Source organism: Streptomyces sp. NPDC104581 (assembly GCF_055583685.1).
Window position 1 is genome coordinate 56,554 of sequence record NZ_JBVJNN010000026.1, and the last position, 41,384, is coordinate 97,937.

Genomic DNA, 41,384 nt, shown 5'->3' on the forward strand with positions numbered 1-41,384 from the left:
GCGTTCACAAGATGATCACGCGCGTGCGGCACTCGCGCGCGGCCACGTGCGCGACGGCCACGACGAGCCGACGAATCGCGACGATCACGACGCCCCCCGACGACGAAGGTGCCTGCCTCGTGGACATCAAGACCGCCTCATCCCTCCACCGCCTCCGCCTGGTATCGGCGCCGGAGGCCGTGTCCTTCCTGCTGCTGCTCGTCTGCTCCGTGCTCAAGCGCACGACGGACTTCAACGCCGTCCCGGTGATGGGCGCGATCCACGGGCTGCTCTTCGTCCTGTACATGATCTTCTGGCTGGACGCCTGGCGGCGCGCCAAGTGGTCGCTGGGCACCGCCGCCCTCTACTTCGTGCTGTCGATCCTGCCGGCAGGCGGCTTCTTCGCCGAGCGCCGGCTCAAGCGCGAGGCCGAGGACGAGGTCATCGCCTCGCGCGCCCGCCGCGAGGGCACGGTCAGCGCATGATCGTCGCCTTCTCCGTCACGCCGCTCGGTGTCGGCGAGGACGTGGGGGAGTACGTCGCCGACGCCGTCCGGGTCGTACGCGAGTCCGGGCTGCCGCACCGCACCGACGCCATGTTCACCTCCGTCGAGGGCGAGTGGGACGAGGTGATGGACGTGGTCAAGCGGGCCGTCGCCGCCGTCGAGGCACGGGCCCCGCGCGTCTCACTCGTACTCAAGGCCGACGTGCGGCCGGGCGTCACCGGCGCCCTCGATTCGAAGGTCGAGACGATCGAACGGCACCTCGCCGGCTGACGGCGCGCCGACCTCTCCGCGATCGCCGGGCGGGCCGCCGACGGCCCGCCCGGCGATCGTGTGCCGTACGGCCCTCCGATCGCCCGCGATCCGCCGCCTCTTACCGCCACTCGCACGGACGACCCCAGTCGACACGCCGAGGTATATCCACTTTTCTGAGGATATCGACCTCGCCCAATCGCTGGAGGCGCCGTGCGGCCGGAGGGCTACGACTACGAAACCCACAGCCGTCTCGCGGGCCCGCTGACCGAGCCGGACCGGACCACCGCCTACCAGGTGCGCTACCGGAGTCTGCTCGCCCAGGAACCGCACCGGGTACGAGCCGTCGCCCTCATGGTCCTGGCCCCGCTGCTCTCCGGCGTGCTGATGGTCTATCTGATCTGGCCGACGCACTGGACCGAACGCGAGGGCGCCGCCAGCTGGCTGGTCGTCCTCGACACCGTGATGCTCGTGTCGATCGGGCTCATCGCCCTCTTCATGCTCGTCAACGTCGCCTCCATCGCGCACGCGACGCTCGTCGCCCGCGACCCCGTCCCGGTGGTCGCCGAACTGGGCACCCGCGTCGCCTTCGTCACCACGTACGTCCCCGGCAAGGAACCGCTCGCCATGCTGCGGACCACCCTCGAAGGGGCCGTACGGCTGCGCCACTGCGGCCCCCTCGACATCTGGCTGCTCGACGAGGGCGACGACCCGTCCGCGCGGCGGCTCTGCCGGGAGCTGGGCGTGCGGCACTTCAGCCGCCTCGGCGTGCCCGAGTGGAACCGCGAGAAGGGCGTCCACAAGGCCAGGACGAAACACGGCAACTACAACGCCTGGCTCGCGATGCACGGCGACGAGTACGACTTCTTCGCCTCCGTCGACACCGACCACGTGCCGCTCGCCAACTTCCTGGAGAGGATGCTCGGCTTCTTCCGCGACCCCGACGTCGCCTTCGTCGTCGGCCCGCAGGTGTACGGCAACTACGACTCGACGGTCACCAAGGCCGCCGAGTCGCAGCAGTTCCTCTTCCACGCGCTGATCCAGCGGGCCGGCAACCACTACCGCGCGCCCATGTTCGTCGGCACCAACAACGTCGTACGGATCAGCGCCCTCAAACAGGTCGGCGGCCTCTACGACTCCATCACCGAGGACATGGCCACCGGCTTCGAACTGCACCGCTACCGGAACCCGCAGACCGGCCGGTACTGGCGCTCCGTCTACACCCCCGACGTCCTCGCCGTGGGCGAGGGCCCCGAGTCCTGGACCGACTTCTTCACCCAGCAGCTCCGCTGGTCGCGGGGCACGTACGAGACCATCATCGGGCAGTACGGCAAGGCGCTGTTCCGCGTGCCGCCCGGCCGGCTCCTCAGCTACACGCTGATGCTCGTCTACTACCCGATGACCGCGGTCAACTGGCTCCTCGGCATCCTCAGCTGCGTACTGTTCCTCTGGCTCGGCGCCTCCGGCACCCAGGTGTCCTCCTCGCTCTGGCTGATGCTCTACAGCGACGCCGCCGCCTGCCAGATCGGCCTCTACCTCTGGAACCGGCGCCACAACGTCTCGCCCCACGAGCCCGAGGGGTCCGGCGGGGTCGCCGGCATGGTCATGTCGGCGCTCTGCGCGCCGATCTACCTCAAGTCGCTGGGCTCGGCCGTGCTCCGTACCAAGGGCCGGTTCGTGGTCACCCCCAAGGGCGGCCGGACCAGCGCCGACCGTCTCATGACCTTCCGGCTGCACCTGTTCTGGGCGGCCGTGCTGACGGTCTCGCTCGCGGCGTCCGTCCACCTCGGACACACACACGCCGCGATGCGCACCTGGGCCGTACTGGCGCTGGTCATCTCGCTCGCCCCGGTCGCCGTCTGGGCCGTGACCACCCTGCGCGGGCGCCGTGACGCCGTGCGCGTCCTGCCCGGCCCCGCCGACGACGGACCCGGGCAGAGCGAGCCGGCGCTCGTCACCACGACAGGAAGGAACTGAGCCATGGCCTACCGGCCCTCGCGAAAGTTCAAGAAGACGCTGCTCGGCGGTGGCGCCGTGCTGGTGCTGATGTCGCTGAACGCGCCGGCCGCCATCTCCTTCGCCCAGGAGAAGTACCACGCGTACAAGATCGCGCAGCCGGGCTACAAGGCGCGGTACGGCTCCTGGGAGGTGCTGGACGTGCCCGAGGAGTACCGCACCAACGCCATCCACGCCGCGCTCCTGCACACCGGCAAGGTGCTGCTCATCGCCGGATCCGGCAACAGCCAGGAGAAGTTCGACGCGGGCACCTTCGACACCGTCCTGTGGGACCCGGCGGACAACTCGTACCGGAAGATCCCCACCCCCGAGGACTTCTTCTGCTCCGGCCACTCCCAACTGCCCGACGGACGGCTGCTGGTGGCCGGCGGCACCGCGCGCTACGAGGTCCTCGACGGGGAGGTCGACCGCGCGGGCGGCGGGATGCGCGTCAAGAACGAGGACCCGGACAAGGCGCGCACCTTCAAGAAGGGCACCCGCTTCCGCTCGCCGTCCGGTGTCGAGTACGTGAGCAAGTTCGACGTCACCGTGCCCAGGGCCAAGCGGGACTTCAAGATCTCGTACGCCGAGAGCGGCCGGATGCTGCCGTGGAAGACGAAGGTCACGGCGGGCGAGGCGCGCGTCTTCGTGGAGGCCGCGGAGAAGGGGCCGCGGGCGCTGACGACCGAGGCGGCCCAGTACGAGATCGTCGGTCTCAAGGGCAAGGACGCGCAGAACCACTACGGCCTGGCGCAGAAGCTGACCACCGAGAAGCAGGACTTCCAGGGGATCAAGGCGGCGTACGAGTTCGACCCGGTCGCGGAGAGGTACGTCCGGGTCGAGCCGATGAAGGACGCCCGCTGGTACCCGACGCTGGTCACCCTGGAGGACGGCCGGGTGCTCGCCGTCTCGGGGCTGGACGACGTCGGCGCCGTACTGACCGGCGACAACGAGATCTACGACCCCCGGTCCAAGAAGTGGTCCAAGGGCCCCACGCGCTACTTCCCGACGTATCCCGCGCTCTTCCTCACCAAGGGCGGCAAGGTCTTCTACTCGGGCTCCAACGCCGGCTACGGGCCCGCCACGGCGGGCCGTCAGCCGGGGCTGTGGGACCTGGACAAGAACATCTTCACGAAGGTCGGCGGACTCACCCTGCTCGACCAGACGGAGACCTCGGCCTCGCTGGTGCTGCCTCCCGCGCAGGACCAGCGCGTGATGGTCCTCGGCGGCGGCGGGGTCGGCGAGTCGTCCAAGTCCACCTCCCGTACGGCCATCGTGGATCTGAAGGAGGACAGCCCGGCGTTCCGGCCGGGGCCGGACCTGCCGCAGGGGACGCGCTACCTCAGCAGTGTGATCATGCCGGACGACACGGTCTTCACCAGCGGCGGTTCCTCCGACTACCGGGGGCGCAGCGCCAGCGACATCCTCAAGGCGCAGTTCTACGACCCGAGGACCAACACCTTCCGGAAGGCGGCCGATCCGACGGTCGGCCGCAACTACCACTCCGAGGCGCTGCTGCTGCCCGACGGGCGGGTGGCGACCTTCGGCTCCGACCCGCTCTTCGACGACGCCGACAACACGAAACTCGGCACGTTCGAGCAGCGCGTCGAGATCTACACACCGCCCTCCTTGGAAGGCGGGCGCGAGAAGCGGCGCCCGGTGCTGGGGGAGGGGCCGACGGAACTCGACCAGAACGGGCGCGCGACCTTCCGTACGGAGAACTCGCAGCGGATCAGGACGGCGCGGCTGATGCGGCCGAGCGCGGTCACGCACAGCACGGACGTGGAGCAGCGCTCGATCGACCTCGCCCTGACCAGGCGCGGCGGGTCGGTGACGGTTGACGTCCCGTCGGACCCGACGCTGGTGCCGCCGGGCTGGTACATGCTCTTCGTGACCGACGAGGAGGGGGTGTCGTCGGAGGCGAAGTGGATCCAGGTGAAGGGGGAGTAGCGGCGGACCGGGACGGCGGTCAGGCGCCCGCGCGGCGGGCGAGACCGAGCGCGTACTCCGGCCACCAGGTACCGGCGGCCGGGCCGCCCCGGCAGGTGCCGTCCGAGTCGCCGGGCCGTTTGATCCACAGGTACGCGTCGATCAGCTCGTCCTCCGTCTCGGTGGTCGGCGGTGTCCCGAGCGACCTGCCCGGCGGGTTGCACCAGGTCTCGTCCCCCTCGCCCTGGAGGGGGCCCTCGCCGTTGCGGCTGGTGTCGACGGTGAAGTGGGCGCCGTCGAGGAGCCCGGACAGCCGGGCGCCGAAGGACTTGACGGCTTCGTCCGTCTCGAAGTTGGAGACGTTGAGCGAGAAGCCGTCCGCCCCGGCGACACCGGCCGTGCGCAGCGGCTCCGCGAGCTTCTCCGGCTCCTTGATCCAGTTCGGGTTGCCGGCGTCCAGATAGACCTTGGTGGCCGGCTGCTCCTTCAGCCGCCCGATCGCGTCCGACAGGAGCTGGTTGCGCTCGGCGTGGTGCTGGGCGGGGGTGCAGCCGTCCGCCAGGTGCGGGACGGCGTCCGGCTCAAGGATCACCAGGGCGCGGGCGTCGCCGATCGCGCCGGCGAAGGAGTCGATCCAGTCGAGATAGGCACGGGCGTCGCGGGCACCGCCGGCCGAGTAGAGGCCGCAGTCGCGGTGCGGGATGTTGTAGGCGACGAGCACCACCGTGCGCTTTCCCGCCGCGCCCTTGACGGCCCTGCGGATCTCCGGGGCGGGGTCGTCGCCGGAGGGCCAGTCGGCCACGGGGCGCTCCGAGATCCGCTTGAGGAGTTCGGCGTCCTCGGTACGGCCCTCGGCCTGCCACTCCTCGACCTGGCGTGCCGCGTCGCTGCGCGGGTCCACCCAGAACGGCGAGCCGCCGGTGGGGGCCGCCTCGCCCCGTACGGCCGCCGTGCCGGTCCTGTCGGGGGCGGCGGGGGAGCCGGAGCCGGCCGAGCAGGCGGTGAGCGCGGACGCGAGTGCGAGTGCGAGAGCGGCGGCGGAGGCCGGGGCTGCGGCGCGCAGGCGGCGCGGTGTGCGGCTGGACATCCAGCCCCCTTGAACGACCGGAGAAGCACAGGACCGGGCAATCGTGACATAACGGTCACATTTCGTACCGTTACGACACCGCGAGCGCGATCCCGAGCGGCGTCCGCTCGTACAGCACCTGGTGCGAATGGCGCCGCGACGTCAGCAGGCCCGCGTCGCGCAGCACCGACAGGTGCGCGGACACCGAGGAGGGCGCGAGACCCAGCCGGTGCGCCAGCGCGGTGGTCCCGGCGGGTTCTTCGAGCGCGCACAGGACATCGGCCCGGACCCGGCCGAGCAGCCGGGCCAGGGTCTCCGGCGTACGGTCGGCCGCCTCCGTCCACAGGCCGCCGATGCCGCGTGCCGGATAGATCAGGGCGGGCTGCCAGGGCGGCTCGTGCCCGCCGATGATCTCGGGCCAGGTGAAGACGCTCGGGACGAGGACCAGACCGCGTCCGCCCAGCTCCCGCTCGTGGTCGCCGCGCGTGCCGAGGACGGTGAGGGTGGAGTCGGCCCAGACCAGCCGGGGGCTCAACTCGCCCAGCAGCCGCTCGAATCCGCCGTCGGCGAGCCGCTGTGAGTGGTAGGCGATGTCGGCTTCGAGCAGCGCGCGCAGACGGGGCCAGTCCGGCTCGATCAACCGCTGCCAGACCTGCTCCAGCAGTCCGGCGATCTCCCGCACGGCGCGCGCGGGATCGTCCAGCATCTCGCGCCCGAGCTCGCTCTCGGCGGCGCCGGGAGTCTCCGCGAGCGCCAGGGTGAGGTCCCGGTGGGCGGCGCCGGGGGGAGTCGCGCGCACCTGCGCGATCTCCTCGGCGAAGCTGATGACGGGGCTCTCGGGTGGGGGGCAGAAGAAGTCGGGATTGTGCCCGATCTGCGGCATCAGCAGCCACAGCCGCCGCAGGTCGATCCCGGCGGCGGCGCTTCTGATCCGCCGCAGCCACGGCAGGTGGTACCCGTGCCGTTCGGGCCGCGAGAGGGTGCGTACGGCCTCCTGCGTCTCCCAGAGCGGTGACAGGGCGAACCGGCAGCGCAGCAGGTCGTGCTCGCCGAAGTGCAACTGGAACGCCACGGGTGGGTCCTCACTCGGTCGGGAGAGATTCGGCCGGAGCCGAAAGTCTAGAGCGCGGGGTGCCCGCGGACGAGGCTTCCTCCCATGCCTACCGAATCACCCCGCCGGCTGCCCGAGCCCGCCGCGCCGAAGCACCCGCCCGTCCCGGCCGCCCCGCCGGTGTCCTCGGTCGCCGGACGGGCCGGCCCGGCGGACCCGCCCGCCGGGCCGTCCGGCGACACCGACGGCGCGCGGGGGTATCGCACGGTGTTCCGGGTGCGGGAGTTCCGGTTCGTCTTCGCCGCGCACCTGCTGTCCCTCCTCGGGGTCGTCGTCACCGAGATCTCCCTCACCGTCCTCGTCTACGACCTCACCGGATCGCCCTTCCTCAGCGCCCTCACCTTCGCGCTCGGGCTGCTGCCCTACGTCTTCGGCGGGACGCTCCTGGCCGGGGTCGCCGACCGGTTCCCCGCGCGCCGGGTCCTCGTCGTGTGCGACCTCGTCTGCGCGGGGTGCGTCGCCGTGATGGTGGTCCCCGGGACGCCCATCGCGGGGCTGCTCGCGCTGCGGTGCGCCGTCGCCGCCGTCGCGCCCGTGTTCACCGGGACCCGTATGGCGGCCCTCACCGACATCCTCGGGGAGGGCGATCTCTATGTCCTCGGACGCTCCCTCCTGCGGATCGTGTCGCAGAGCGCGCTCCTCGCCGGGTTCGCCGTCGGCGGCTTCCTCCTCGCCGTCGTACCCCCGCGCGGGGCGATCGCGATCACGGTCGTCACCTTCCTCTGCTCGGCCACGCTGCTGCGCCTCGGTACGAAGGACAGGCCGGCCCGCCTTCTCAAGAAGGACAGCGGCGCGAATCTGCTGCGGGACTCGCTCGACGGTGCCCGGCTGGTCTTCGCCGACCGGCGGATCCGCGCGCTGACGCTGCTCTTCTGGATCCCGGCGATGTTCGTCGTCGCGCCGGAGGCGCTGATGGCGCCGTACGCCGACCGGATCGGCGTCGGCCCCGCCGCACTCGGTCTGATGATGTGCGCGATGCCCGTCGGGCACATCGCGGCGGAACTCGTCGCGGGCTCCGCCCTCAGCCCCCGCGCCCGCTCACGGATCGTGCTCCCCTCCGCGGCCCTGGGGCTGCTGCCGCTGCTCGTCTACGCCGTCACACCCGGTATCACCCTGGCCCTGGTCGCCCTCGCCCTGTCCGGTGTCGGCGCGGTGTACGTCATCGGCCTCGACCAGTGGTTCGTGGAGGCCGTTCCGGAGGAGCTCCGGGGCCGGGCCATGACGCTGATGACCGCCGGGCTGATGACCGTGCAGGGCCTCGGCATGGCGCTGGCGGGTCTCGCCGCCGAGTTCGTCCCCGTGCACCATGTCGTCACCGGGGCCGGGGTGATCGGAACCCTCTGTTCCGTCCTGCTGGTGTACGAGGTCCGCCGGACCGGGGTACCCCGCAATCCGGGAGTAGGGGCAGACCGCGATATGACCACTCGGTAAGGTCGCTGACGTGTCCAAGCCGCTCAGCCTTGCCTTCGATCCCATCGCCCGCGCCGACGAGCTGTGGCGGCAGCGCTGGGGCCCCGTGCCGTCGATGGGCGCCATCACCTCGATCATGCGGGCCCATCAGATCCTGCTCGCCGAGGTCGACGCGGTGGTCAGACCGTACGGGCTGACCTTCGCGCGCTACGAGGCACTGGTGCTGCTCACCTTCTCCAAGGCCGGCGAGCTGACCATGTCCAAGATCGGCGAGCGGCTGATGGTCCACCCGACGTCCGTCACGAACACGGTCGACCGGCTGGTCAAGGCCGGTCTGGTCGACAAGCGCCCCAACCCCAACGACGGCCGCGGCACCCTCGCCTCGATCACCGGCAGGGGCCGCGAGGTGGTGGAGGCCGCGACCCGCGACCTGATGGAGATGGAGTTCGGCCTCGGGGCGTACGACGCGGAGGAGTGCGCCGAGATCTTCGCGATACTGCGACCGCTGCGCATCTCGGCCAAGGACTTCGAGGAGAACTGAGCCCCGCCGTCCGCGGGGACCTTTCGGGTCGTTACGCTCGATGCCATGAAACAGAGCATCCTGACCCGCTACCGGGTCATGGCGTACATCACCGCCGTCTGGCTGCTGGTCTTCACCGTCGCCATCGTGCTGAAGTACGGCTTCGACACCGGCGACACCATGGTGATCTCCCAGATCCACGGTCTGCTCTTCATCGTCTACGTCGTCTTCGCCTTCGACCTGGGCTCCAAGGCGAAGTGGTCCTTCGGCAAGCTCCTGTGGGTGCTGGCCGCCGGCTGCATCCCGGTCGCCTCGTTCTTCGTCGAACCGAAGATCACCCGAGAGGTCCAGCCGCTGATCGTCCGCGACGGGACCGCCCCCGTCGAGGTCTGAGCCCGGCTCCGACCCGGCTCCCCAGCCCGTCGGGGAGCCCCGGCCCCGGTCCCGCCCACCGCCGTGAGGAAACTCGCGGCGGTCAACGTTCGACTTTTACTAGGACGTCCTAGTAAATTCGGAGTATGGACGCTCACGCGCAGGCCGAGACCGCAGCGATCGAGGAGGGCCGCCGACGCTGGCAGGCCCGTTACGACAAGGCCCGCAAGCGGGACGCGGACTTCTCCACGCTCTCGGGTGACCCCGTCGAGCCGGTCTACGGGCCGCGCCCGGGTGACACGTACGAGGGATTCGAGCGGATCGGCTGGCCGGGCGAGTACCCCTTCACCCGCGGCCTCCACGCGACCGGCTACCGGGGCCGTACGTGGACCATCCGCCAGTTCGCCGGCTTCGGCAACGCGCGCCAGACCAACGAGCGCTACAAGACCATCCTCGCCAACGGCGGCGGCGGTCTCTCCGTCGCCTTCGACATGCCGACCCTCATGGGCCGCGACTCCGACGACCCGCGCTCCCTCGGCGAGGTCGGCCACTGCGGCGTCGCGATCGACTCCGCCGCCGACATGGAGATCCTCTTCGGTGATCTCCCGCTCGGGGACGTCACGACGTCCATGACCATCAGCGGCCCCGCCGTCCCGGTCTTCTGCATGTATCTGGTCGCCGCCGAGCGCCAGGGCATCGACCCCGCCGTGCTGAACGGCACGCTCCAGACCGACATCTTCAAGGAGTACATCGCGCAGAAGGAGTGGCTCTTCCAGCCCGAGCCCCATCTGCGCCTGATCGGCGATCTGATGGAGCACTGCGCGGCGTCCATCCCCGCGTACAAGCCGCTCTCCGTCTCCGGCTACCACATCCGTGAGGCCGGGGCCACGGCCGCGCAGGAGCTGGCGTACACGCTCGCCGACGGCTTCGGCTACGTGGAGCTCGGCCTCTCGCGCGGCATGGACGTCGACGTCTTCGCCCCCGGTCTGTCCTTCTTCTTCGACGCGCACCTCGACTTCTTCGAGGAGATCGCCAAGTTCCGCGCCGCGCGCCGGATCTGGGCGCGCTGGATGAAGGAGACGTACGGCGCGAAGACCGACAAGGCGCAGTGGCTGCGCTTCCACACCCAGACGGCGGGCGTCTCGCTCACCGCGCAGCAGCCGTACAACAACGTCGTGCGGACCGCGGTCGAGGCCCTGTCCGCGGTCCTCGGCGGCACCAACTCGCTGCACACCAACGCCCTGGACGAGACCCTGGCGCTCCCCAGTGAGCAGGCCGCCGAGATCGCGCTCCGCACCCAGCAGGTGCTGATGGAGGAGACCGGCGTCGCCAACGTCGCGGACCCGCTGGGCGGTTCCTGGTACGTGGAGCAGCTCACCGACCGCATCGAGGCCGACGCGGAGAAGATCTTCGAGCAGATCAAGGAGCGCGGTCTGCGCGCGCATCCCGACGGGCGGCACCCCATCGGCCCGATCACGTCCGGCATTCTGCGCGGCATCGAGGACGGCTGGTTCACCGGCGAGATCGCCGAGTCCGCCTTCCAGTACCAGCGCGCGCTGGAGAAGGGCGACAAGCGGGTCGTCGGCGTCAACGTCCACCACGGCTCGGTCACCGGCGACCTGGAGATCCTGCGGGTCAGCCACGAGGTCGAGCGCGACCAGGTGGCGGAGCTGACGGAACGGAAGTCGGGGCGTGACGACGCCGCTGTCCGTGTCGCGCTGGACGCGATGCTGGCCTCGGCGCGCGACGGGTCGAACATGATCGGACCGATGCTGGAGGCCGTCCGCGCGGAGGCGACGCTGGGCGAGATCTGCGGAGTACTGCGGGACGAGTGGGGCACGTACACGGAGCCGCCCGGCTTCTGACGGCCCGCGAGGGGGGCGCGAGGACCACCGGGCCCCCTCGCGGGCGGCCGGGAACGCGACCGCGCCCCGGAACGCGACCGCGCCCGGGACGGAGCCCTCAGGAGCCCTGGGCCGCGCCCAGCCCCGCCACCAGCAGCAGGGTGAAACCGCGCGCCCACTCCTCGTCGACCCGCTCCGCGCTCACCAGCGTCCGGTGCACCACGGCGCCCGCGATCACGTCGAAGATCAGGTCGGCGTTGCGGGCCGCCGCCCCGGGATCGCTCTCGTACGGCAACTCGCCCCGCGCCTGGGCGCGTTCGCGGCCCTTGAGCACCAGCCCCTTCTGCCGGTCGACGATCGCCGTACGGATCCGGTCGCGGAGCGCGTCGTCCCGCGTCGACTCCGCGACCACCGCCATCAGCGCCGTCTTGGTCTCCGGCCGCTCCAGCAGCGCGGCGAACTGGAGCACCACACCCTCGATGTCGGCGCTGAGGCTGCCCCGGTCATGGATCTCGATCTCGTCGAAGAGGACGGCGACCGCGTCGACCACCAACTCGTTCTTGCTCGCCCAGCGCCGGTAGAGCGTGGTCTTGGCGACGCCGGCGCGCGCGGCGACATCGCCCATCGACAGCTTGGACCAGCCCAGTTCCACCAGCGCCGCCCTGGTCGCCAGCAGGATCGCGGTGTCCGCCGCGGCGCTGCGGGGACGGCCGGCACGGTTGGGGCTGCGGTGGCTGCGGCTCAGCATGTCCGCGACCATACCCGTCGGTAGGGAATCCGTTGTGAGTCAGTTCACCGGATGAATCTCACACGGACGAGGGAGCTTGTCGGTTACGCTACGAGCCGTAGCGAAAGGCCGTCTCTCCTTGAGCGGTTCTTGAGCGGCGACCACTGGGCGCGGGGTGGGGACCCCGTGCCGAATCCGGTCCCCCACGGGGGACTTGCCCCGTGCGTGTTCAGGCACGCGTGGGGTGCGAGGACCGTGTCCGGCCGTGTGCTCCGCATCCCGCGGGGCCTCGCGGCGGGCGCGGTCGTGTGCGGGCGGTCCGTTACCGCGGAAACGGACGGCGCGAGATGTCCGGTTGCTTTTCACATGCGCGCGCGGAGAGGGGAGGATGTACTCATGCAGCCTAGGAACATGTCCATGAGCGGCGTCGTCGATCTCGCCGCGGTGAAGGCGGCCGGTGAGGCCAAGGCCAAGGCCGAGCAGGCCCGCGCCGAGGCGGCCCGTCGGGGCGACACCGGTGCCGTACCCCCCTCCAGTCTGGTGATCGACGTCGACGAGGCGGGCTTCGAGCGCGATGTCCTCCAGCGCTCCGCCGAGGTCCCGGTCGTCATCGACTTCTGGGCCGAGTGGTGCGAGCCGTGCAAGCAGCTCAGTCCCGTACTGGAGCGGCTGGCCCGTGAGTACAACGGCCGGTTCGTGCTCGCCAAGGTCGATGTCGACGCCAACCAGATGCTGATGCAGCAGTTCCAGATCCAGGGCATCCCGGCGGTCTTCGCCGTGGTGGCGGGCCAGGCGCTGCCCCTCTTCCAGGGCGCGGCTCCCGAGGCCCAGATCCGGGAGACGCTGGACCAGTTGATCCAGGTCGGTGAGCAGCGCTTCGGCCTGACCGGCATCACGGTCGACGCCGACGCCCCGGAGGCCGGCGCGGACGCCGAGCCGGAGGAGCGGGTGGGGCCGTACGACGCGCTGCTCGAAACCGCCGTACGCGCTCTGGACGCCGACGACTTCGACGGCGCCGCGCAGGCGTACCGCGACGTGCTCGCCGACGACCCCGGCAACACCGAGGCGAAGCTCGGTCTCGCCCAGGCCGAACTGCTCGCCCGCGTCAAGGGGATGGACCCGCAGCGGGTGCGCAAGGAGGCGGCGGAGCGGGCGGACGACGTCCCCGCGCAGATCGCCGCCGCCGACCTCGATCTGGTCGGCGGTCATGTCGAGGACGCCTTCGGGCGGCTGGTCGAGGCCGTCCGGCGCACGACGGGCGACGACCGGGACGCGGCGAGGCTGCGACTGCTCGAACTCTTCGAGGTGATCGGCTCGGACGACCCCCGGGTGACCGCCGCGCGACAGGCACTTGCCAGGGTCCTTTTCTGAGACCGCCCCGCCTCCGGCAGGCGCCGCGGGGCGGCACATAACGATTTGCCGACTCGACGACTCCGACGACCCCGCTTTACCAAAACTTGGTAAAGCGGGGTTGCTGTTACTCCGAGTAAATCAACCGTCTTGGTCTGTCCGGTTATTGGCGGTATTCACGAGTTCTGTCGGGGCGATTTGGGGCACCCTGTGTGCCCGTGCGGCGCCGCCTCGTGGCTCCTGCGTGAACCACTCATTACTTGCCAGTAACGAACCCCCTTGTGTCCCGAGCGTGAATACACCACGATCGTCCACGCTCGGTCCGACAGCGCACCGGTACGGCGACCCAGTCGTGCCCACCGCGGTCGGGACCCCACCGGGCGGGCCGGCGGAGCGGTGGCGCCGACCCGGGACAGGGGGGTTCCCGCCGACCGGCGGGGCCTGTCCGGCGGCCACGCGACGCGCGTGGCCCAGTGGTTGTCGCTCGGGGGTGATCGTCGGTGATTCTGACGCGGCTCGTTCCGCTGATACTTAACGGCGCTCTCCTTCCCGAGGACGTAGCACTTCTCCCATCCCAGGACGGGCCGACGCCCGATCCGGAGATGTACGTCCGAGAAGGAGGAAAGTGATGGAGTCCCAAGCACGTGGCGGGACCAGATGGAAGCGGTTCGCCGTCGTCATGGTGCCCAGCGTGGCCGCGACGGCCGCGATAGGTGTCGCTCTCGCACAGGGCGCGCTCGCCGCGTCGTTCAGTGTGTCGGGGCAGAGTTTCAAGGTCTCGGCCGACCAGTTGGTGGGCCAGGACTTCGTTCAGTACGGAAGCCTCGCCGACGGCACCGATCTCAAGGGCAACAAGACCGCCCACCCGGTGGCCGTCTCCGGTTTCAGCTCGGCCACGATCAGCAACATGTGCCAGTCGGTGGTCACTCCGGACGTCCCGGTCTTCGGCAGCGTCAGCCTTGAGCTGCGGGCCGGCGGGGACAAGTCGAAGCCGGTCAAGGCGACCAACCTGTATCTGGACGTCGCCAAGCTCGAAGCCGACGCCAAGTTCAAGAACATCGACATCGGTGTGGCGGCCGGCGACACGAGGATCCAGCCGGGGACCGAGAAGAAGGTCAACCCCTTCGGCTTCGCCCAGCGCGCCGAAGAGGCGGTGCTGACCGATGTGAAGCAGACGGCGTGGGCGACCACGGCCGGCACCTTCGAGCTCAGCGGGCTGAGCCTGAAGCTGCACAAGGGCACCAAGGAGTGCTACTAGACCCCCATCGGGTCCTGAGCACCACGCCCCCTGGGGCGGGCGCCTCCGCACGACGCGGTCGCGTCCGCCCGACTCCCCCTCTCTCACAGCAACACTGGTTCCAGGGAGCTGTTTTCCATGAGCGCCGAGCCTTCGGACCCCCGCGGCCGATTCACCTACTGGCGGCTGCGCTTCCGCGCCTGGCGGGGTACTCGGCCGTTCTGGGCGGGGTTGCTGGCGATCCTCAGCGGGGTGCCGATCGTCTACTTCCCTTACGCCGAGCTGAAGTTGGGCCATCTCACACTGACGATGGCGACCACGGCGGGCGCGGGCTCGCTGATCATCGGTGTCCTGCTGGCCACCCTGGGACTGACGATGTGGTTCCAGAGCATCGTGCGGGTCTTCGCGGGGGTCGCCACCATCCTGCTGGGACTCGTCTCCATACCCGTGGCCAACATCGGTGGTTTCGGCATCGGGTTCCTGCTCGCCCTCATCGGCGGAGCCCTGTCCATCTCCTGGGCGCCGGGCCGGCCCGCGGGGGCCGACGAGGAGCACCCCGACGACCGGGCCGATGACCGGTCGGACAAGCACACTGCCGTACGACAGCAGACGTTCGGACCCGACGGCGGAGCCGTCGACCAGGGCACCCCGGACGGAGGCGGGGACGGCCCTTTTCTCCCCGGCCCGTCTGACGGGGACCCGAAGCTGACGGAGACGACTGCCCATGCCAACGGCGGGAGGAACAGTGCGGGGTGACGACACACGGCCGGAGACGGCCGGAGGCGGGCGGGCCCGCGAGAGAAGCGGTCCGCGCCACGCCGCCCCCAGGAAGTCGCTGCTGACCAAGCTCCAGATCCCGGCCGGCAAGGCGTTCGCGCTGGCCGCGATGCCGACGGCGGTGTTCGTCGGGATGGGGCTCACCCCCCGGCTCGCGCTCGCCGAGGACGCCAAGGACATCCCGTTCGCGCCGGGGCCGTGCGTCACGCGCTCCGACGAGCCGCCGGAGGAGTCGGCCCCGCCGTCGCCGTCCGAGAAGCCGTCGGACGACGCGTCCGGGGATCCGTCAGGGGACGCCTCGGACAAGCCGGAGCCGCCCGCCGGCGGTGCCGGGGACGACGGTGACGCTTCCGGGCCCACGCCCGGCGAGACACCGCCCGCGGCCGACGCGCAGAAGCCCGCCGCGCCCAAGGAGCCCGCGCCCGGGCCGAGCACGACGAAGCCCAGGAACCCGCTCGACCCGCTGGGGCTGGGCGACGCGCTGGGCGACCTCCTCGGCGTACCGGACAAGGAGACGGACGAGCCGGCGCCGGAGAAGCCCGCCGACCCGGAGCCCGGGAAGCCGGGGACGGACAAGCCCGCGGACCCGGAACCGGACACGGGGAAGGGCACCGAGAAGCCCGGCGGCGCCGACAGCACCGAGGACGCCATCAGGGACGCCGCGGACAAGGCCGGCGCGGACGTCGAGGAACTCGACGACGCCGCGAAGGGACTTGAGGCGCGCAAGGACGACGACATCCCCGAGGGCGCCGACGGCAAGCCGCGCTTCCCCTGCCCCGAGGCCGATCCGGAGGCGCTGGCCGCCGCCGAACTGGAGCCGGGCATCCCGTTGCTGCCGGACGACCCGTGGCGGCTGGAGAGCACCAAGCTCACGCTGCGGGGGCTCGACTACCACGGCATCGTCGAGGTGAAGACGGGCAGCGGGAAGATCAAGAAGGCGCTGAAGTTCACCGCGTCCGAGGTGGACATCAAGGACCTGCACCAGAAGGTCGTCTACCCCGAGGGCCGTACGGCGCACGTGGCGAGCAGGCAGGACTCGACGTCGGTCATCCGCGACGGCCAGGTCACCATGTACACGGAGGAGTTGAAGGGCAATCTGTTCGGGCTGATCCCGATCACGTTCAGCCCGCAGACCCCGCCGCCGGTCAACGTCCCGTTCGCGTTCTTCACGGACGTCAAGGTGCTCCAGGCGGGCCAGTTCGGCGGCACGCTGACGGTTCCCGGGCTCCACAACTACATCACCGACTAGGGACTCTCCGGACACGCCCCGGCGCGCCGTCCCGTCCCCGATCGCCGGCCGGGCCCACCACGGGCCGGCCGGCGATCGCGCGTTCAGCTCTGCGGGGTGAGGGTGCCGCCCAGATGGTGGACGCGGACCATGTTCGTCGTGCCCGGGACGCCGGGAGGGGAGCCGGCCGTGATGACCATCGTGTCCGACTCGTTGTAGCGCTGAAGCTTCAGCAGCTCCGCGTCCACCAGGTCGACCATCGCGTCCGTGGTGTCCACGTGCGGTACGACGAAGGACTCGACGCCCCAGCTCAGCGAGAGCTGGTTGCGCGTCGCCTCGTCCGTCGTGAAGGCGAGGATCGGCTGACAGGTGCGGTAGCGCGACAGACGGCGGGCCGTGTCGCCGGACTGGGTGAAGGCGATCAGCGCCTTGCCGCCCAGGAAGTCCGCGATCTCGCAGGCCGCGCGGGCGACCGAACCACCCTGCGTACGGGGCTTCTTGCCCGGCACGAGCGGCTGGAGCCCCTTCGACAGCAGCTCCGTCTCGGCCGCGACGACGATCTTCGACATCGTCTTGACCGTCTCGACGGGATACGCGCCGACGGACGACTCCGCCGACAGCATCACCGCGTCGGCCCCGTCCAGGATCGCGTTCGCCACGTCCGACGCCTCGGCGCGCGTCGGACGGGAGTTGGTGATCATCGACTCCATCATCTGGGTCGCCACGATCACCGGCTTGGCGTTGCGGCGGCACAGCTCGATGAGCCGCTTCTGCACCATCGGGACCTTTTCGAGCGGGTACTCGACGGCCAGGTCGCCGCGGGCCACCATGATGCTGTCGAACGCCGCGACGACGGCCTCCATGTTGGCGACGGCCTGCGGCTTCTCGACCTTGGCGATGACGGGGACCCGGCGGCCCTCCTCGTCCATGATCTTGTGGACGTCGTTGATGTCGTCCGCGTCGCGCACGAAGGACAGCGCGACCATGTCGCAGCCCATCCGCAGGGCGAAGCGCAGGTCCTCGACGTCCTTCTCGGAGAGCGCGGGGACATTGACCGCCGTACCCGGCAGGTTGATGCCCTTGTGGTCGGAGATGACCCCGCCCTCGACCACCAGCGTCCTGACCCGCGGACCCTCGACCTCGGTCACCCGCAGCTCGACGTTGCCGTCGTTGATCAGGACCTGGTCGCCCTTCGCGACGTCCCCGGGCAGGCCCTTGTAGGTGGTGCCGCAGATGCCCTTGTCCCCGGCGACGTCCTCGGTGGTGATGACGAACTCGTCACCGCGCACCAGCTCGACGGGGCCCTCGGCGAAGGTCTCCAGCCGGATCTTCGGGCCCTGGAGGTCGACGAGCACGCCCACGGCCCGGCCGGTGGCCTCGGCCGCCTTCCGGACGCGGTGGTACCGCTCCTCGTGCTCGGGGTGGGACCCGTGGCTCATATTCAGTCGGGCCACGTTCATACCGGCCTCGATGAGCGCTTTCAGCTGCTCGTACGAGTCGACGGCGGGGCCCAGTGTGCAGACGATTTTGGAACGGCGCATAAGGCGGATCCTATCGGTTTGTTTCGGCTCGGAATATTCCGTCTGGCGGAAGGTACAAATGGGCGGGGCGGCGCTCAGGCGTCGACCAATGCGAAGGTCTGGCGGGCGATCTCCATTTCCTCATCGGTCGGCACCACGGCCACCGCGACGCGCGAACGCTCCGGCGACACGAGGCGCGGCTCGCCGGACCGCACGGCGTTGAGCTCCGCGTCGACGGCCAGCCCCAGTTCCCCGAGCCCGGCGATCGCGGCCTCCCGCACCGGCGCCGCGTTCTCGCCGACGCCGGCGGTGAACACCACCGCGTCCACCCGGCCGAGCACCGCGTAATAGGCGCCGATGTACTTCTTCAGACGGTGGACGTAGATGTCGAAGGCCAGCGTCGCCGCGGCGTCACCGGCGTCCACCCGGCGGCGGATCTCCCGCATGTCGTTGTCACCGCAGAGCCCCGTCAACCCGCTCTTCTTGTTGAGCAGTTCGTCGATCTCGTCGGTGCCCATCCCGGCGACCCGCTCCAGATGGAAGACCACGGCCGGATCGATGTCCCCGGAGCGCGTACCCATCACCAGCCCCTCCAAGGGGGTCAGCCCCATCGAGGTGTCCACACAGCGTCCGCCCGCGACGGCGGACGCCGACGCCCCGTTGCCCAGGTGCAGCACGATCAGGTTCAGCTCACCCGGCGCGCGGCCCAGCAGTTCGGCGGTCCGCCGTGCGACGTACGCGTGCGACGTGCCGTGGAAGCCGTAGCGCCGGATGCGGTGCGCGTCGGCCGTCGCGACGTCGATCGCGTACCGCGCGGCGTGCTCCGGCATCGTCGTGTGGAACGCGGTGTCGAAGACGGCGACCTGCGGCAGATCGGGGCGCAGCGCCCGCGCGGTCCTGATGCCCGTGATGTTCGCCGGGTTGTGCAGCGGCGCCACCGGCACCAGCCGCTCGATCTCCGCGAGCACGGCGTCGTCGATCACCGTCGGCGCGCTGAACTCCAGCCCGCCGTGCACCACGCGGTGGCCGATCGCCGCCAGCTCGGGGGAGTCGATACCCGTACCGTCCAGGGCCAGTTCCTCGGCGACGGCCTTCAGCGCCCGCTCGTGGTCGGCGATCCGTCCCGTACGCTCGCGCCGGCCCGTGCCGTCGCCCGACGGTGTGTGCACCAGCCGCGACGTGCTCTCGCCGATGCGCTCGACGAGGCCGACGGCGAGACGGGCCCCGTCGCGCATGTCGAGGAGCTGGTACTTCACCGAGGAGGAACCGGAGTTGAGTACGAGGACTCGGGTGGCCTGCGAGGTCACGGGCGGACTGCCTTTCGTGGAGGGGACGGTGTGGCCGGGACCCGGCGGTGTCACGCGCCGTCGCCCTGTGCCTGGACGGCGGTGATGGCGACGGTGTTCACGATGTCCTGCACCAGGGCGCCGCGCGAGAGGTCGTTCACCGGCTTGCGCAGCCCCTGCATCACCGGCCCCACCGCCACCGCGCCCGCCGAACGCTGCACGGCCTTGTACGTGTTGTTGCCGGTGTTCAGGTCGGGGAAGATCAGCACCGTCGCCCGCCCCGCCACCTCCGAGTCGGGCAGCTTCGTCGCCGCGACGGACGGATCCACCGCGGCGTCGTACTGGATCGGCCCCTCGATCCTCAGCTCGGGCCGCGCGGCGCGCACCAGCTTCGTCGCCTCGCGCACCTTGTCGACGTCCGCTCCCGAACCCGAGGTCCCCGTCGAGTACGAGAGCATCGCGATCCGCGGCTCGACGCCGAACCGGGCGGCGGTCGCGGCGGCCTGCACCGCGATGTCCGCGAGCTGTCCCGCGTCCGGGTCCGGGATCACCGCGCAGTCGCCGTACACCAGCACCTTGTCCGCCAGGCACATGAAGAAGACCGAGGAGACGCTCGACGAGGGCGTCACGGACTTGATGATCTCGAACGCCGGGCGGATCGTGGCCGCCGTGGAGTGCACGGAGCCCGAGACCATGCCGTCGGCCAGCCCCGCTTCGACCATCAGCGTCCCGAAGTAGTTCACGTCGGCCACCACGTCGTACGCCAGCTCCACCGTCACGCCCCGGTGCGCGCGCAGCCCGGCGTAACGCTCGGCGAACCGCTGCCGCAGCTCGTCCGTCGCAGGGTCGACGAGCTGCGTGCCCGCCAGGTCGATACCGAGATCGGCGGCCTTCTTGACGATGACGTCGACGTCCCCGAGGAGCGTCAGATCGCACACGTCGCGGCGCAGCAGCACGTCGGCCGCCCGCAGCACCCGTTCCTCCGTGCCCTCCGGCAGGACGACCCGGCGGCGTACGGCGCGGGCCTGCTCCAGCAGGTCGTGCTCGAACATCATCGGCGTCACCCGGCCGCTGCGCGCCACCGACATCCGCGCCAGCAGGTCACCGGTGTCCGTGTACCGCTCGAACAGGCCCAGCGCCGTCTCCGCCTTGCGCGGTGTGTCGGCGCCCAACTTGCCCTCCAGCGCGAAGAGTTCACCGGCCGTGGGGAAGGATCCCGCGACCACCGAGACGACCGGCGTGCCGGGCGCGAGCCTGGAGGCGAGGGTGAGGACGGAGTCGGCCGGCCGCTCGTCCAGCGTCAGCAGCACGCCCGCGATCGGCGGAGTGCCCGCCGAGTGCGCGGCCAGCGCGCCCACCACCAGATCGGCCCGGTCGCCCGGTGTGACCAGCAGACAGCCCGGAGTCAGGGCGCCCAGCAGATTGGGCAGCATGGCGCCGCCGAAGACGAAGTCGAGCGCGTCACGCGCCAGGCCGGCGTCGTCCCCGAGCAGCACCGTGCCGCCGAGGGCCCGGGTGATCTGCGCGACGGTCGGAGCGGCGAGCGCCGCCTCGTCGGGCAGCGTGTAGCAGGGCACCGGCAACTGCTGCCGCAGCTGCGTGTCGATCGCGTCGCGGTCCTCGGGGGCCACCCGGTTGACGACCATCGCGAGGATGTCGCAGCCGAGACCGGCGTACGCCCGGTGGGCGTTGCGCGCCTCCGCCTGTACGGAGTCGGCGTGCTGGCCCTTGGCGCCGACCACCGGTATCACCGAGGCGCCGAACTCGTTGGCCAGCCGCGCGTTGAGCGACAGCTCGTCGGGGAGCTGGGTGTCGGCGAAGTCCGTGCCGAGGACGAGCACCACCTCGTACTCCCGCGCGACCTCGTGGAAGCGCCGGACGAGCCGCGAGACCAGCTCGTCCGTACCGCCGTCGGCCTGGATGCCGGCGGCCTCCGCGTAACCGAGGCCGTAGCCGGACGCCGGGTCCTGCGAGAGCCGGTAACGGGCGCGCAGCAGGTCGAAGAGGCGGTCGGGGCCGTCGGCGTGGACCAGTGGACGGAAGACGCCCACGCGGTCCACCTGGCGGGTCAGAAGCTCCATGACTCCCAGCTCGACGACCTGCCGGCCGTCTCCGCGTTCGATGCCGGTCACGTACACGCTGCGGGTCACGCGTGCTCTCCTGTTCGACGAAGATGGGGGAAGAGGGGGAGTTGGTGCGGCCCCGCGCTGGCGGGGCGGGAAGCGAAATTCCTGTTTCGGCCGTTGGGCCCGTTAGGGTGGCAAAGCCCTCTTGACAATACCCGTGGGGGTGGGTACGGCGCCTCCGAGACGGGTAGGCGGTACGGCCCGTGGCAGGCCCGCACCAGACCACACCCCGAGTGAGCAGGAGACACAGCGCGATGCGTATCGGAGTTCTCACCGCAGGCGGCGACTGTCCCGGCCTGAACGCCGTGATCCGCTCGGTCGTCCACCGTGCCGTCACCGGACACGGCGACGAGGTCATCGGCTTCGAGGACGGCTTCAAGGGTCTTCTCGACGGCCACTACCGCCCTCTCGACCTCGACTCGGTCAGCGGCATCCTGGCACGCGGCGGCACGATCCTCGGGTCCGCCCGGCTGGAGCGCGGCCGGCTGCGGGAGGCGGCCGAGAGCGCCGACGAGCTGGGCCGCAAGTACGGCATCGACGCGCTCGTCCCGATCGGTGGCGAGGGCACCCTCACGGCGGCCCGGATGCTCGCCGACGCGGGCATGCCCGTGGTGGGCGTGCCCAAGACCATCGACAACGACATCTCCTCCACCGACCGCACCTTCGGCTTCGACACGGCTGTGACGGTCGCCACCGAGGCCATCGACCGGCTCAAGACCACGGCCGAGTCGCACCAGCGTGTGATGGTCGTCGAGGTCATGGGCCGGCACGCCGGATGGATCGCCCTGGAGTCGGGCATGGCGGGCGGCGCGCACGGCATCTGCCTGCCGGAGCGCCCCTTCGAGGTCGACAGCATCGTGAAGATGGTCGAGGAGCGCTTCGCGCGCGGCAAGAAGTTCGCGGTCATCTGTGTCGCCGAGGGCGCGCACCCGGCCGAGGGTTCGATGCACTACGTACGGGGCGAGATCGACCAGTTCGGCCACGAACGCTTCGAGGGCATCGGCAACCACCTCGCGGGCGAGCTGGAGCGGCGGTTGGGCAAGGAGGCCAGGCCCGTCATCCTCGGCCATGTGCAGCGCGGCGGCACACCGACGGCGTACGACAGGGTGCTGGCGACGCGCTTCGGCTGGCACGCGGTGGAGGCGGTCCACAACGGCGACTTCGGCAGGATGACCTCGATGAACGGCACATCGGTGACGATGGTGCCGCTCGCGGAGGCCGTCACCCGCCTCAAGACGGTGCCGGAGAACCGGATGTTCGAGGCCGAGTCGGTCTTCTAGGTCGCTCCCCGGGGCGCCGCGCGGGTCCGGTGACTCAGCCCTTCACCGCGCCGCCCAGCGCGAACCCACCCCCCAGCCGGCGCGAGATGAGGATGTAGAGCAGCAGCACCGGTGTCGAGTAGAGAATGGAGAACGCCGCCAACTGGCCGTAGACCACCGATCCGTAGTTGCCGAAGAAGGTGAAGATCGACACGGACGCGGGCAGTTGGTCGGGGGACAGGAGCAGCATGAAGGGGACGAAGAAGTTCCCCCAGAGCTGGATGAACGTGTAGATCATCACGACCGTCATCCCCGGCCCCATCAGCGGCAGCACGATCCGGGTCAGCGTCTGGAGCATCGAGGCCCCGTCCGTCCACGCCGCCTCCTCCAGGACGGTCGGCACCCCGTCCATGAAGTTCTTCATCAGCCAGATGGAGAAGGGCAGTTGGGACGTCGCCAGGAACAGCGCCGTACCGTACATCGTGTCGACCAGGTTGACCTGGACGAACAGCCCGTACACCGGGACCATGATCGCGGTGATCGGCAGACACGTCGTGAACAGGATCGTCAGCAGATACGGGCGGCTGAACCGCGAGCGGTAGCGGGAGAGCGGATACGCCGCCAGCGCCGCGCACGCCACCGTCAGCAGCGTCGCGCTGCCGCACAGCAGCAGGCTGTTGAGCATCGGCGTGAACGTGATCTCGTCGGTGAGGACCGCGCCGAAGTTCTCCGTGGTCGGCGAGGACGGCAGCCGCACCCGCAGGTCCGCCTCGGCGTCGACGGAGGACAGCACCAGCCAGAGCAGCGGCAGCAGGAAGGCCCCGGCCACCACGAACAGCGCGGCGTCCGAGGCGAGCCGGACGCGCGTGGCGCGCTTCATCACACCTCCACCTTGAGCAGACGCACATAGACGACCGAGAACAGCGCGCCCACGAGAAGCAGCAGCAGCGCGACCGCCGTGCCGTAACCGATCAGGCTCTTGAGGAACGCCTGGTCGTACATGAACACCGGCAGCGTCTGGCTGCGGTTGCCCGGCCCGCCGCGCGTCATCGCCCAGATCAGCCCGAAGACGGAGAGGGTGGAGAGCGTGTTGAGCATCAGATTGGTGCCGATGGAACGCCGGATCATCGGCAGCGTGATGTGCCACAGCCGGCGGACGCCGTTCGCCCCGTCGACCTCCGCCGCCTCCGTGATGTCCTTCGGGATCTCGGACAGCGCGGCGGAGTAGATCAGCATCGAGAACGCGGTCCCGCGCCAGACGTTGGCGAACGACACCGCCAGGATGGGCAGCGTGAACAGCCAGTTCTGGGACGGCAGATGGAGCCAGTCCAGGAGGGCGTTCAGCGTCCCCTCCCGGCGGAAGAACGCGTACAGCAGGAACGCCGCGACGATCTCAGGAAGCACCCACGCCGCGATCACGATCGCGCCCGTGACGGTGCGCACCGGCCGGGACGCGGCCCGCATCAGCCCCGCCAGCGCGAGACCGATCGTGTTCTGCCCGACGATCGACGACACGAAGGTGAAGACGAGCGTCAGCCACACCGCGTTACGGAAGTCGTCGTCGGCGAACGCCCGCCGGAAGTTGTCCAGGCCGACGAAGTCCGACGTGGACGAACCCGTCAACTGCGTGTTGGTGAAGGCGATCCAGACGCAGTATCCGATCGGACCGGCGAGGAACAGGAGCAGCAGCACGGTCGCCGGGGCCAGCGGCAGCCAGCGCAGCGGGCGCGCCGCGCCGCGACCGCCTCGGCCCCCGTCCCGCTCCCGGCCCCCCGCGGGCGCCGCGGGCCCGCCCTTGCTCACCGGGCCGCCCGCGGTGCTCACCGCGCTCACGGAGCCGCCGCCGTCACCGCCGCGACCGCGTGCGCGCCGGTGCTCACTTCTCGACCACCGCGCCGTCGGCGATCGTCCTCAGCTGCTCGTCGTACGCCTTCGCGGCGTCCGCCGCCGACGAGTCACCCGTCGTCACCGACTCCATCGCCTCACCGATCGCGGACGAGACCTGGGGGTAGACAGGCAGCGCGGGGCGGTAGTTGGTCACCTCGACGAGCTTCGTGAAGAAGTCGATACCGGGCATCGACTTCAGATACCTCGGATCGGCCGCCACATCCTCACGGACGGCGATCTGCGCGCCGACGACATCCCACTCGACGGCGTTCTCCTTCGTCTGCTGGGTCCTTATGAACTCGAAGGCCAGATCGGGGTTCTGGGCCTTCTGCGGGATCGACCACGCCCAGCCCCCGGACATCGACACACTGCCGGGCGCCTGCCCGTTCTGCGTCGGCATCGGCGCCTGGGCCAGCTCGGAGGACCATTCGGGCCACTCCTTGGGACCCTTGTTGATCCAGTTCTGCCCCATCCAGGAGCCGTCCAGGGAGATCGCGAGCTTCCCCTCCGGGAAGAACTCGGTCGCGACGCGCGTGCCGATGTTGGGGTCGAGCGCGTCGGAGACGTCGGGGCCCAACTTCTCGGAGTACACGGTGCGGACGAATTCGAGGGCGTCCTCGAAGCCCTTGCTGCCCGCCACCCACTTCTTCGCCGACGGGTCGTAGAGCGGGTCCTCGCCCGTGCCGTACAGCAGCATCTCGAAGCCCTGCATCACCGCCGCCTCGCCGGGGCCCTTGCCGGTGTAGACGTTGAGCGGGATCGCGTCCGGGACCTTCTCCTTGACCGTGCGCGCCGCGTCCAGCACCTCGGCCCAGTCCTCGGGCTGCCAGTCGGCGGGCAGCCCCGCGTCGGCGAAGATCTTCTTGTTGAACCAGAGGCCGCGGGTGTCGGTGCCGTCCGGGACGCCGTACGTCTTGCCGTCCTCCGCCTTGGCCGCGGACTTCGCCGAGTCGACGAACTGGTCCCAGTCGTCCCACTTGTTCAGATACTCGTCCAGCGGGCGCAGATAGCCGGCCTTGATGTCGGAATTGATGCGGAAGGTGTCCTCGTAGACCACATCGGGCGCGGTCTTCGGGGAGCGCATCATCTGCTGCGCCTTGGTGGCGTAGTCGTTGTCCGGGGCCTGGATCGGGATCAGTTCGACTTTCTTGCCCGGATTGTTCTTCTCGAAGTCCTTCTTCACGGACTCCAGGTAGTTGTCCTTGAAGCGGATCTTGTTGTCCGTCGATCTGTTGTAGGCGACCTTGATGGTGTCCGGATCGCTGCCGGATCCGCCGCCGCACGCCGTGAGCGCACCGGCGACCAGGACCGTGACGAGGAACAGTGGGGCGGTGGGGCGCACGGGCACGACCTCCTCATTTGGCCACGAAGGGCTGCCCGGCGACCGTAGGACCGCGTCAATCTCAAGGTCAATCCCCGTGCAGTCCTCACTCCTCGCGGGGCACGAGCGGGCCGACCTCGGCGGCCGTGAAGCGGATGAAGCCCTCCGGGTCCGGTTCGTCGGGCGTCGGCTGGAGGACCACGGTGTCGGCTCCGGCCGCCACGAGCGCCTGTACGGCCTCGGCGACGGCGGCGGCCGGGCCCGCGACGCCGTGCGGCAGACCGGTGGCGTCCAGCTCGGCCCGCAGCCGCCCGGCGCCGGTGGGACCGGTCGCCGTGTGCAGGTAGACGACCACCGGGTGGTGGCCGCCGCTCCGGCCCGCCGACTCCCGGCCCTCCGCGATGAGTTGACGGGCGCGACGGACCTCGCCGGGTGTCGTGCCGCCGGTCAGGATGGTGCCGTCGGCGGCCTCGCCCGTCAGCCGCATCGTGCGCGGCCCGGTGGCTCCGGCGAACACGGCGGGCGGCGCGGGGACGGTGGGCGGCGGCCAGTCGAGGGCGACGGCGTCCAACTTCACGTACCGCCCGTCCGTGGTCACCCGCTCGCCCGCCAGCAGCGCGCGCAGCGCCAGCAGATGCTCACGGAGCAGGGTCACGGGCGACTCGACGCGTGAACCGGTCTGCGCCATCCAGTCCTGGACGCCGTGGCCGACGCCGAGGATCGCCCGCCCCGGGAACAGCCGGTGCAGCGTGGCGGCCTCCATCGCCGTCAGCGCGACATTGCGCAGCGGTACGGGGAGCAGACCGACCCCGACACGCAGCCGCTCCGTCCAGGCCAGGGCGGCGGAGGCGCTGGCGACACCGCTCTCCAGGAAGCAGTCCTCCCAGAGCCACAGCTCGTCGAGCCCGGCCTCGTCCGCGGCGCGGGCGACGCCGCGGAGTCGCTCGGGGGGAAGCTGGGGGCGGAAGACGGCGCCGAGAACAGTCATGGAGCCATTGTTCACGGCGGGCCGGGGCCCTCACCAGGGGGTTGACCGGCGGTGGCCGACGGCTTCCGCCGGCTCCGCGCGGTGGTGGTGGTGCGCGGTCGGTCCCGCCGCCGCTACCGGGTGGAGACGATCCACCGGTACTGGAGCTCCGGGCGCCCGATCTGACCGTACTGCGGGCTGCGGTCCGCCTGCCCCGCCCCCACCAGATGCTCCAGATAGCGGCGCGCGGTGATCCGCGAGATCCCGAGCCGCGCCGCGGCCTCCGTGGCCGTCAGCCCCGCCCGCTCGTCCCGCAGCGCCCGCGTCACCGACTCCAGCGTCGGTCCGCTGAGCCCCTTCGGCAGCGACGCGGGCTGGGGCGCCCGCAGTGCCCCCAGCGCCCGGTCCACCTCGTCCTGGCCGCTGGCCTCACCCGCGGCGGCCCGGAACTCGGCGTAACGGCTGAGCCTGTCCCGGAGCGTGGCGAACGCGAAGGGCTTGAGCACGTACTGCACGACGCCCAGGGACACCCCTTCGCGTACGACGGTGAGATCGCGCGCCGACGTGACGGCGATGACGTCGGCGTGGTGGCCGGCGGCCCGCAGACTGCGCAGCAGTTGCAGCCCGTGCCCGTCCGGCAGGTAGAGGTCGAGGAGGATCAGGTCGATGTCGGTGCGGTCCAGCAGCCGGCCCGCCTCGACGCGGGAGTGCGCCACACCGGCCACCGTGAAACCGGGGACGCGGCCCACGTACAGCTGATGGGCGTCGGCCGCGACGGGGTCGTCCTCGACGACGAGTACGCGGATGGGGCGGGAGCCGCCGTCTGCCTTGCCGGTCATGATCCGCCGCGCTCCCCACCGTCGGTCGTGGCACCGGCCATGGTCTCCGCCGCATCCGGGGCCGCGCCGGCGCCGCTGTCCGCGCCGGCACCGGGACCCGTCTTGGAGCCGGGGCCCCGACCGGCGCCGCCGCCCGTGCCGGAGCCGCTGTCGGCGTCCGGGCCCGCTCCGGCGGCGGGGGTCGCTTCGCCCTCCCGTCCCGCTTCGGTGTCTTGTCCCGCTTCGGTGCCCGGTCCCGTGCCCGGCTCGGCGCGCGTGCCGAGCGGGAGCCGTACGGTGAACTCCGCCCCGCCGTCCCGCCCCGGTGTCAGCTCCACCGTGCCGCGCGCCCGGTGCACCGCCTGCCGTACGAGGGCCAGCCCGAGCCCACGTTCCGCGCCCCTGGTCGACCAGCCGCGCCGGAACACCTCCTCCATGTCGCCGGGGGCCACGCCCGGCCCCGTGTCCCGCACCCGCAGCAGCAGCTCGCCGTCCTCGATCAGCGCCGTGACCGTGACCCGCGCGCCGTCCGTGCCCTGGGCGGCGTCCATCGCGTTGTCGATCAGATTGCCCAGCACCGTCACCAGGTCACGGGCGGCGAGTGACGGCGGCAGCACCCCGTCGTCGATACGGCTGTCCTCCGCGAGCACCAGCTCCACGCCGCGCTCGTTCGCCTGCGCCGCCTTCCCCAGCAGCAGTGCCGCGAGCACCGGCTCGCCCACCGCGCCGACGACCCGGTCCGTGAGCACCTGCGCCAGCTCCAGCTCCGCCGTGGCGAACTCCACCGCGTCCTCCACCCGTCCCATCTCGATCAGCGACACGACCGTGTGCAGCCGGTTCGCCGCCTCGTGCGCCTGGGAGCGCAGGGCGTGGGTGAATCCGCGTTCCGAGTCCAACTCGCCCGACAGTGCCTGGAGTTCGGTGTGGTCCCGGAGCGTCGCGACCGTGCCGCGCCGCTCGCCGCCGATCACCGGACGGGTACTGACGACCACGATCCGGTCCGCCGTCATATGGACCTCGTCGACCCGCGGCTCCGACGCGAGGAGCGCGCCGACGAGCGGGGCGGGCAGCCCGAGCTCGTCGACGTTCCGGCCCACGGCGCTGTCGTCGAGACCCAGCAGCTCCTGGCCGCCGTCGTTGATCAGTGCGATCCTGCGCCGTCCGTCCAGCATGAGCAGCCCTTCCCGCACCGCGTGCAGCGCCGCCTCGTGGTAGTCGTGCATCCGGCTCAGCTCGGCGGCGTTCATCCCGTGCGTGTGCCGGCGCAGCCGCGCGTTGATGACATAGGTGCCCACCCCGCCCAGCACGAGGGCGCCGCCCGCCGCCAGCGCCAGGATTTTGACCTGCCCCTCCAACTGGCTGGATATCCGGTCGACGGTGATGCCGACGCTGATCAGCCCGGTGATCCGCCCGTCGTCCTTGATCGGGGTCACGGCGCGGGTGGAGGGCCCGAGCGTGCCCGTGTAGGTCTCGGTGAACGTCTTGCCGAGCAGCGCCGGCTCGGTGGTGCCGATGAAGGGCAGCCCGATCAGCTCGGGATTGGGGTGCGTCCAGCGCGTCCCGTCCGGCTTCATGATCGTGACGAAGTCCACGCCCGTGTCGACCCGTACGTGCTCCGCGTAGGGCTGGAGCGCGGCGGACGGGTCCTTCGACCTGATGGCCTCCCGTACGGACGGGGAGTCGGCCATCGCGCGCGCCGTGGCCGTCACCTGGCGCTCGGCGGTCTCCTCGGCCTGTGCCCGGTCCGTGAAGTACGCGAACAGCGCACATCCCGCCACGACGGCAGCGACCAGCACGACCTGCATCGCGAAGAGCTGGCCTGCGAGGCTGCGGGGGCGGGGTAGCTGCATGGCACAAGTCTGCCTGGCCGGAATCGTATGAACGAAATGCACGTAAGGGTGACCGGTGTCACAGGCTGATGGATAGTCGCCGGGACCCCCTCGGGACGGGAGGGTCACGTAGGGACAAACGAGTCAAGGAGGACCCGTGGCCGCTACCCGGGACCGTACCCATTATCTGTATCTGGCCGTGATCGCCGCGGTGATTCTCGGAATCACCGTCGGATTCGCTGCCCCGGGGGTGGCCGTCGAGCTGAAGCCCATCGGGACCGGCTTCGTCAACCTCATCAAGATGATGATCTCCCCGATCATCTTCTGCACCATCGTTCTCGGTGTCGGATCCGTCCGCAAGGCCGCCAAGGTCGGCGCGGTCGGCGGTCTGGCCCTCGGCTACTTCATGGTCATGTCGACCGTCGCCCTGGCCATCGGCCTCGTCGTCGGCAACATCCTGGAGCCCGGCGCCGGGCTCCAGATCACGGACGCGACGGCCGACGTCGGCGCGGCGCAGGTGGACGGCGAGGCCGAGAGCACCGCCGAGTTCCTGGTCGGCATCATCCCCACGACGCTGGTCTCCGCCTTCACCGAGGGTGAGGTGCTCCAGACGCTGCTGGTGGCGCTGCTCGCGGGCTTCGCGCTCCAGGCCATGGGCCGCACCGGCGAGCCGATCCTGCGCGGCATCGGGCACATCCAGCGCCTCGTCTTCCGCATCCTCGCGATGATCATGTGGGCGGCGCCCGTCGGTGCCTTCGGCGCGATCGCGGCGGTGGTCGGCGAGACCGGCATAGACGCGCTGAAGTCGCTGGCCGTCATCATGATCGGCTTCTATGTGACCTGCGCGCTGTTCGTCTTCGTCATTCTGGGCGTACTTCTCAAGGTCATCACCGGCATCAACATCCTCTCGCTGCTCAAGTACCTGGCGCGCGAGTTCCTGCTGATCGTGTCCACCTCGTCGTCGGAGTCGGCGCTGCCGCGGCTGATCGCGAAGATGGAGCACCTGGGTGTCAGCAAGCCCGTCGTCGGTATCACCGTGCCGACCGGCTACTCCTTCAACCTCGACGGCACGGCCATCTACCTGACGATGGCGTCGCTGTTCATCGCCGAGGCGATGGGCGACCCGCTGGCCATCGGTGAGCAGATCGGTCTCCTCCTCTTCATGATCATCGCGTCGAAGGGTGCGGCGGGCGTCACCGGCGCCGGCCTGGCGACGCTGGCGGGCGGCCTCCAGTCGCACCGGCCCGAACTGGTCGACGGCGTCGGCCTGATCGTCGGCATCGACCGCTTCATGAGCGAGGCGCGCGCCCTGACGAACTTCGCGGGCAACGCCGTCGCCACGGTCCTCGTCGGTACGTGGACCAAGGAGATCGACAAGGCCAGGGTCGGCGAGGTGCTGGCCGGCCGGCTGCCGTTCGACGAGAAGACGCTGGTCGACGACCACGGGCCGGGCGGCGACGACGACGGTCCGAGCCTCACGAAGGACTCCGACGGCTCCTCGGACCTGCCGGAGCCGCGCGACACGGACGGGACGCCGGCGAAGGTCTGACCCCACCGGGGTTCCGCGGCCGGCCGAGACGCGGCGTGGTCACGACGCCGCGTGACCGTCCGACCGCGTGACCGCGTGACCGCTTGACCCGGGCCGGGGGGTTGATCCCCCAACCCTCCGGCCCCTCGAATGACCGGTCCGTACGGAGACGTCCGTACGGACCGGTCATTTCCCCGTGGCTCAGCCGTACGGGATCCGGACGACCGACTGATTGCCGATGCCGAGCGTGCTGGCGCCGTTGCCGATGGCGTTCCAGACCTCGATCCGCACCTTGCCGTTGACGAGGTCGCCGTGCGAACCGGTCGACGCCTTCAGCCCCCTGGCCTGCGTGTAGTGCTCGAAGCCGGGTGCCGGGTCCGTGGCGAAGTAGTGGTACGTCTCCGTACGGTCCCAGCTGCCGTCGCCCGTACGGTCGTAACTCACCCGTACCTGCTGGCCGTTGGCCACCGTCGTACCCGCGTCGACGAAGAGGTCGAACTGGGTCGACCCGCCGTTGTGGGCGCGGGTGATCCCGCCGGAGGTGAAGACCTGCGGGTTGTACGGCGTCCCGTCGCGGTTGCCGCCGCCCGCCGACACGAGTGTCGCGTTCGCACCCGAGGTGGCGGCGTCACCGAGGCCGCCACCGGTGCGGGCGTACAGCTGGGACGAGCCGGAGGGCGGTGGATCGGTGGGCGGGTCGGTCGGGCCGGAGCCGCCACGGGTCCAGACACCGACGTAGTCGACGAGCATCGGCCGCCCCGGCACGGTGGCCGGGGTGGGTGTGGGACCGCCGAGGGCGTCCGGGAACGCGCCGCCGATCGCGACGTTGAGCAGGATGAAGTACCCCGCGTGCTCTGTCATATTGGCCCACGTCGTCGCGTCCAGCTGGTTCTGGGTGACGGTGTGGTACAACTGGTCGTCCACGTACCAGCGCAGCGCGTTGGGCGAGCTGGAGCGGTCCCACTCGAAGCGGTACGTGTGGAACGCCGACTGGCAACTCGCGCCGGGGCAGGGGCGGCTGGCGCCGAGGCCGGTGGTCTCGTTGCAGGGGCCGCCCGGGTTCACACCGCAGTGCAGCACCGCCCAGACGGAGTTGATCCCGTTGACGTTCTCCATGATGTCGAACTCGCCGATGGCGGGCCAGTTCCAGTAGTTGCCCCGGTAGGGCGCGCCGAGCGCCCAGAAGGCGGGCCAGTAGCCGGCCGCGGCGGCGCCGGTCACGTTCGGCATCTGAATCCGGCCCTCGATGCGCAGGGTGCCGCCGGCCGGTGCCTTGAAGTCGGCGCGTTTCGTCTCGACGCGCGCCGAGGTCCAGTTGCCCGCGCCGTCCCTGAGCGGGGTGATCCGCAGGTTCCCGTTGCCGTCGAGACTCAGGTTCTCGGCGTTCGCGGTGTAGTTCTGTATCTCGCCGGTGCCCCAGTTGCCCGGACCGCCGGGGTAGCCGTGCCCCGTGTCGATCTGCCAGTTGGCGGCGGACGGCGGGGCGCCGTTCCCGCCGTTGAAGTCGTCGCTCCACTGGAGGTTCCAGCCGGGCGTGGGCGGCACGTCGCCACGGGCGGTGCCGGCGGTCGTCAGGCCGACGAATCCGGCGACGGCGACGGACATCGCGAGGAATGCGGCGAGGAGGGGAGTGCGGGCTGTGGGTCTCTTTCCGGTGCGGCTCGTTCTCAAGGAACACCTCCGGTGTGGATGGTGCCGAGATGGGTCGTACGAGGACCGAGAGCGCTCTCAACCCTGTTGTTTAGATGAACCCCGAGTACCCGTCAATGACCTGGGCGCGTTGACTTCCCGAAGCCGTGCCCCGCTCCCGGCCGGCTACCGCTCGCCGTCGAGCCGGCGGGCGCAGAGCGCGGCCGGCGACCGCGTGACGGCGACGAGCGCCCGCATGTACGCGTACGGGGCCGGAGCCCCGGCGTCCGGCCGCCCGCGCCGGTCGGGCAGCCGGCAGGCGATCCGGTGCGGTTCCCGTACGGGCGCCAGGTCCGTGTCGCCGAGATCCTCCGGCAGCAACGGACCCAGCTGTCCCCGGAGCCGCCGCGTCACCGCGTCGGTCCAGGCCCGCCCGGGAAGGACGGCCCTGCGGGCGAGCCTGCTCGACGGTCCGGGAGACGGTCAGGAGGTCGACGGGCGGCGCGACATCTCCGGTCTCACCCCTCGCGCCTGCCGCCCACGGGAGTTGTACGGCTCCGGGACCACTCCCACTCAACACCGACCCGCGTTCCTTGGGTCACCCACGCCGCCCGCCGCACTCAGCCGAGCGCCTCCTGAACGCGTTCCCGGGTGGCGACAGCGCGGGGGTCGTCGTAACCGCGAAGCAACTCCAGCGCGTCGCTCCGGTGCACGGCCGCGGCCCGCGGATCGGACTCCGCGACCGCCCCGGCGAGCCCGTCGAGCGCGACGGCCTCGTGCCACCCGTCGCCCAGCTCCCGGTGCGCCTGGGCGGCCCGGCGATGGAACTGTGCGGCCTCCGCGAGCCGTTCCAGCGCGTGATACGTCTGCCCGGCCCCGTACCAGGCGAGTGCCTCACGGCTGCGGTTGCCGAGACGGCGGTGGAGAGCGGCCGAGCGCTGGTAGGAGGTGAGGGCGTCGTCGTACTTGCCGAGAGAGCGCTGGGCGTCGCCGAGGGCGATGAGCCAGTAGCCCTCCAGACGGTCGTCGCGCAGGGTCAGCGCGATGTCCAGCGCCTGCCGGGCGGAGCGCAGGGAATCCTCCGGCCTGCCCTCTTCGAGCTGGAGACAGCTCACGACGCGCAGGATGTTGCCCTCACCCCGGCGATTGTCCAGGCCGCGGTGCGCGGCCAGCGCCTCTTGCGCGACGGCAGACGCCTCGGCCGACTGGCCCGAGTTGTAGTGGGCGGATGCCAGGTTGGACAGGGCGATCGCGGCCCACTGCGCCGAGTCCGCCTCCTGGAAGAGCGGAATGGCCTGACCGAAGTGTTCTGCGGCGTGGGTGAATCGACGCCTGCGAAGATGCACGAGGCCGATCAGATTCAGTGAGGTCGCCTCGCCGACGGGATCGCCGGTCTCACGGCGGATCTCCAGTGCGCGCCGGTGGCACTCCAGCGCCTCGGAGAGCCGGTCCACGCGGACGTAGTCCCTGCCGAGGTCTGTGAGAAGCCGGGCCTCGGCCGCACGGTCGCCGGAACGCCGGGCCGCCTCCAGCGCGATGTCGCCGATCGCCAGCCACTCGCCGACCGGTGCCGAGGAGGGGCGGGCGGTCCAGGCGGCGACCGCCAACTGCCAGGCCCGTCGGTCGTGCGACCCGGCCGCGACGCGGATCGCCCGGAGGAGGTTGGTGTGTTCGCGTTCGGCCCAGTCCAGGGCGGAGTCGTAGTCGGCGAACGCCGAGGCAGGCATGTCGTCACCCGGCGGTGCGAGCGTCACCTGCCGCTCGTCGGGACTGATCCAGCGCCGGGCCGCGTCCGCGCCGTGCAGATACCAGTCCAGTACGCGGTGGAGTGCGGCTTCACGCTCCCCGTCGGGCTCCTCGTGGTGGGCCTGATCGGTGGCGTAGGCACGAAGCAGGTCGTGGAACTGGTAGCGGTCGGGGCCCATCTGCTCCAGCAGATGGGCGTTGACCAGGGAGTCGAGGAGTTGCCGGGTCCGGCTGACGGGCGCCGCCGCGAGCGCGGCGGCCGCCTCCAGCCCGAATTCGGGACCCGGATGCATACCCAGCAGACGGAACAGCCGTGCCGCCTGCTCCGACAGGGCGCGGTAGGACCAGGCGAACACCGTGCGGACCGCCTCCGCCTCCTCGTCGTCCCCCGTGCTCAGCGCGTCCCACAGGGCCGACTCGTCCCGCAGATCGGTGATCAGGTCATCGAGCCGCAGATGCGGGCGGCTCGCCGCACGCTCGGCGGCGATGCGCAACGCGAGCGGCAACCGCGCGCAGAGTTCGGCCAGTTCGGTCAGTTTCTCCAGGTCGTCCGCCGGGCGGTAGCCGGCGGTGACGGTCCGGAGCAGCGCCACCGCCTCGGCCTGCGGCAGTGTGCCGAGCGTGAGCCTGCGGGCGCCGTCGCGGACGGCCAGCCCGGAGAGCCGGCTCCTGCTGGTGACGAGGACCAGGCACCCCGGTCCGCCGGGCAGCAGCGGCCGGACCTGTCCGGCGGTGGAGGCGTTGTCCAGCAGGACGAGCATCCGGCGGTTGGCCAGGAGCGAGCGGTACAGGGCCGCCGCGGCGTCGATGTTCTGGGGCACGGACGCTGCCGGGACACCGAGGGCGGAGAGGAAACGGTGCAGGGCCTCCTGTGCGCTGACCGGCTCTCCCGGGTCGTACCCGCGCAGATTGACGTAGAGCTGACCGTCGGGGAATCTGGCGCGCGCGTGGTGCGCCCAGCGCAGCGCGAGTGAGGTCTTGCCCGCGCCTGCCGTGCCCGCGATGACGCAGACGGAGATGACCAGCGGCTCGCCGTCCTCCCCGGCCACGATGGCGTTCAACTCGTCCAGTTCCTGGACGCGGTTGACGAAGCCCGCGACATCGGCGGGGAGTTGGCGCGGCTGCGGGCCTGCCGGGGGACCGCCCTCCTTGCTGTCCCTGCCGTGGAAGTGAATGCCGCCGCTGACACTTCCGGCCTGCACGACATCGTGCGAGGACCCCGACAGGTCGTTCGCGGACCTGACGGGGCGCTGCTCGTCGTTACCGTTCTCGCTGATCGTCTACTCCGGCTGGCTCGTCGGGGCGGGAAGGTGGGCCACGGCCCGTTCGAAGTACGACGCGATGTCTTCGCCCGACTCGTAGAGCGACTTGATGTAGTGCCCCCATTCGGCCACCACGCCGGGCTCGGTGAAGCGGACCGCTCCCCGTGGTTCGCCCGCGTCGGAGTAGAGGACCCTGAAGAGGGTCCGGCCGCCGAGCACCACGAGTTCCGGCAGCGGCCTCGATCTCTCGACGGCGGAGACGGATTCGGCGCTCACGACGCGCACGCGCGCGCCGAATTGGGCCTGCTGCCGCAGTGAGTGCAATTCCCACTGGAGATAAGGGGTCAGCGGCTCCTCGACCACGCGAACGCGGTGAAATACATGACCCTGGCGTTCGTCCTTCCGCGCAGCCGCCGCCAGGTCGTCGCGGCGCTCCGCCATGAGCCGCAGCGACTCCTCCCATTCCCCCCGGCGAAGGGCGTCACGGCTCGGGCTGCCCTGCTCCTCGAAATGCTGCCGCCTCTCCAGCTTCCAGGAGTCCGCGTCGCGGAGTGCCGCGCTGCGCTCGCGGAAGTCCTTGCGGTACACCTCGCGGACGAGCCGCTCGCCCCGTTCCTCCAGGAGTGCGGGCGCGTACGTCTCAGGCATCGGGGATGTCCGCCTTCGCCGCGCCCAAGGTGCTTCCGGGGATGACGACCAGGCGCTCGTCGGGAGCGAGTGTGACTCCCTGTGGGAGACGCGGGGCGTAGTGGTCTGTCAGATCCCGGCCGATGACCGCGATGTCGCCGTTGTCGAGTTGCCAGATGTCGGGGCACTCGTCGTTTCCGTCCGAATTCCCCAGCGCCACCGGCGACTTGCCGAGGCGTCGCTCGAACACGGCCGACGGGTCCGCTTCCCAGGCACGGGCCATGCCTACCTCCACGCGCTGTGGTCGAGCGTGCTGACGGGCCGCATTTTATGTTCGCTCGATTACGGAGAGCAACCAATGGTGTCGGTTTCGCGCCACCCTTCGGGCGTATCAATCGCTTGACACAGTTGTGGTCGGGCAGGGAGATTGTCTCAGAGAGCTGACACGCTTGACGGTGTTTCGGGAGGGAGCCCGCATGTCCAATTCCGGTGTCCGGGTCAGGAGTTGGCGGGACTGGGCCGACGCTCCCCTCCGGTGGGCCGGTCCGCTGGCCGGGCTCGGGGTCAATCAGGTCGTCGTCTTCAGTTCCGAGCCCGACGTCAATCTCCTCTACGCCATCCCCGTCTTCGGGCTCTGCTCCGTCGCCGGTGTGCTGCTCGCCGATCTCGTCGTGCGGCCCCGGCAGCGCGACGTGCGGGAGGCGGGGGTGGTGCGGCGGCGGGTGCGGGACCAGATACCGCGGGCGCTCGCCGCGTCCCTCGGCGCGCAGGCCGTGCTCCTGGCCGTCCTGCTGGCCGTCTCCGTCGCCACCGCCTCCGCCGACGGGGCGGGGCGGGCGGGGCGGGCGCTGACCATGAGCTGTGCGGGGGACGCGTACGTGGTCGGCCCCTGGCCGGGGCCGTACTACGCCTGGCCCGTCCTCACCGGGCTCGCCGCCGGGAGCGCCGTCTGCGCGCCGGCCCTGCGGCGCGTGACCGCGCGGGCGGGCGACGACGGACGGCGGCGGGTCAGGGCGCGGGCGACGGTCGGGGCGTGGGGTGTGTTGGTGGCCGCACCGCTCTTCGCCGTATCGTCGACCATGGCCGTCGCCCTGTTCACCCTCCCCTGCGGGGGGTGGGCCCTCGGCCTCGGCGCGACGGGTCTCGCCCTCGTCGCGCTCGTCTCCGCCGTCACGGCCGGCTGGTGCCTCGTCGCACTGCTCGTGCCGCGCGCCCACATCGAGGAGAGGCCATGACCGCCGGCGGGCTCAGCATCCGGGTGGATTCCGGCGCCCCCGTCCCGCCGTTCGAGCAGATCAGGAGACAGCTCGCGGATCTGATCTCGGTGGGGCGCCTGCGCGAGGGCGACCGGCTGCCCCCCGTACGGCAACTCGCCTCCGACCTCGGGCTCGCCAACAACACCGTCGTCCGCGCCTATCGCGAGCTGGAGTCGGCGGGGCTCGTGCACAGCAGACGCGGCTCCGGTACGCGCGTGGCCGCGGCCGCGGCGGGCGCGGCGGGCGACGACGCCAGGGCCAAGCTCGCCGAGCGCGCCCGTGAGTTCGTGACCGCCGCGCGGCTGCTCGGCACCAGCGACGAGGACGCCCTGGCCGCGGTCCGGCACGCCCTCGCGTCGGGGGACGAGCCATGGGATCCGTCGTTGCCTTGACGCCCGCGTCAAGGATTACCGTCGTGGACATGCGCATCGGCGAGCTGGCGGAGCGGGCGGGCACCAGTACCCGCGCTCTGCGTTACTACGAGTCCCGCGGACTGCTGCCCGCCCGGCGGGCGGGGAACGGCTACCGCACGTACGACGAGGACGACCTGCGGCTGATCCAGCAGATCCGGACCCTGCGGGACTTCGGGTTCGATCTGGAGGAGACGCGGCCGTTCGTCGAGTGCCTGCGCGCCGGACACCCGGCGGGGGACTCCTGTCCCGCCTCGCTCGACGTGTACCGCGGCAAGCTCGCCGAACTGGACGAGCTGATCGGCCGGCTCGGTTCGATACGCGCCCGGGTCGGCGAGCAGCTCGCACGGGCCGAGGCCGCCCAGGCGGAGACCGCCCGGTCTCGGACCGCCGGGACCCGGGCCGCAGGCTCCGGGACCGCCCCGGCCGGCGGGCCGCAGCCGTTGTGCGAGCTCACCGTCCATCAGCCACGCGAGGGAGAAGAGACATGATCCAGGCAGAGGGCCTCGCCGCGGTGACGGACGCGACCTTCGACGACGAGGTGCTGAAGGCCGCCCTCCCGGTGCTGGTGGAGTTCACCGCCGACTGGTGCCCGCCGTGCCGACAGCTCGCGCCGGTGCTCAGCGCCGTCGCGAACGAGGAGGCGGCACGGCTCAAGGTCGTCCAGCTCGACGTGGACACGAACCCGGAGACCACGAACCGCTACGGCGTCCTCGCGATGCCGACGCTGCTGGTCTTCCGCGCCGGCGAACCGGTGAAGTCGATGGTCGGCGCCCGCCCCAAGCGCAGACTGCTCCAGGAACTGGAGGACGTCGTCCGGACATCCTGAGCGGCCCCGCGGCCCCCTGTCGCACCCCGCGCACATGAATACCCCGGCACCGAATTGACGGTCGGGGTATTGCGGTGCGTATATTTGGTGTTTCGGCTTTCACGGCACTTGCCGTGTCCGGCTGTGTCTGGTGAAAGCCCGAAAATCAACCAACTGAGCAAAGAGTATCGGACAGGGGCTGAATTGTCAACCGAGGAATTGCGGAGCGAACAGCAATTCGTCTCGCTTCTCCATGAGCGTCTCGACGCGCTCCGGGAGCAGGCCGAGGACGCCGTGCGGACGTCGATCGGGCAGGTCAGCACGGGTCGACAGGCCATGGTGGAGCGGGACATCAGGGTCGCCGAGCACTCCGGCACCGTCACCACGCTGAATGCCGTGGAATCCGGTCTCTGTTTCGGCCGTATCGATCTCGACGACGGGGTCACCCATCACATCGGCCGCATCGGAATGCGGCAGGACGACGCGGAACGCACCCCGCTGCTCATCGACTGGCGCGCCCCCGTCGCCCGCCCTTTCTATCTCGCCACCGGCTATTCGACGATGGGGCTGCGCCGCCGCCGGCACATCACCACCGAGGGGCGGCGGGTGACCGCGCTCCACGACGAGATCATGGACCTCAGCGACACCACCCGCACCGGCTACGAGGACCCGGACGGCGACGCCGTGCTGCTCGCCGCGCTCGACTCGGCCCGCACCGGCCGCATGAGCGACATCGTGCGGACCATCCAGGCCGAGCAGGACCGCGTCATCCGCGCGCCGTACCGCGGGGTGCTCGTCGTCGAGGGCGGGCCAGGAACGGGCAAGACCGCCGTCGCGCTGCACCGGGCCGCGTATCTGCTGTACGCGCACCGCGAGCGCCTCGCGCGCCGCGCCGTGCTGATCGTGGGGCCCAACCCCGCCTTCCTCGGATACATCGGCGAGGTGCTGCCCTCCCTCGGCGAGACCGGCGTGCTGCTGGCCACGACCGGCGAACTCTTCCCCGGCGTACGGGCCACCGCGACCGACACCCCGGCCGCCGCCGCCGTCAAGGGCCGCGCGGAGATGGCGGACGTCCTGGCCGCCGCCCTGCGCGACCGGCAGACGGTGCCCGATCCGCACATCGAGATCGAGCACGACGACGGAACGCTGTACCTGGACCGCGCGATGGCCGAGGACGCGCGGGCCCGCGCCCGTGACACCGGCCTCCCGCACAATCTGGCCCGGCCGCACTTCGCCTTCTCCGTCATCGACTCCCTCACCGGGCAGCTCGCCGAGCGGCTCGGGGCCGACCCGTACGGCGGCCCCGACCTCCTCGACCCCACCGACGTCGCACAGCTCGGCAAGGCGATCGCCACCAGCCCGGCCGTGCAGTCTGCGATCGACGAGCTGTGGCCCACCCTCACCCCGCGGGCCCTCGTCGCGGACTATCTGGCCGAGCCGACCCATCTCCCCGACGGCGACGGTGAGTTGATCTGCCGGCCGGTGAGCGGTGAAGGCCACTGGACCGTTGCGGACGTCCCTCTCCTCGACGAGGCCGCCGAGCTGCTCGGCGAGGACGACGCCGCCGCGCGCGCCGCCGCCGAGGCCGAGCGGCGCGAGCGGATCGAGTACGCCCAGGGCGTGCTGGAGCTGAGCTACGGCTCCCGTACCTACGAGTTCGAGGACAAGGACGAGGAGGACGCGGAGGTCCTGCTCGCCCACGACCTGATCGACGCCGAACGCCTGGCCGAACGCCAGGAGGAGGCCGACACCCGCAGCGCCGCCGAACGCGCCGCCGCCGACCGCACCTGGGCCTTCGGCCATATCGTGGTGGACGAGGCGCAGGAACTGTCCGCGATGGCCTGGCGGTTGCTGATGCGCCGCTGTCCGGCGCGCTCCATGACGCTCGTCGGCGACCCGGCGCAGACGGGGGACGTGGCGGGCTGCGACTCCTGGCAGCGGATCCTGCGGCCGTACGTCGGTGAGCGCTGGGAGCATGTACGGCTCGGCGTCAACTACCGTACGCCCGCCGAGATCATGGCCGTCGCCGCACGCGTGCGGCGTCTTGAGGACCCGGAGTTCGAGCCCCCGCGTTCGGTCCGCTCGACCGGTAACGGCCCGTGGGTACGGGAGGTGGAGCCGGCCGGCCTCGTCCGTACGGCCGCCGTGAGCGCCCTCGAACAGGCCGCCGCGCACGTGGCGGAGCACGGCGGCGACGGACGGCTCGCGGTGATCGCCCCCGACGCGCTGCTGTCCGCGCTCGCCGCCGAACTCCCCGACGCCTCCTGGGGAGTCGCCCCCGACCTCACCAGGCCGGTCGTCCTGCTCGGTCCCCGGCAGGCGAAGGGCCTGGAGTTCGACACCGTGATCGTCGTCGACCCGGAGGCCGTGCTGGACGGCTCACCGCGCGGCACCAGCGACCTGTATGTCGCGCTGACCCGGGCCACCCAGCGACTCGGCATCGTACGGAATGTCACTGTCCCGCCCCGACTCGCTTACGGAAGCGCCACCACCGCGTCCACGGGGTCGTGAACCCCGCCCCCGAACCGGCACGGTCGTCATGTCCACAACGGGGGAGACATGCGCCGCGAGAGAAGCCGAGGGAAGCGGGGACGCCGGGGGAGACGACGCGCCGGCGCAGGACCGGTGGTGGGAGCGCTCGCCGTGGCGGCGACGGTCGCCGCGCTCCTGCTGTCCGTACGGCACGTCCCGGGGGGGGGGGGGGGGGGGGGGAGGGGGGGAGGGGGGAGGGGGGGGGGGGGGGGGGAGAGCGGGTAGTTCCTGTAGTGGGGGGGCGGAAAGTTTTTTGTGAAGGATAGCAGGCGGG

General features: G+C 71.0%; 36 protein-coding genes. 19 read left to right on the plus strand and 17 right to left on the minus strand.

Going from position 1 to position 41,384, the window contains the following annotated elements; translation table 11 throughout:
• Positions 1–119 precede the first annotated feature (119 nt).
• The 4 genes from ACZ61E_RS21565 to glxA all read left to right on the plus strand — a co-directional run bounded on the left by ACZ61E_RS21565 (position 120) and on the right by glxA (position 4,678).
• Positions 120–464 (plus strand): DUF3817 domain-containing protein, encoded by a 345-nt coding sequence (locus tag ACZ61E_RS21565; RefSeq protein ID WP_469701449.1) that lies wholly within the window; start codon positions 120–122, stop codon positions 462–464.
• The gene (locus ACZ61E_RS21570; protein ID WP_469701450.1) at positions 461–754 is read left to right on the plus strand and encodes an MTH1187 family thiamine-binding protein; all 294 of its coding nucleotides are present in this window, start codon (positions 461–463) and stop codon (positions 752–754) included. The genes ACZ61E_RS21565 and ACZ61E_RS21570 overlap by 4 nt, the downstream gene beginning before the upstream one ends.
• A 192-nt stretch (positions 755–946) precedes the next feature.
• Complete coding sequence (locus ACZ61E_RS21575) at positions 947–2,710, plus strand: glycosyltransferase family 2 protein (RefSeq protein ID WP_469701451.1); 1,764 nt, start codon at positions 947–949, stop codon at positions 2,708–2,710.
• A 3-nt stretch (positions 2,711–2,713) separates the two neighbouring features.
• Positions 2,714–4,678: a radical copper oxidase GlxA gene (gene glxA, locus ACZ61E_RS21580; protein ID WP_469701452.1), complete on the plus strand. Its 1,965-nt coding sequence runs from the start codon at positions 2,714–2,716 to the stop codon at positions 4,676–4,678.
• A gap of 19 nt (positions 4,679–4,697) precedes the next feature.
• Here glxA and ACZ61E_RS21585 read toward each other — a convergent pair whose 3' ends face one another.
• A complete protein-coding gene (locus ACZ61E_RS21585) occupies positions 4,698–5,744 on the minus strand; it encodes a glycoside hydrolase family 6 protein (protein WP_469701453.1) in 1,047 nt (348 codons plus the stop codon).
• A gap of 70 nt (positions 5,745–5,814) precedes the next feature.
• Positions 5,815–6,795, minus strand: coding sequence for an ArsR/SmtB family transcription factor (locus ACZ61E_RS21590; protein ID WP_469701454.1), 981 nt, complete (start codon positions 6,793–6,795; stop codon positions 5,815–5,817).
• 84 nt (positions 6,796–6,879) lie between these two features.
• Here ACZ61E_RS21590 and ACZ61E_RS21595 point away from each other — a divergent pair, with 84 nt between their 5' ends.
• The 4 genes from ACZ61E_RS21595 to ACZ61E_RS21610 all read left to right on the plus strand — a co-directional run bounded on the left by ACZ61E_RS21595 (position 6,880) and on the right by ACZ61E_RS21610 (position 11,001).
• On the plus strand, positions 6,880–8,265 hold the full coding sequence (locus ACZ61E_RS21595) for an MFS transporter (protein WP_469701455.1): 1,386 nt from the start codon (positions 6,880–6,882) through the stop codon (positions 8,263–8,265).
• Positions 8,266–8,275: 10 nt separating this feature from the next.
• Entirely contained in the window at positions 8,276–8,785 is a 510-nt protein-coding gene (locus ACZ61E_RS21600) for a MarR family winged helix-turn-helix transcriptional regulator (protein WP_469701456.1), read from the plus strand.
• A gap of 45 nt (positions 8,786–8,830) precedes the next feature.
• The gene (locus tag ACZ61E_RS21605; protein ID WP_469701457.1) at positions 8,831–9,157 is read left to right on the plus strand and encodes a DUF3817 domain-containing protein; all 327 of its coding nucleotides are present in this window, start codon (positions 8,831–8,833) and stop codon (positions 9,155–9,157) included.
• Between the two features lie 125 nt (positions 9,158–9,282).
• A complete protein-coding gene (locus ACZ61E_RS21610) occupies positions 9,283–11,001 on the plus strand; it encodes an acyl-CoA mutase large subunit family protein (RefSeq protein WP_469701458.1) in 1,719 nt (572 codons plus the stop codon).
• A gap of 97 nt (positions 11,002–11,098) precedes the next feature.
• On the opposite strand, the gene ACZ61E_RS21615 is transcribed toward ACZ61E_RS21610, so the two are convergent.
• On the minus strand, positions 11,099–11,728 hold the full coding sequence (locus ACZ61E_RS21615) for a TetR/AcrR family transcriptional regulator (protein ID WP_469701459.1): 630 nt from the start codon (positions 11,726–11,728) through the stop codon (positions 11,099–11,101).
• Between the two features lie 375 nt (positions 11,729–12,103).
• On the opposite strand from ACZ61E_RS21615, the gene ACZ61E_RS21620 reads away from it, so the two are divergent.
• From ACZ61E_RS21620 to ACZ61E_RS21635, 4 genes are all read left to right on the plus strand, one after another.
• On the plus strand, positions 12,104–13,078 hold the full coding sequence (locus tag ACZ61E_RS21620; protein ID WP_469701460.1) for a tetratricopeptide repeat protein: 975 nt from the start codon (positions 12,104–12,106) through the stop codon (positions 13,076–13,078).
• A gap of 607 nt (positions 13,079–13,685) precedes the next feature.
• Complete coding sequence (locus ACZ61E_RS21625; protein WP_469701461.1) at positions 13,686–14,315, plus strand: DUF6230 family protein; 630 nt, start codon at positions 13,686–13,688, stop codon at positions 14,313–14,315.
• A 117-nt stretch (positions 14,316–14,432) separates the two neighbouring features.
• Positions 14,433–15,050 (plus strand): DUF6114 domain-containing protein, encoded by a 618-nt coding sequence (locus tag ACZ61E_RS21630; protein ID WP_469701462.1) that lies wholly within the window; start codon positions 14,433–14,435, stop codon positions 15,048–15,050.
• Entirely contained in the window at positions 15,040–16,320 is a 1,281-nt protein-coding gene (locus tag ACZ61E_RS21635) for a hypothetical protein (RefSeq protein ID WP_469701463.1), read from the plus strand. Before ACZ61E_RS21630 ends, ACZ61E_RS21635 begins: the two co-directional genes overlap by 11 nt.
• A gap of 83 nt (positions 16,321–16,403) precedes the next feature.
• Here ACZ61E_RS21635 and pyk read toward each other — a convergent pair whose 3' ends face one another.
• The 3 genes from pyk to pta form a co-directional block, all read right to left on the minus strand.
• Entirely contained in the window at positions 16,404–17,840 is a 1,437-nt protein-coding gene (gene pyk, locus ACZ61E_RS21640) for a pyruvate kinase (RefSeq protein WP_469701464.1), read from the minus strand.
• A 74-nt stretch (positions 17,841–17,914) separates the two neighbouring features.
• Positions 17,915–19,126: an acetate kinase gene (locus ACZ61E_RS21645; RefSeq protein WP_469701465.1), complete on the minus strand. Its 1,212-nt coding sequence runs from the start codon at positions 19,124–19,126 to the stop codon at positions 17,915–17,917.
• Between the two features lie 50 nt (positions 19,127–19,176).
• A complete protein-coding gene (gene pta / locus ACZ61E_RS21650; protein ID WP_469701466.1) occupies positions 19,177–21,255 on the minus strand; it encodes a phosphate acetyltransferase in 2,079 nt (692 codons plus the stop codon).
• A gap of 230 nt (positions 21,256–21,485) precedes the next feature.
• Between pta and ACZ61E_RS21655 the strand changes: the two genes are divergently transcribed.
• Positions 21,486–22,511 carry an ATP-dependent 6-phosphofructokinase gene (locus tag ACZ61E_RS21655; RefSeq protein WP_469701467.1) on the plus strand — a complete coding sequence of 342 codons (1,026 nt, stop codon included), beginning with the start codon at positions 21,486–21,488 and terminating at the stop codon, positions 22,509–22,511.
• A 34-nt stretch (positions 22,512–22,545) separates the two neighbouring features.
• Here ACZ61E_RS21655 and ACZ61E_RS21660 read toward each other — a convergent pair whose 3' ends face one another.
• The 6 genes from ACZ61E_RS21660 to ACZ61E_RS21685 all read right to left on the minus strand — a co-directional run bounded on the left by ACZ61E_RS21660 (position 22,546) and on the right by ACZ61E_RS21685 (position 29,333).
• The gene (locus ACZ61E_RS21660) at positions 22,546–23,370 is read right to left on the minus strand and encodes a carbohydrate ABC transporter permease (RefSeq protein ID WP_469701468.1); all 825 of its coding nucleotides are present in this window, start codon (positions 23,368–23,370) and stop codon (positions 22,546–22,548) included.
• Complete coding sequence (locus ACZ61E_RS21665) at positions 23,370–24,323, minus strand: carbohydrate ABC transporter permease (protein ID WP_469701469.1); 954 nt, start codon at positions 24,321–24,323, stop codon at positions 23,370–23,372. Before ACZ61E_RS21665 ends, ACZ61E_RS21660 begins: the two co-directional genes overlap by 1 nt.
• A 43-nt stretch (positions 24,324–24,366) precedes the next feature.
• A complete protein-coding gene (locus ACZ61E_RS21670; protein WP_469701470.1) occupies positions 24,367–25,719 on the minus strand; it encodes an extracellular solute-binding protein in 1,353 nt (450 codons plus the stop codon).
• Positions 25,720–25,804: 85 nt separating this feature from the next.
• Positions 25,805–26,686: an LLM class flavin-dependent oxidoreductase gene (locus ACZ61E_RS21675; protein ID WP_469701471.1), complete on the minus strand. Its 882-nt coding sequence runs from the start codon at positions 26,684–26,686 to the stop codon at positions 25,805–25,807.
• 113 nt (positions 26,687–26,799) lie between these two features.
• Positions 26,800–27,504 carry a response regulator gene (locus tag ACZ61E_RS21680; RefSeq protein ID WP_469701472.1) on the minus strand — a complete coding sequence of 235 codons (705 nt, stop codon included), beginning with the start codon at positions 27,502–27,504 and terminating at the stop codon, positions 26,800–26,802.
• Entirely contained in the window at positions 27,501–29,333 is a 1,833-nt protein-coding gene (locus ACZ61E_RS21685) for a sensor histidine kinase (RefSeq protein ID WP_469701473.1), read from the minus strand. Before ACZ61E_RS21685 ends, ACZ61E_RS21680 begins: the two co-directional genes overlap by 4 nt.
• 136 nt (positions 29,334–29,469) lie before the next feature.
• Here ACZ61E_RS21685 and ACZ61E_RS21690 point away from each other — a divergent pair, with 136 nt between their 5' ends.
• Entirely contained in the window at positions 29,470–30,861 is a 1,392-nt protein-coding gene (locus tag ACZ61E_RS21690; RefSeq protein WP_469701474.1) for a cation:dicarboxylate symporter family transporter, read from the plus strand.
• Between the two features lie 180 nt (positions 30,862–31,041).
• On the opposite strand, the gene ACZ61E_RS21695 is transcribed toward ACZ61E_RS21690, so the two are convergent.
• The 5 genes from ACZ61E_RS21695 to ACZ61E_RS21715 all read right to left on the minus strand — a co-directional run bounded on the left by ACZ61E_RS21695 (position 31,042) and on the right by ACZ61E_RS21715 (position 36,387).
• A complete protein-coding gene (locus tag ACZ61E_RS21695; RefSeq protein WP_469701475.1) occupies positions 31,042–32,445 on the minus strand; it encodes a glycoside hydrolase family 16 protein in 1,404 nt (467 codons plus the stop codon).
• A 210-nt stretch (positions 32,446–32,655) separates the two neighbouring features.
• Positions 32,656–32,883, minus strand: coding sequence for a hypothetical protein (locus ACZ61E_RS21700; RefSeq protein ID WP_469701476.1), 228 nt, complete (start codon positions 32,881–32,883; stop codon positions 32,656–32,658).
• Positions 32,884–33,089: 206 nt separating this feature from the next.
• Positions 33,090–34,976, minus strand: coding sequence for a tetratricopeptide repeat protein (locus tag ACZ61E_RS21705; protein WP_469701484.1), 1,887 nt, complete (start codon positions 34,974–34,976; stop codon positions 33,090–33,092).
• 519 nt (positions 34,977–35,495) lie between these two features.
• Positions 35,496–36,125 carry a DUF6879 family protein gene (locus ACZ61E_RS21710; RefSeq protein WP_469701477.1) on the minus strand — a complete coding sequence of 210 codons (630 nt, stop codon included), beginning with the start codon at positions 36,123–36,125 and terminating at the stop codon, positions 35,496–35,498.
• Entirely contained in the window at positions 36,118–36,387 is a 270-nt protein-coding gene (locus tag ACZ61E_RS21715; RefSeq protein ID WP_469701478.1) for a hypothetical protein, read from the minus strand. Before ACZ61E_RS21715 ends, ACZ61E_RS21710 begins: the two co-directional genes overlap by 8 nt.
• Before the next feature lie 193 nt (positions 36,388–36,580).
• Between ACZ61E_RS21715 and ACZ61E_RS21720 the strand changes: the two genes are divergently transcribed.
• The 5 genes from ACZ61E_RS21720 to ACZ61E_RS21740 all read left to right on the plus strand — a co-directional run bounded on the left by ACZ61E_RS21720 (position 36,581) and on the right by ACZ61E_RS21740 (position 41,089).
• Positions 36,581–37,339 (plus strand): hypothetical protein, encoded by a 759-nt coding sequence (locus tag ACZ61E_RS21720; RefSeq protein ID WP_469701479.1) that lies wholly within the window; start codon positions 36,581–36,583, stop codon positions 37,337–37,339.
• Positions 37,336–37,752 carry a GntR family transcriptional regulator gene (locus ACZ61E_RS21725; protein ID WP_469701480.1) on the plus strand — a complete coding sequence of 139 codons (417 nt, stop codon included), beginning with the start codon at positions 37,336–37,338 and terminating at the stop codon, positions 37,750–37,752. Before ACZ61E_RS21720 ends, ACZ61E_RS21725 begins: the two co-directional genes overlap by 4 nt.
• A 29-nt stretch (positions 37,753–37,781) precedes the next feature.
• Entirely contained in the window at positions 37,782–38,261 is a 480-nt protein-coding gene (locus ACZ61E_RS21730) for a MerR family transcriptional regulator (RefSeq protein WP_469701485.1), read from the plus strand.
• On the plus strand, positions 38,258–38,599 hold the full coding sequence (gene trxA / locus ACZ61E_RS21735) for a thioredoxin (protein ID WP_469701481.1): 342 nt from the start codon (positions 38,258–38,260) through the stop codon (positions 38,597–38,599). The genes ACZ61E_RS21730 and trxA overlap by 4 nt, the downstream gene beginning before the upstream one ends.
• Positions 38,600–38,797: 198 nt before the next feature.
• The gene (locus tag ACZ61E_RS21740; RefSeq protein ID WP_469701486.1) at positions 38,798–41,089 is read left to right on the plus strand and encodes a HelD family protein; all 2,292 of its coding nucleotides are present in this window, start codon (positions 38,798–38,800) and stop codon (positions 41,087–41,089) included.
• The last annotated feature ends 295 nt before the right edge of the window (positions 41,090–41,384 follow it).

What these genes read in the sequence shown, in the direction of transcription:
- ACZ61E_RS21710 (WP_469701477.1), bottom strand. Translation starts at nt 36,125, where the DNA reads ATGCCTGAGACGTACGCGCCCGCACTCCTGGAGGAACGGGGCGAGCGG.
- ACZ61E_RS21720 (WP_469701479.1), top strand. Translation starts at nt 36,581, where the DNA reads ATGTCCAATTCCGGTGTCCGGGTCAGGAGTTGGCGGGACTGGGCCGAC.
- ACZ61E_RS21660 (WP_469701468.1), bottom strand. Translation starts at nt 23,370, where the DNA reads ATGAAGCGCGCCACGCGCGTCCGGCTCGCCTCGGACGCCGCGCTGTTC.
- ACZ61E_RS21715 (WP_469701478.1), bottom strand. Translation starts at nt 36,387, where the DNA reads ATGGCCCGTGCCTGGGAAGCGGACCCGTCGGCCGTGTTCGAGCGACGC.
- trxA (WP_469701481.1), top strand. Translation starts at nt 38,258, where the DNA reads ATGATCCAGGCAGAGGGCCTCGCCGCGGTGACGGACGCGACCTTCGAC.
- glxA (WP_469701452.1), top strand. Translation starts at nt 2,714, where the DNA reads ATGGCCTACCGGCCCTCGCGAAAGTTCAAGAAGACGCTGCTCGGCGGT.
- ACZ61E_RS21615 (WP_469701459.1), bottom strand. Translation starts at nt 11,728, where the DNA reads ATGCTGAGCCGCAGCCACCGCAGCCCCAACCGTGCCGGCCGTCCCCGC.
- ACZ61E_RS21605 (WP_469701457.1), top strand. Translation starts at nt 8,831, where the DNA reads ATGAAACAGAGCATCCTGACCCGCTACCGGGTCATGGCGTACATCACC.
- ACZ61E_RS21610 (WP_469701458.1), top strand. Translation starts at nt 9,283, where the DNA reads ATGGACGCTCACGCGCAGGCCGAGACCGCAGCGATCGAGGAGGGCCGC.
- ACZ61E_RS21655 (WP_469701467.1), top strand. Translation starts at nt 21,486, where the DNA reads ATGCGTATCGGAGTTCTCACCGCAGGCGGCGACTGTCCCGGCCTGAAC.
- ACZ61E_RS21620 (WP_469701460.1), top strand. Translation starts at nt 12,104, where the DNA reads ATGCAGCCTAGGAACATGTCCATGAGCGGCGTCGTCGATCTCGCCGCG.
- ACZ61E_RS21730 (WP_469701485.1), top strand. Translation starts at nt 37,782, where the DNA reads ATGCGCATCGGCGAGCTGGCGGAGCGGGCGGGCACCAGTACCCGCGCT.
- ACZ61E_RS21570 (WP_469701450.1), top strand. Translation starts at nt 461, where the DNA reads ATGATCGTCGCCTTCTCCGTCACGCCGCTCGGTGTCGGCGAGGACGTG.
- pyk (WP_469701464.1), bottom strand. Translation starts at nt 17,840, where the DNA reads ATGCGCCGTTCCAAAATCGTCTGCACACTGGGCCCCGCCGTCGACTCG.
- ACZ61E_RS21725 (WP_469701480.1), top strand. Translation starts at nt 37,336, where the DNA reads ATGACCGCCGGCGGGCTCAGCATCCGGGTGGATTCCGGCGCCCCCGTC.
- ACZ61E_RS21675 (WP_469701471.1), bottom strand. Translation starts at nt 26,686, where the DNA reads ATGACTGTTCTCGGCGCCGTCTTCCGCCCCCAGCTTCCCCCCGAGCGA.
- ACZ61E_RS21695 (WP_469701475.1), bottom strand. Translation starts at nt 32,445, where the DNA reads ATGTCCGTCGCCGTCGCCGGATTCGTCGGCCTGACGACCGCCGGCACC.
- ACZ61E_RS21585 (WP_469701453.1), bottom strand. Translation starts at nt 5,744, where the DNA reads ATGTCCAGCCGCACACCGCGCCGCCTGCGCGCCGCAGCCCCGGCCTCC.
- ACZ61E_RS21705 (WP_469701484.1), bottom strand. Translation starts at nt 34,976, where the DNA reads ATGCTCGTCCTGCTGGACAACGCCTCCACCGCCGGACAGGTCCGGCCG.
- ACZ61E_RS21630 (WP_469701462.1), top strand. Translation starts at nt 14,433, where the DNA reads ATGAGCGCCGAGCCTTCGGACCCCCGCGGCCGATTCACCTACTGGCGG.
- ACZ61E_RS21595 (WP_469701455.1), top strand. Translation starts at nt 6,880, where the DNA reads ATGCCTACCGAATCACCCCGCCGGCTGCCCGAGCCCGCCGCGCCGAAG.
- ACZ61E_RS21625 (WP_469701461.1), top strand. Translation starts at nt 13,686, where the DNA reads ATGGAGTCCCAAGCACGTGGCGGGACCAGATGGAAGCGGTTCGCCGTC.
- ACZ61E_RS21685 (WP_469701473.1), bottom strand. Translation starts at nt 29,333, where the DNA reads ATGCAGCTACCCCGCCCCCGCAGCCTCGCAGGCCAGCTCTTCGCGATG.
- ACZ61E_RS21680 (WP_469701472.1), bottom strand. Translation starts at nt 27,504, where the DNA reads ATGACCGGCAAGGCAGACGGCGGCTCCCGCCCCATCCGCGTACTCGTC.